At 68.9% G+C, this 57,671-nt stretch carries 46 protein-coding genes (2 of these 46 cut by a window edge); 21 read left to right on the top strand and 25 right to left on the bottom strand.

Annotated features, from left to right (window positions below; all coding sequences use genetic code 11):
• Window positions 1-100: the start of a helix-turn-helix domain-containing protein gene (locus LOZ83_RS30115; protein ID WP_236795118.1), read on the bottom strand. The gene continues 854 nt to the left of window position 1, outside the view; the window shows 100 of its 954 coding nt (coding positions 1-100); its start codon is at window positions 98-100; the stop codon falls past the left edge of the window.
• Window positions 101-171: 71 nt separating this feature from the next.
• On the opposite strand from LOZ83_RS30115, the gene LOZ83_RS30110 reads away from it, so the two are divergent.
• From LOZ83_RS30110 to LOZ83_RS30070, 9 genes are all read left to right on the top strand, one after another.
• A complete protein-coding gene (locus LOZ83_RS30110) occupies window positions 172-417 on the top strand; it encodes a hypothetical protein (protein ID WP_236795117.1) in 246 nt (81 codons plus the stop codon).
• 459 nt (window positions 418-876) lie between these two features.
• A complete protein-coding gene (locus LOZ83_RS30105) occupies window positions 877-2,208 on the top strand; it encodes an MSMEG_0569 family flavin-dependent oxidoreductase (protein ID WP_236795116.1) in 1,332 nt (443 codons plus the stop codon).
• A 28-nt stretch (window positions 2,209-2,236) separates the two neighbouring features.
• Window positions 2,237-3,052, top strand: a complete 816-nt coding sequence (locus tag LOZ83_RS30100; protein WP_236795115.1) for an amidohydrolase family protein — start codon at window positions 2,237-2,239, stop codon at window positions 3,050-3,052.
• A 17-nt stretch (window positions 3,053-3,069) separates the two neighbouring features.
• Window positions 3,070-3,582, top strand: coding sequence for an MSMEG_0572/Sll0783 family nitrogen starvation response protein (locus LOZ83_RS30095; protein WP_236795114.1), 513 nt, complete (start codon window positions 3,070-3,072; stop codon window positions 3,580-3,582).
• Between the two features lie 48 nt (window positions 3,583-3,630).
• Window positions 3,631-4,665 carry an MSMEG_0568 family radical SAM protein gene (locus LOZ83_RS30090; RefSeq protein ID WP_236795113.1) on the top strand — a complete coding sequence of 345 codons (1,035 nt, stop codon included), beginning with the start codon at window positions 3,631-3,633 and terminating at the stop codon, window positions 4,663-4,665.
• Window position 4,666: 1 nt separating this feature from the next.
• Window positions 4,667-6,049 carry an MSMEG_0567/sll0787 family protein gene (locus LOZ83_RS30085; protein WP_236795112.1) on the top strand — a complete coding sequence of 461 codons (1,383 nt, stop codon included), beginning with the start codon at window positions 4,667-4,669 and terminating at the stop codon, window positions 6,047-6,049.
• Window positions 6,046-6,906: a carbon-nitrogen hydrolase family protein gene (locus tag LOZ83_RS30080; protein WP_236795111.1), complete on the top strand. Its 861-nt coding sequence runs from the start codon at window positions 6,046-6,048 to the stop codon at window positions 6,904-6,906. Before LOZ83_RS30085 ends, LOZ83_RS30080 begins: the two co-directional genes overlap by 4 nt.
• A 5-nt stretch (window positions 6,907-6,911) precedes the next feature.
• Window positions 6,912-7,739: a carbon-nitrogen hydrolase family protein gene (locus tag LOZ83_RS30075; protein ID WP_236795110.1), complete on the top strand. Its 828-nt coding sequence runs from the start codon at window positions 6,912-6,914 to the stop codon at window positions 7,737-7,739.
• The gene (locus LOZ83_RS30070; protein ID WP_236795109.1) at window positions 7,736-8,818 is read left to right on the top strand and encodes an MSMEG_0565 family glycosyltransferase; all 1,083 of its coding nucleotides are present in this window, start codon (window positions 7,736-7,738) and stop codon (window positions 8,816-8,818) included. Before LOZ83_RS30075 ends, LOZ83_RS30070 begins: the two co-directional genes overlap by 4 nt.
• Window positions 8,819-8,970: 152 nt before the next feature.
• Here LOZ83_RS30070 and LOZ83_RS30065 read toward each other — a convergent pair whose 3' ends face one another.
• Window positions 8,971-10,809, bottom strand: a complete 1,839-nt coding sequence (locus LOZ83_RS30065) for a DUF6461 domain-containing protein (protein ID WP_236795108.1) — start codon at window positions 10,807-10,809, stop codon at window positions 8,971-8,973.
• 74 nt (window positions 10,810-10,883) lie between these two features.
• Between LOZ83_RS30065 and LOZ83_RS30060 the strand changes: the two genes are divergently transcribed.
• On the top strand, window positions 10,884-12,287 hold the full coding sequence (locus tag LOZ83_RS30060; RefSeq protein ID WP_255825773.1) for a protein kinase: 1,404 nt from the start codon (window positions 10,884-10,886) through the stop codon (window positions 12,285-12,287).
• Between the two features lie 655 nt (window positions 12,288-12,942).
• Here LOZ83_RS30060 and glgB read toward each other — a convergent pair.
• The 5 genes from glgB to glgX (LOZ83_RS30035) form a co-directional block, all read right to left on the bottom strand.
• A complete protein-coding gene (gene glgB, locus LOZ83_RS30055) occupies window positions 12,943-15,114 on the bottom strand; it encodes a 1,4-alpha-glucan branching protein GlgB (protein WP_236795107.1) in 2,172 nt (723 codons plus the stop codon).
• Between the two features lie 3 nt (window positions 15,115-15,117).
• Window positions 15,118-16,518: an aminoglycoside phosphotransferase gene (locus LOZ83_RS30050; protein ID WP_236795106.1), complete on the bottom strand. Its 1,401-nt coding sequence runs from the start codon at window positions 16,516-16,518 to the stop codon at window positions 15,118-15,120.
• Between the two features lie 2 nt (window positions 16,519-16,520).
• Window positions 16,521-18,344 (bottom strand): maltose alpha-D-glucosyltransferase, encoded by a 1,824-nt coding sequence (gene treS, locus LOZ83_RS30045; RefSeq protein ID WP_236795104.1) that lies wholly within the window; start codon window positions 18,342-18,344, stop codon window positions 16,521-16,523.
• Between the two features lie 94 nt (window positions 18,345-18,438).
• The gene (locus LOZ83_RS30040; protein ID WP_236795102.1) at window positions 18,439-20,418 is read right to left on the bottom strand and encodes an alpha-1,4-glucan--maltose-1-phosphate maltosyltransferase; all 1,980 of its coding nucleotides are present in this window, start codon (window positions 20,416-20,418) and stop codon (window positions 18,439-18,441) included.
• A gap of 172 nt (window positions 20,419-20,590) precedes the next feature.
• Window positions 20,591-22,711, bottom strand: coding sequence for a glycogen debranching protein GlgX (gene glgX / locus LOZ83_RS30035; RefSeq protein ID WP_236795101.1), 2,121 nt, complete (start codon window positions 22,709-22,711; stop codon window positions 20,591-20,593).
• A gap of 79 nt (window positions 22,712-22,790) precedes the next feature.
• Between glgX (LOZ83_RS30035) and LOZ83_RS30030 the strand changes: the two genes are divergently transcribed.
• Both LOZ83_RS30030 and LOZ83_RS30025 read left to right on the top strand, forming a co-directional pair.
• Window positions 22,791-23,432, top strand: coding sequence for a TetR/AcrR family transcriptional regulator (locus LOZ83_RS30030; RefSeq protein ID WP_236795099.1), 642 nt, complete (start codon window positions 22,791-22,793; stop codon window positions 23,430-23,432).
• Window positions 23,433-23,558: 126 nt separating this feature from the next.
• Complete coding sequence (locus LOZ83_RS30025; protein ID WP_236795098.1) at window positions 23,559-24,767, top strand: acyl-CoA dehydrogenase family protein; 1,209 nt, start codon at window positions 23,559-23,561, stop codon at window positions 24,765-24,767.
• A gap of 12 nt (window positions 24,768-24,779) precedes the next feature.
• On the opposite strand, the gene treZ is transcribed toward LOZ83_RS30025, so the two are convergent.
• Genes treZ through malQ form a run of 4 tightly spaced genes read right to left on the bottom strand, consistent with a single transcriptional unit; the run spans window position 24,780 to window position 32,765 of the window.
• The gene (gene treZ / locus LOZ83_RS30020; RefSeq protein WP_236795096.1) at window positions 24,780-26,477 is read right to left on the bottom strand and encodes a malto-oligosyltrehalose trehalohydrolase; all 1,698 of its coding nucleotides are present in this window, start codon (window positions 26,475-26,477) and stop codon (window positions 24,780-24,782) included.
• Window positions 26,474-28,690: a malto-oligosyltrehalose synthase gene (gene treY / locus LOZ83_RS30015; protein ID WP_236795095.1), complete on the bottom strand. Its 2,217-nt coding sequence runs from the start codon at window positions 28,688-28,690 to the stop codon at window positions 26,474-26,476. Before treY ends, treZ begins: the two co-directional genes overlap by 4 nt.
• Window positions 28,687-30,819: a glycogen debranching protein GlgX gene (glgX, locus tag LOZ83_RS30010; RefSeq protein ID WP_236795094.1), complete on the bottom strand. Its 2,133-nt coding sequence runs from the start codon at window positions 30,817-30,819 to the stop codon at window positions 28,687-28,689. Before glgX (LOZ83_RS30010) ends, treY begins: the two co-directional genes overlap by 4 nt.
• 11 nt (window positions 30,820-30,830) lie before the next feature.
• Window positions 30,831-32,765: a 4-alpha-glucanotransferase gene (gene malQ, locus LOZ83_RS30005; protein ID WP_236795092.1), complete on the bottom strand. Its 1,935-nt coding sequence runs from the start codon at window positions 32,763-32,765 to the stop codon at window positions 30,831-30,833.
• 62 nt (window positions 32,766-32,827) lie between these two features.
• On the opposite strand from malQ, the gene LOZ83_RS30000 reads away from it, so the two are divergent.
• Entirely contained in the window at window positions 32,828-34,087 is a 1,260-nt protein-coding gene (locus LOZ83_RS30000) for an alpha-amylase family protein (RefSeq protein WP_236795091.1), read from the top strand.
• A 6-nt stretch (window positions 34,088-34,093) separates the two neighbouring features.
• On the opposite strand, the gene LOZ83_RS29995 is transcribed toward LOZ83_RS30000, so the two are convergent.
• From LOZ83_RS29995 to LOZ83_RS29960, 8 genes are all read right to left on the bottom strand, one after another.
• A complete protein-coding gene (locus LOZ83_RS29995; RefSeq protein ID WP_236795090.1) occupies window positions 34,094-34,693 on the bottom strand; it encodes an HdeD family acid-resistance protein in 600 nt (199 codons plus the stop codon).
• Between the two features lie 43 nt (window positions 34,694-34,736).
• Entirely contained in the window at window positions 34,737-35,636 is a 900-nt protein-coding gene (locus LOZ83_RS29990; RefSeq protein WP_236795089.1) for an NAD(+)/NADH kinase, read from the bottom strand.
• Window positions 35,637-35,645: 9 nt separating this feature from the next.
• Window positions 35,646-36,773, bottom strand: coding sequence for an acyltransferase (locus LOZ83_RS29985; RefSeq protein WP_236795088.1), 1,128 nt, complete (start codon window positions 36,771-36,773; stop codon window positions 35,646-35,648).
• Entirely contained in the window at window positions 36,770-37,693 is a 924-nt protein-coding gene (locus LOZ83_RS29980) for a hypothetical protein (protein ID WP_236795087.1), read from the bottom strand. Before LOZ83_RS29980 ends, LOZ83_RS29985 begins: the two co-directional genes overlap by 4 nt.
• Entirely contained in the window at window positions 37,686-38,288 is a 603-nt protein-coding gene (locus LOZ83_RS29975; protein WP_236795086.1) for a hypothetical protein, read from the bottom strand. Before LOZ83_RS29975 ends, LOZ83_RS29980 begins: the two co-directional genes overlap by 8 nt.
• An 89-nt stretch (window positions 38,289-38,377) precedes the next feature.
• Window positions 38,378-39,232, bottom strand: a complete 855-nt coding sequence (locus tag LOZ83_RS29970) for an LLM class flavin-dependent oxidoreductase (protein ID WP_236795085.1) — start codon at window positions 39,230-39,232, stop codon at window positions 38,378-38,380.
• A 627-nt stretch (window positions 39,233-39,859) separates the two neighbouring features.
• Window positions 39,860-41,671, bottom strand: a complete 1,812-nt coding sequence (locus tag LOZ83_RS29965) for a PstS family phosphate ABC transporter substrate-binding protein (protein WP_236795084.1) — start codon at window positions 41,669-41,671, stop codon at window positions 39,860-39,862.
• A complete protein-coding gene (locus LOZ83_RS29960; RefSeq protein ID WP_236795083.1) occupies window positions 41,658-42,359 on the bottom strand; it encodes a DUF6313 family protein in 702 nt (233 codons plus the stop codon). Before LOZ83_RS29960 ends, LOZ83_RS29965 begins: the two co-directional genes overlap by 14 nt.
• A gap of 184 nt (window positions 42,360-42,543) precedes the next feature.
• On the opposite strand from LOZ83_RS29960, the gene LOZ83_RS29955 reads away from it, so the two are divergent.
• A complete protein-coding gene (locus LOZ83_RS29955; protein WP_236795082.1) occupies window positions 42,544-43,434 on the top strand; it encodes a hypothetical protein in 891 nt (296 codons plus the stop codon).
• On the opposite strand, the gene LOZ83_RS29950 is transcribed toward LOZ83_RS29955, so the two are convergent.
• Window positions 43,431-44,273 carry a class I SAM-dependent methyltransferase gene (locus LOZ83_RS29950; RefSeq protein ID WP_236795080.1) on the bottom strand — a complete coding sequence of 281 codons (843 nt, stop codon included), beginning with the start codon at window positions 44,271-44,273 and terminating at the stop codon, window positions 43,431-43,433. The two genes, LOZ83_RS29955 and LOZ83_RS29950, sit on opposite strands and share 4 nt — an antisense overlap.
• A gap of 163 nt (window positions 44,274-44,436) precedes the next feature.
• On the opposite strand from LOZ83_RS29950, the gene LOZ83_RS29945 reads away from it, so the two are divergent.
• Both LOZ83_RS29945 and LOZ83_RS29940 read left to right on the top strand, forming a co-directional pair.
• Complete coding sequence (locus LOZ83_RS29945; protein WP_236795079.1) at window positions 44,437-45,291, top strand: SAM-dependent methyltransferase; 855 nt, start codon at window positions 44,437-44,439, stop codon at window positions 45,289-45,291.
• A gap of 38 nt (window positions 45,292-45,329) precedes the next feature.
• Window positions 45,330-46,370 carry an alpha/beta fold hydrolase gene (locus LOZ83_RS29940; RefSeq protein WP_236795077.1) on the top strand — a complete coding sequence of 347 codons (1,041 nt, stop codon included), beginning with the start codon at window positions 45,330-45,332 and terminating at the stop codon, window positions 46,368-46,370.
• A 1-nt stretch (window position 46,371) separates the two neighbouring features.
• Here the strand turns inward: LOZ83_RS29940 and LOZ83_RS29935 are convergent, their stop codons facing one another.
• From LOZ83_RS29935 to LOZ83_RS40580, 3 genes are all read right to left on the bottom strand, one after another.
• Window positions 46,372-47,241, bottom strand: coding sequence for an alpha/beta fold hydrolase (locus tag LOZ83_RS29935; protein WP_236795076.1), 870 nt, complete (start codon window positions 47,239-47,241; stop codon window positions 46,372-46,374).
• Between the two features lie 94 nt (window positions 47,242-47,335).
• On the bottom strand, window positions 47,336-48,631 hold the full coding sequence (locus LOZ83_RS29930; protein WP_236795075.1) for an MFS transporter: 1,296 nt from the start codon (window positions 48,629-48,631) through the stop codon (window positions 47,336-47,338).
• Window positions 48,632-48,716: 85 nt separating this feature from the next.
• Entirely contained in the window at window positions 48,717-49,355 is a 639-nt protein-coding gene (locus tag LOZ83_RS40580) for a TetR/AcrR family transcriptional regulator (RefSeq protein WP_236795074.1), read from the bottom strand.
• Between the two features lie 79 nt (window positions 49,356-49,434).
• On the opposite strand from LOZ83_RS40580, the gene LOZ83_RS29920 reads away from it, so the two are divergent.
• Complete coding sequence (locus LOZ83_RS29920; RefSeq protein ID WP_236795073.1) at window positions 49,435-52,515, top strand: glycoside hydrolase family 38 C-terminal domain-containing protein; 3,081 nt, start codon at window positions 49,435-49,437, stop codon at window positions 52,513-52,515.
• 57 nt (window positions 52,516-52,572) lie between these two features.
• Here the strand turns inward: LOZ83_RS29920 and LOZ83_RS29915 are convergent, their stop codons facing one another.
• A complete protein-coding gene (locus LOZ83_RS29915) occupies window positions 52,573-53,322 on the bottom strand; it encodes an SDR family NAD(P)-dependent oxidoreductase (protein ID WP_236795072.1) in 750 nt (249 codons plus the stop codon).
• Window positions 53,323-53,413: 91 nt separating this feature from the next.
• Here LOZ83_RS29915 and LOZ83_RS29910 point away from each other — a divergent pair, with 91 nt between their 5' ends.
• The gene (locus LOZ83_RS29910; protein ID WP_236795071.1) at window positions 53,414-54,013 is read left to right on the top strand and encodes a TetR/AcrR family transcriptional regulator; all 600 of its coding nucleotides are present in this window, start codon (window positions 53,414-53,416) and stop codon (window positions 54,011-54,013) included.
• Between the two features lie 95 nt (window positions 54,014-54,108).
• On the top strand, window positions 54,109-54,750 hold the full coding sequence (locus LOZ83_RS29905; RefSeq protein WP_236795070.1) for a TetR/AcrR family transcriptional regulator: 642 nt from the start codon (window positions 54,109-54,111) through the stop codon (window positions 54,748-54,750).
• Window positions 54,751-54,761: 11 nt separating this feature from the next.
• Here the strand turns inward: LOZ83_RS29905 and LOZ83_RS29900 are convergent, their stop codons facing one another.
• Window positions 54,762-55,970, bottom strand: coding sequence for an ROK family protein (locus LOZ83_RS29900; protein WP_236795069.1), 1,209 nt, complete (start codon window positions 55,968-55,970; stop codon window positions 54,762-54,764).
• Between the two features lie 237 nt (window positions 55,971-56,207).
• Between LOZ83_RS29900 and LOZ83_RS29895 the strand changes: the two genes are divergently transcribed.
• Together LOZ83_RS29895 and LOZ83_RS29890 are read left to right on the top strand one after the other, a co-directional pair.
• Window positions 56,208-57,512: an MFS transporter gene (locus tag LOZ83_RS29895; protein WP_236795068.1), complete on the top strand. Its 1,305-nt coding sequence runs from the start codon at window positions 56,208-56,210 to the stop codon at window positions 57,510-57,512.
• Window positions 57,509-57,671: the 5' portion of an alpha-N-acetylglucosaminidase gene (locus LOZ83_RS29890; RefSeq protein ID WP_236795067.1), read on the top strand. The gene runs 2,066 nt beyond the window's last position; only the first 163 of its 2,229 coding nucleotides appear in the window; the start codon lies at window positions 57,509-57,511; the stop codon falls past the right edge of the window. Before LOZ83_RS29895 ends, LOZ83_RS29890 begins: the two co-directional genes overlap by 4 nt.

The raw sequence follows: 57,671 nt of genomic DNA, 5'->3' as shown, positions 1-57,671 counted from the left end.
CCCCATCGTCGGTGCGGTCGATCCCGAATACCTCGCACACGACCCCGAACTCGAACGGCGCGAGCTCGTCGATCAACACCACGGCGACGCTCTTCAGCATGGCAGGATTTTAGCGCACTTCGTCAGACCTGCCACTGGTGGCAGGAAGTCGCCGGGCGAACAATTGGTGCCATGACGAACCTGATTATCTTCCTCGCGATCCTGGCCCTCGTCGGTTACGCCATCGAGCGGAACCACCGCAAGCAGCGCCCGGCCCGGATGAACGGCAGCGTGAACTTCGAAGACCGGGACGAGCCAAGGCGACAAGTGGACCTGCGCGGGCTGCCGCCGTCCGCCGAGCGGACCCCGGAGGTGCGAGTACCGAAGCAGCGGACGAAAGCGCACGCCGCGAACCTGGCGGGCTTCCACCGGTCTTGACGCGACCTGCACTCGAAGGACCTCGGGCGGCACGTCGGCGGCTGTTCATGCGGCCGGCGGGCCGCTCGACGCCGTTTACTTTTTCCAGCAAGCGCCAGTTCGCCCGCCGGTTTGAGACCGCGACCGGCGAGACCCCGCACCGCTACCTGATACGACTGCTGAACCCGCGTTACGTTTCCGCGGCGGTGCTCGACGACGGGAGCCCGGCGGAGGAGTGGCCCCGCGATCGGGAGTTGTTCCACCAGCCCGGGAGCGAAGCTGCCTCACGCGTGGCTGGAAAGTGAGCACGATGCGCGATTGTCCACATTGGATCTCGTTGGCATGGGTGGTTCGCCGGATTCTCGGCTGTAACAAAGGGCGTTTCACGTAACACGCGGTTGTTCCGGATGAAACCGATCGGAAATACCTCGTGGCTGTACTTGTCGTCAACAGCGACGGTACACGGCGAGGAGGCGTTCGGTGTCTCATCCACTCGATGGCCGGCATCACTCCGTGCTCGTGATCGGCGCCGGCCAGGCCGGGCTGTCGATGAGCCACTGCCTGCGCGGTCGCGGGATCGATCACCTGGTGCTGGAGCGGGACTCGATCGGCCACGAATGGCGCGACCGGCGCTGGGACACGTTCTGCCTGGTGACGCCGAACTGGCAGTGTCAGCTGCCCGGATTTCCCTACCGTGGCGGGGATCCCGAAGGGTTCATGGGCCGCCCGGAGATCGTGTCCTATATCGAGCAGTATGCGAAGTCGTTCGACCTGCCGGTCGTCGAGGGAGTCGAGGCGACGCGGCTGCGCCTGACGCCGCACGGGTTTCTCGTGCGGACCTCGCAAGGTGACCTGACGGCAGACCAGGTCGTGCTCGCGACCGGGCCGTACCAGGTGCCGCTGATCCCCCGGCTGGCCGAGCGGCTGCCGGAATCGTTGGTACAGCTGCATTCCTCCCAGTATCGCAACCCGTCGCAGTTGCCGCCGGGTGAGGTGCTCGTGGTCGGCACGGGACAGTCCGGCTGCCAGATCGCGGAAGACCTGCATCTCGCGGGGCGCCGGGTGCACCTGGCGGTCGGCAGCGCGCCACGGGTCGCACGCCGCTACCGCGGCCGTGATGTCGTGGCGTGGCTGGACGAGATGGGCTACTACCGGCGCGGGATCGACGAGTTCGCGGACGCCGACGCGGTGCGGTTCCGGGCGAACCACTACGTCACCGGCCGCGACGGCGGGCACGATATCGACCTGCGCGCGTTCGCCCGCGAGGGAATGCGCTTGTACGGCAGGCTTTCCGGGATCGCTGGGGGCACGTTGCGGTTCCAGCAGGACCTGCGCGAGAACCTCGACAGCGCGGACGCGGTGTCCGAAAGCATCAAGAACTCAATCGATTCCTACATCGCGCAGCACCGGATCGCCGCTCCCGTCGAGGACCGATACGTTCCAGTCTGGGAGCCGGATGAGGAACTGGCCGAACTGTCGCTTTCGGACATTGGAATCTCATCCGTCTTGTGGAGCACCGGATTCGGCCGGGATCACCGCTGGATCGACATCCCGATCTTCGACGGCCGTGGCTATCCGACGCACGATCGCGGCGTGACCAGCTGTGAGGGCTTGTACTTCCTGGGCCTGCCTTGGCAATACACCTGGGGGTCGGGCAGATTCTGCGGCGTCGCGGCGGATGCGGAATTCCTCGCCAACCGCATCGACATCCTGCACCGCGGCGGCAAGAGCCATGAGGTCCGCTGGCTGGCCGGCGCGCCGCGCGGCAGCTACGAAAGCGACGACTGGGTCGCGCCCCGCACCGTCGCTTGACGGTTCCCTTGGGAGACAAGGACTTTCCATGGTATTCGACGCGCACCGTCATATCGGCGTGCTGCCGGCGTACCCGTTCTACGGCGGGCCGGCGGTCAACCCCGACACCAGGGCCCGCGCGACGGTCGCCGGGCTGATCGCCGATCTCGACGCCGAAGGCACCGAACGCGCACTGGTCATCCCGAACTACGGGGTGCCGGGTCCCGGGGTCGCCTTCGCCTTCAACGAACTCTGTGTCGAGGCCGCCCAGGTCGACGACCGGATCCGCGCCGCGCTGTGGGTTTCGCCGCTGCCGACCGACGTGCAGCGTACCGAGCAGGCGCTCGCGCTGGCGGCCGAACCGGGTGTCAAAGCGCTGAAGCTGAGTTTCCTCCTCGGCGGTCGCGCGAGCGATCCCGCCTGCCGCCCCATGCTGGACCGCATTTTCGGGGTGGCCCGCGAGCGCGACCTCGTCGTGCACGTGCACACCTCGCCCGGGGCGGCCTCGGACATCGACGAGGTCGGCAATCTCGTCGAGTGGTATGGCGATCACGTCGCCGTGCATCTGGTGCATTTCGGTGGCGGCATGAGCGGCCACATCAAGCTCGCCGGCTCCCGGTTCTTCGACTGGATCGAGGCGGGAAAGCGGGTCTACACGGACTTGTCGTGGGCCATCGGGTTCGCCCCCCGATGGCTGGCGGACGAGGTATCGCGGCGCGGCATCGGCCATGACCGGATCCTGTTCGCGAGCGACGAGCCCTGGGGCGACTGGGAAGGGGAGTACGCCCGGATGCGGGCGGCCACCGCCGACGGTGAGCTCTCCGGACTGGTGTTCCGGGAGAACTTCGAAAAACTCTACGGCTGATAAACGAAGGAGCTGGCATGCCCGAGATGACCGACCTTGAGCAGAAGAGCCTCGAGGAGATTCCGCACCCGGCCCTGCCGGAGGGGTCCACTTTGTACGGTGGGACCAAGGTCTTCCCGGACTACAAGGCGGAGAACGGCGAGACGTATTTCACCCTGGTACACGGCATCGCGCACGAATCCTCGGTGAGCTTCGTGGCGATCCTGCAGGCGACCCGGGCGCTGCGCAAGGGTTTCGAGGCCGCGATCTACTTCTATGGCCCTGGCTCGCTGAACTGCCTGGCCACCCGGGGTTTCCCGACGACGGGCAACGCGGCGTTCCCCGGCGAGCTGAACATCAACGACCAGCTCAAGACGTTCATCGCCGAGGGCGGCAAGGTGTTCTGCTGCCGGTTCGGCCTGTCGCTGCACGGCGCGCGGGAGGAGGACCTGATCGAGGGCGTCATCCCGACGCACCCGCTCGACGTGCAGGACGCCTTGATCCACTACGCCCGCAAGGGCGCCATCATCAACTCGACCTACATGTTCTAGGGGGCCGCAGTGCGCGTTGGCACCGAGCAGGACTCTTTCGAAGCCAGGGTGGACATCGCCGTCCGTGGCGTGCGCTGGGATGCGCCCGTGCGGCGCACCAAGGGCGCCGGGCCGAGCGATGACGGTCATCTGGTCGTCGACGGTGCCAACGCGGCGCTGCCCCTCAACCCGGAAAGCCCGTACACCGTCCGCGACGGACGGGTGTTCGACGGCAGGATCGACCTGGGGCTGTCGGTCGAACCGGTTGCGCGGCCTCGGTTTTACGACCTGAAGACCGCGGACGGCGTGCCTTATCAGCAGATCGCGCTGCTGCATGGCCGCGATGTCCTGGCCACGACGGTGGTGCAGACGTGCATCCGCTATGTCGAGGACCAGCGCTGCCGTTTCTGCACGATCGAGGAGTCGCTGCGCGCCGGGGCGACTGTCGCCGCGAAGACCCCAGCGCAGCTCGCCGAGGTCGCCGAGGCGGCGGTCCGGCTCGATGGGATCCGCCAGATGGTGATGACCACGGGCACAACGGCGGGTCCCGACCGCGGCGCGCGCCATCTGGTGCGCTGCGTACGCGCCGTGCTGGACGCCGTGCCGGGGCTGCCGATCCAGGTACAGATCGAGCCACCGGGCGACCTCGCTGTGCTGAGCGAGTTGGCGTCGGCAGGCGCCACGTCGATCGGCATCCACGTCGAGTCACTGGACGACGACGTGCGCCGGCGCTGGATGCCGGGCAAGTCCACGGTCCCGATGCGCGAGTACGAGGCCGCGTGGGACGAAGCCGTGCGCGTCTTCGGCCGCAACCGCGTGTCGACATATCTGCTGATCGGCCTGGGTGAAGACCCCGACGAGCTGGTCGCCGGCGCCGCCCGCCTCATTGACCGTGGCGTATACCCGTTCGTCGTCCCGATGCGCCCGATGCTGGGCACCCTCGCCCGGCGCGACGGCGCGAAGGCCCCGTCCGCGGCGCTGGTCAAGGACGTCACCCAGCGCGTCGCCGCCCTGCTCCGCGATGCCGCGATGGTTGGCGCCGACCAGGGTGCGGGCTGCGCCGCATGCGGTGCGTGCGGTGCGCTGAGCGCGGCGGGAGCCTGACGTGCGCGACGTACTGGCGATCCTCGGCGACCGGGTCAGCGTCGCGCGCCAACCGGCGTTTCAGGTCGAGCAAGCCGACGACCCGTCGACGATCGCCGCGTACCGAGCCTTGCGCGCCAACGTGTTCGTCGATGAGCAGGGCCTGTTCACCGGCCACGACCTCGACGAGCACGACGATGACCCGCGCACCGTGATCCTCGTGGCCCGCGACCGCGCGGGCGTGGTCATCGGCGGCGTCCGCCTGTACCCGGCGACAGATGGTCCAGACCTCGGCTGGTGGATCGGCGGCCGCTTGGTCGTCGCCCCGACGAGCCGTGGCCGTGTCGGCGCCGCCCTGGTGCGTGCGGCCTGCGCGTACGCGGAGAACGCTGGCGTGCTCCGGTTCGAGGCCACCGTCCAGACGCGCAACGAGACCATGTTCACCAGGCTGGGCTGGCAGCCGGTCCGCGCCGTGACCGTCGCGGACACGCCGCACGTCCTGATGCGCTGGCCCATCGGCCGCATCCAGGCCCTGGCCGACGCGACCAAGCGCGACCTCGGCTCGCTCCTCACCGGCCTGGCCGGCCCCGCCGGCTTCGTCGGCGACGACGGCGTACCCGTGCCCGGCAGTGATCTGGTCGCGGCCTGCGACGCGATCGTCCCGTCGATGGTCGAACGCGACCCGGACTGGGCCGGCTGGTGCTCGGTCCTGGTCAACGTCAACGACCTCGCCGCGATGGGCGCGCAACCGGTCGGCCTGCTCGATGCCCTCGGCGCCCGCGACCGGTCGTTCGCGAGCCGCGTGCTCGCCGGCTTACGGCGGGCCAGCGAGGCCTACGGCGTGCCCGTCCTTGGCGGCCACACCCAGTTCGGCGTGCCCGCCGCCCTGTCGGTCACCGCGCTCGGCAAGGCAGCGCACCCGATCCCCGGCGGTGGCGGCAAAACTGGTCACGCCATCCGCCTGACCGCGGACCTCGGTGGCCGCTGGCGCCCGGGATACGCCGGCCGCCAATGGGATTCGACGACGTCTCGCCGTACCCCCGAGCTGCGCGCGATGCTGGCGTCGGTCGCCCACGCCCGCCCGGCCGCCGCCAAGGACGTGTCCATGGCCGGCATCGCCGGCACCCTCGGCATGCTCGCGGAGGCCAGCGGTTGCGGCGCCGAACTCGACCTGGCGCGGATCCCCCGGCCTGCGGGGACAAGTCTGGGCGATTGGCTCACCTGCTTTCCGGGTTTCGCGATGCTGACGACGGACGGGCCGGGCACCAGCCCGCTCGAAGCCGGGCCCGCCATGTCTGTCGACTGTGGACGGTTGGTGTCCGGTCAGGGCGTGGCGTTGTGCTGGCCGGACGGGGAAAGGACCGAAGTACTCGCCGGGGGCGTGACGGGATTGGGACGGGCATGACCATCTTGCGGATGGCCGCGGTCGCGGCTCCTTTCGATCGGGATCTGGACGAGGACTTCGCCCGGATCGAACGGCTCATCGAGCAGGCCCGGGCCGACGGGGTCGGTCTGCTCGCATTACCCGAGGCGTGCCTCGGCGGCTACCTTGCCGACCTCAGCGGTGGCGCGGAAGGCCCACCGCCGCTGACACTCGACGGCCCGGAAATCCGGCGCCTCATCAAGCTGGCCGGCGAAATGGTCGTGGTCGCCGGTTATTGCGAGGACGCCGGTGATCGCCTGTACAACAGCGCGGTCTGTGTCAATGGCGACGGCGTGCTCGGCAACCACCGCAAGGTGCACCAGCCGTTGTCAGAGGACGCCAGTTACGGTGCCGGCCAGTCATTCGCCGCGTTCGACACACCGGTCGGCCGGCTCGGCACCATGATCTGCTACGACAAGGCCTTCCCCGAGTCGGCCCGTTCGCTCGCCCTGGACGGCGCCGAAATCGGCGTGTGCATCTCGGCGTGGCCCGGCAGTCGCACCAACCCGGCCGCCGACCTCGCGCAGGACCGCTGGAAGCGCCGGTTCGACCTGTTCGACCGGGCCCGCGCGCTCGAGAACCAGATCGTGTGGCTCTCGGCGAACCAGTCCGGCACCTTCGGCGCACTGCGGTTCGTCGCCAGCGCGAAGGTGGTCGACCCGGGCGGCGAGATCGTGTCCGACACCGGCGTCACGGCGGGGTTGGCGGTGGCCGAACTCGACGTGAAGCAGGCGCTCGAAACGGCGCGCCGTTCGATGGGACATCTGCGGGACCGGCGCCCGGAGGCGTATCCGGGTCTGGGCGCCGGCGAGGAAGAGCTCGCCGAAACGAGATACTAGGTTCCATGGGCCTCATCCGGATTGGTGCGGTGGCCGCGCATTTCGGCCGCGACCTCGACTTCGACCTGCAGCGCATCGGGACTTTGATCGAGCATGCGCGCAGTTCGGGGGCGTCTCTGCTGGTGCTGCCGGACGCCGCGCTGGGCGGCTACCTCGCGGACCTCCGCCATCCCGACCCGGAGGCCCTCCCACCGGCGCTGGACGTCGACGGGCCGGAGATCGCCAAGGTCGCCGCGATGGCCGCGGAAATGGTGGTGTGCCTGGGTTTCTGCGAGGTCGACGGCGATCTGCGATACAACTCCGCGGTCTGCGTGACCGGGGACGGCGTGCTGGGCCGGCATCGCAAGGTCCACCAGCCGGCGGGGGAGTCGGCGGCCTACGCGCCGGGAGAGCGGTTCGCCGCTTTCGAGACGCCTGTCGGCCGGGTCGGCATGCTCATCGACTACGACAAGACGTTCCCCGAGTCCGCCCGCACCCTCGCGGTCGACGGTGCTGAGGTGCTCGCCTGCCTGTCGGCATGGCCGACGAGCATCACGAACCGCGCGCCGCGCATGGCGCAGGACCGGCAGTCCCGGCTGTTCGACCTCTACGACCAGGCCAGGGCCGCGGAGAACCAGGTGGTGCTGGCATCGTCGAACCAGACCGGTGCCCTGGGCGGTATGCGGTTCCTGGGTCAGGCCAAGGTCGTCGGTCCCGGTGGTGACATCCTCGCGCGTACGTGGGCCAAGGCGGGGATCGCCGTCGCGGAATTGGACGTGCAGGCGGAGATCGCGACGGCGCGTCGCGTGCTGAAGCACCTCGACGAGCGCAAGCCGGAGGTCTACGGCGCATGAGGATCGCGCTCCTGAGTTACTCGACGAAGCCTCGCGGTGGGGTGGTGCACACGCTCGCGCTCGCGGAGGCGCTCGCCGCTGAGGGGCAGGACGTGACGGTCTGGACGCTCGGCCGTGGTGGCGACAGCGGTTTCTTTCGTCCCGTCGACCCGCGCGTGCGGCTGCGGATCGTGCCGTTCCCCGATCTCGACGGCGAAGCCGTCGGCCCGCGGATCCTGCGATCCATCGACACGCTGCGCGCCGGCTTCGAACCGGGTGCCTATGACATCGTGCACGCCCAGGACTGCATCAGCGCGAACGCGGTCGACCGCTGCGTGCGGACCGTCCACCACATCGACCATTTCACGACGCCGGAGCTCGCCGCCTGCCACGAGCGGGCGATCGTACGGCCGTACGCACACGTGTGTGTCTCGGCCGCGGTGGCCGGCGAGCTCCTCGACGGCTGGGGAATCACGGCCACCGTGATCCCCAACGGGGTCGAAGCCGCGCGGTTCGCCGCGGCGGCTTCCCCCGCGGCACAAGAAGAACGGCAGCGGTGGCGCGATCGCCTGGGCAGGTATGTCCTGTCCGTGGGCGGGATCGAACCGCGAAAGGGCTCGCTCGAACTGCTGGAAGCCTTTGCCCTGCTGGAAGAACGGGACGTGCGTCTGGTCATCGCCGGCGGCGAGACCCTGTTCGACTACCGCGACTACCGGACGCGATGGGAGAAGCGCGCGATCGGGCTGGACGTGTCGCCGGTCGTGCTGGGTGCGGTGGCTCATGACGAGCTTCCTTTCCTGATGGCGGCGGCCGGGGTCTTCGCCTTCCCGTCGGCGAAGGAAGGTTTCGGACTGGCCGCGATGGAGGCCGTGGCGGCTGGAGTTCCTTTGGTGGCAAGCGATCTGCCGGTACTGCGTGAGGTGTTCGGTGGGGTAGCCGGCTTCGGCTCGGACGCGCCGACCCTGGCGCGGGAGCTTTCACGGGCTTTGGCGGGACCGGATCCTGCGCGCCGTGCGGCGGGTGAGGCTCTGGCCGCTCGCTACACGTGGCGTGCGGCTGCGCGGTCCCATATCCAGCTGTACCACTCCCTGGCCTCCTGAGCGCCGGGGTTCCCCCTTTCTAGTGAACGTTTCCGGGACCGCCCCGGTTTTTGTCGGTGCCTCCCGGCATAGTGGTCGCAAGCTCACCAGTCGAGGAGGAACGAATGTCTATTGTGGATTTTATGTGGAAATTCCTTGTGGTCAAAGGAATCTCATGGTTTCGAGATCGGATAGCCCGCATCCGTGCCCGCGATCCGGTCCAGATCCATCGGGCGGATTCCGTAGCCGGTGAACCGTTCCACGGCGACCAGACCCTTGCCGATTTTGTCGCGGTAGTCGGCCAAATCGAGTCCTTCGAACACGGCCAGGTCCGGATGCGGTTCGATTCCGGGTTCGAACGCGGCCAGCAGCTCGCCGTGCTCAGCGAGAGTCAGGCGCGTCAGAGCGTTGACGTTCCAGTACATGCTGCCCGCGCGCCCACTGCGGGAAAGCGCGCGCATGATCTCGCGGTTGCCGCCCTGCCAGCCGTTGAACTCCACGGCGAGCACAGCGTCTTCGACAGCGAGCACCGTTACCCACGGCTCGATTCCGTAGCGCTGCCCCAGTTCCCGGGCGGATTCGCAGTGTGCGGGATCGCCACCGAACGCGCGGATCACGTCGTCGACCGTCGAGCCGGTCACCACCGTGACGGTCGCGGCGTCACCGAGCAGGCTTTGCCGAACCCAGCGGTAGGCCGCCTCCGGCTTCGGCCGGACGGCTGGTTCCGGTTCGCCACGCAAGCGGTGGCCCAGGCGGTCCGTGTGTTTGTGCACGATCTCGGGCGCGGCCGGGGCCGCCCACACGATCAGTTGGTAGGACTCGGTTTCGTCGCCCTCATCCCGGCCGCGTGCGTGCACGCGCAGCCGATACTCGCCCGGCCAGGGTGGCGTCTGCCGACGGAGTTGATCGGGCGCCGTCCCGTCGGGACCGACGACCGAAGCGAACCCGGTGGCAGCCCGCCAGCTCACTTCCACCACTTCGTCCCAGCCGTTCAGGTCCACCTGGTCCGGGGGCTCTTCCAAGACGCGCGACATCACATTGACCGCGCCATCCGCGATTCCGGTGTGGATCGCCGCGCCACCATCGACCACCGCGACCAGTCCGTTCGACGAGAAGTCGGCGGTCTCTGGAACGGCACCTTCGGTGAGCGCAAACCGATGCCCTGTAACGGGAATCGTGCCCGCAGCTCCCCGGGGGAGGCGGTATTCGGTGCGCTGCCTCGCGAACAGGGCTCCGGCGTAGGAGGGAGGCATCGGAAGATCGCGTAGCAATCGAGCTGTCGCGGCGAGCGCCAGACCGATCACGGCAGGCGGTTCGGCTCCGGCGATCGGTGCCCGCACCTGACCGAGCACCGCGGCGGCGGTGATCACTGCGAGTGCCAGGTGTGCGGCTCCGTGAGCGGCGGCGATGTCGGCTTCGCCGGTCGCGTCGGGGCCGGGGCGCAGCAGAGGGACGAGCGATTCGTGTCCCGCCAGTGCCGCGACGAGTTTCGCCACCAGAGTCGCGGCGCCGGGCGCGAGCTGGTCCAGCTGTCGCACCGCTTGGGAGACTTCGCTTTCGCTTCCGGTGGCCACGAAGGCGAACGGTCCGGAGCGCACGACCTCCGGCATGGTGCTGGTCAGATGTTCCGGCGCAGCCGGTGCCAGGGCGGCGACGGTGAGTTCGAGAGCGCCGAGCAGGCGTTCTGGCAGAAGGGAGCCCAGCGAGTCCAGAGCGGCCATCGTCGGTGATCGGCCCAGACGTCCGGCGCCGGAAACGGTGACCATCCGCATCCCGTGTCGGCGTTCACTGCGCGGAGAGTCGCCGGCGCCGAGGCGGCCGAGTTCGGCAGCCGGCGCTGGTGGGATGGCGGCAACGATCTGCGGCAATGCCTCGACCACAACAGCGGCCAGCGGGTCGAGCACGCCCTCGGGCACGGTGACCGGTAGCTCCGGAGCAGCAGCGGCCACCCGCGGCGCGACCGATGGCACTGAATGGATACCACGTCTATGAGGAGGAACGGCTTCGTTCATGAACGATCAACCCCCGTTTGTCGGTGACGAAAGCGAAGAGGAGGTTAGCGAAGAGGTCTGACACAAGCTCACGTTTGCTGAACCCCCGGTACCTACAATGGGCGCTTCAGGACCTCGGCACCGGAGGAGACGTGACCGGCGAAGGCGAGCTGATCGCAGGACGGTACCGGCTGGTGTCCCGCATTGGCCGCGGGTCGATGGGCGTGGTGTGGCAGGCGCGGGACGAACGCCTGGACCGGACCATCGCGATCAAGGCGCTGGTGCTCGACGACGCCGCGGACGACGAGGCCGCGCAGCAGGCAGTCCGCCGTGCGGTGCGCGAAGGGCGGCTGGCCGCCCGGTTGCGGCATCCGCACGCCATCACCGTGCACGACGTGGTCGAGCACGACGGGAAACCGTGCCTGGTCATGGAATTCCTGCCGTCGAAGAGCCTTGCCGCGCTCATCGCCGAACGCGGGCCGCTGCCGCCGCAGTACGTGGCGGATATCGGTCGGCAGGTGGCGTCGGCGCTCGTGGCCGCACATGTCGAGGGGATCGTGCATCGCGATGTGACGCCGGGCAATGTGCTCATCACGGCCGATGGCACGGCGAAACTGGCCGATTTCGGCATTTCCCGCGCGCTGGGCGAAGGCACCGTGACCGACCGCGGGTTCATCGCCGGAACTCCGGCGTTCCTCGCACCGGAGGTTGCAGGCGGGGCGGACGCCGTGTTCGCGTCGGATGTCTTCTCGTTGGGGGCGACCATGTACGCCGCCGTCGAGGGCGCGCCGCCGTTCGAGCGCGACGAGAATCCGTTCGCGCTGCTGCAAAAAGTTGCGCGAGGCGTGGTCAGGCCGCCGCAGCAGGCTGGTGCGCTCACGAGTGTGCTGGTCCGGACGTTGCGGCCGGACCCGGCCGCGCGGCCGATGATGGACGAGGTCCACGATGCGCTGACGGCAGTGGCGGCGGGAAAACCCGCGCCGCCGCCACGGGAGCCGACACTGTTGTTGCCCGGCCGCCGCAAGCCTTCGCGGCGCGTGGTTGTCGCCGGGGTCAGCGGGGCGGCTTTGGTCGCGGTCGGCGTGCTGATCGGAAGCCTGATCAACAACACCGACACCACGACCGCCGCGGGGCCCGGACCATCGGTCGCTTTGTCGACCTCGGCTCCGCCCAGTAGCAGTCCGACACCGGTGCCGGACTGCACCGCGGACTACCGGGTCACGAACTCCTGGCCGAACGGGTACCAGGTCGAGGTGACGGTCCGCGATGGTGCCGGTCGTGGTCTCACAGGGTGGACCGTCAGCTGGCAGCTGCCCGATGGCCATGCCATCAACAACCTGTGGAACGGCACGCTCGCCCGCGACGGTTCGACCGTGACCGTCACGAACGCCGGTTACAACGCCGTGCTCGCCGCCAACAGCACAACGAGCTTCGGTTTCGTCGCGACCACCTCAGGCGACGGCCCTGCGAAGCCGGATGTCAGCTGCACCAGCTCCTGAGCCGCGGCCAAGGCTCGGCGAACCCGGATCAGGCCAACGAGCACACTCCGCGTAGGTGCACCTGCCCGCGCAAGCAACCGCGGGCGCTCCACGTACGGGTGGCGGCGGCCACTCGGCGCGCAAGGAGCAGGCCGGCACGCGCCCGCAGCGGGCGCAGGCGGAGCCTAGTCCCGCCGCGGGTAAGCACCCAGCGATCAACACTTGACGGACGAGCAATACGTGGCCAAATGCCGGGCGGGCGAGCGCCAAGTGGCAATTGCCTGGCGGACGAGCACCGGACTGGCAAGCATCACGCGGCGAGCCCGGGGGAGCAACCGGCTGACTAGTACGGGACTGGCAAACGTCACGAGGGCAGGGACCAGGTGGTAACCGCCACGTGGGCAAGTGCCCTCGCGCAAGCACCAGGCGGAGTCAATGGCCAGACTGGCAAGCCCCGGACTGGCAAAGGCCAGACTGGCAAACACGGGCGGAGTCAAAGGGCACACAGATAAGCGTCCCGATCAGGCAGCCAGGCGCCCCGGCGGGCGAGGCGCCATGCGGTCATCGGCCTGGTGAGCACCACACGGCCGCCGGCCGGGCGAGCACCACAGGGCTACGGGCCTGGGGAACGCCACACGGCACCGGCCCGGCGAGGGCCGGGCCAGTGACCGCGGCGTCACTCCGGGGTGAGCCACAGCACGCCGGCTGGGGGGAGTTGTAGGACCGCCGACGCGGGCATTCCGTGCCAGGGGCCGGAATCCGCGTCGACCAGGCCGTAGTTGCCGACGCCCGAACCGCCATAGGCCTCGGCGTCTGTGTTCACGACCTCGCGCCAGCGGCCGCCGAAGGGGAGGCCTACCTGGTAGTCCCGGTGCGGGGTACCGGCAAAATTGGCCACACAGGCCAGTTTCGAGCCGTCCGAACCGTGGCGCAGGAAGCTGATCACGTTCCCGTTGGCGTCGTTCGCGTCGATCCACTGGAAACCTTCTGGGCGGCTGTCGGCGCTGAACAGGGCCGGCGACACCCGGTAGATGCCGTTCAGATCCGACAACAGACGCTGTATCCCAGCGTGCAGCGGCTGGTCCAGCAGGTACCAATCCAGCGACCGCTCCTCCGACCACTCCCGCCGCTGGCCGAACTCCCCACCCATGAACAATAATTGCTTACCCGGATGCGCCCACATGAACGCCAGCAGCGACCGCACGCCGGCGGCCTTGTTCCAGTCGTCACCCGGCATCCGGCCCCACAGCGAACCCTTGCCGTGCACCACCTCGTCATGCGACAGCGGCAGCACGAAGTTCTCGGTCCAGGCGTACACCAGCGAAAACGTCAACTCATTATGGTGATACGACCGGTGCACCGGCTCATGCGCGAGATACTGCAACGTGTCGTGCATCCAGCCCATGTTCCACTTGAACCCGAACCCGAGCCCACCCAGATGCGTCGGCCGCGAGACACCCGGCCACGCCGTCGACTCCTCGGCCACCATCACCACACCCGGGTGTCGCTTGTAGACAGTCGCGTTCAGCTCCTGCAGGAACCGCACCGCGTCGAGATTCTCCCGCCCGCCGTACTCGTTCGGCACCCACTGGCCCGCCGGCCGCGAATAATCCAGGTACAGCATCGACGCCACGGCATCCACCCGCAGCCCGTCGAGGTGGAACTCCTCCAGCCAGTACAGCGCGTTCGCCACCAGGAAGTTCCGCACCTCGTTGCGCCCGAAGTCGAACACGTACGTACCCCAGTCCGGCTGCTCACCGCGCCGCGGGTCCGCGTGCTCGTACAACGGCGTGCCATCGAACCGCGCCAGCGCCCAGCTGTCCTTGGGAAAATGCGCCGGCACCCAGTCGACCAGCACTCCGATCCCGCGCTGGTGCAACCGATCGACGAAATACCGGAAATCGTCCGGCGAACCGAACCGGGACGTCGGCGCGTAGTACGACGTGACCTGGTACCCCCACGAACCGCCGAACGGGTGCTCTGCGATCGGCAGCAACTCCACATGCGTGAAACCGGTTTCCCGCACGTAATCCGCCAGCTCGTCGGCCAGCTCGCGATAGCCCAGCCCCGGCCGCCACGAACCGAGATGCACCTCGTAGACGCTCATCGGCGCGTTCGTCCAGTTCGTCGCCCCGCGCTCGGCGAGCCACTCGTCGTCGGCCCACTCATACGACGACTCGGTGACCACCGACGCCGTCTTCGGCGGCTTCTCCGTCGCGAACGCCAGCGGGTCCGCCTTCTCGTGCCAGTGCCCGTCCGCGCCGAGAACCCGGAACTTGTAACAGGTTCCGGCCTCGATACCCGGGATGAACAGTTCCCACACACCCGACGAACCCAGCGACCGCATCATGTGTGACCGGCCGTCCCAGCCGTTGAAGTCGCCGATCACCCGCACCCCGCGCGCCGTCGGCGCCCACACCGCGAACGAAACCCCGTGCACCACACCATGCGCAGTGTCGTACCGGCGCACATGCGCGCCGAGCACATCCCACAACCGCTCGTGCCGGCCCTCGCTGATCAGGTGCCGGTCCAGCTCGCCCACCGTCGGCAGCCACCGGTACGGGTCGTCGAGCTCCGCGACCTGCCCGCCGTAGTCGACCTCGAGCCGGTAGTCACCGGGATTCTCGGGCACCGTGCCGGAGAACAGCCCGTCCACCACCCGGCTCAGCTCGAACTTGTGGTCCGCGGCCACCACCGTCACCGCGCGGGCATGCGGCAACAGTGCGCGCACCACGACGGCATCGCCGAGCGTGTGCACGCCCAGCACCGAATGTGGGTCGTGGTGCGACCCGGACAGCAACCGGTCGATGTCCGCGGGCGCCGGGGCGCCGTCGGGCAGTTCGGTCACGGGTTATTCGCCTCCTGAGCTGCTGGCCACCTCATGCGTGAGGTAGGCGATCGACGCGAGCGGCACGCCGAGCCATTCCGGCCGGTTCGCGTGTTCGTAGGCGACCTCGTAGACCGCCTTGTCCAGTTCCAATGCCCGCAACAACGAAGCGTGCGAGCGGGGATCGCCGATCGAGTCGTCGGCGTTCTTCGCGTAGCCGTCGCAGAACGCGGCACGGTTGCGCCGCGCCCATTCCAGGGCCCGCTCGGTCAGCTGCGGATCCTCCGGCTGCCCGACCAGCATCTGGTGCGCCGCATAGTCGAACGAACGCAGCATGCCCGCCACATCCCGCAGCGGCGAGCGCAGCGCCGACCGTTCGCTCACCGGCGCGGCCGGCTCACCTTCGAAGTCCAGCAGCAGCCAGCCGGTCACGGTGCGGAGCACTTGACCCAGATGCAGGTCACCGTGAATGAACTGCATCGGCACCGGACCGTCGGTCTCCCGTACGCGTTCGAACGCGGCCCGGAGCCCCGGCGCGTATTCGCGCAGCTCCGGAACCGATTCCAGCACCGAGTCGAGCCGGTCGTTCATCGCCTTGACCGTGCGGCCCAGCTCCTCGTCGTCCGCGAGCTGCTCGCCGAGCGCGCGCCGCAGGTCGTTGTGCACGGTCGCGACGGCTTGGCCCAGCCGCTGCGACTCGCCGGCGAAGTCCCCGCCGACCTGGTCGGGCGGCAGCTCCGGATCCGCCATCAGATCGCGGACGCTGGTGGTGGCCATGGCCCAGCCGTCCACGGCGTCCGTGATGAACCGCTGCAGCATGCCGACCGTGGCCGGCTCGCCGCCCAGCTCGCCGGTGATGCTGCCCAGCAGCGGCGCGACGTGGTCGGATCCCTGCTCCTGCAACGCCCTGTGCAGCCGGACATCCGGGTTCTCGCCGGGGGAGAGCTTGCGGAACAACTTCAGGATGTACTGGTTGCCGTAGACGATCGAGGTGTTGCTCTGCTCCGACGTGATCGGCCGCCCACGAAGCCCGCCGTGGACCTCCACACCGGGCTCCCGCGAGAACCGCAGCGATCCGACCTGCGCGCCTTCGGCGATCAGGTCGAGCAGCCGGCCGGTCACGTCGGCGTCCCCGCTCGCCTCGTAGCACGGCCGGCCTTTTTCGGTGCCGAGCCAGCTCGAGCCGAGGTACTCGGGCAACTGGGCTCTGCTCGCGATCAGCAACTGATACGGCGCGCTCCGCTCGTCCTGACGCACCTCGACGATCAGGTGCATCAGCAGCGGATCACCCTCCAGTAGCACCGTCGTGCCGAGCGGCCGCACACCGGTGATCGGGCGGTCCTTGCCGCCGAACCACCGTTGCGCCGGCAGCCAGCCCGGCAGTTCGCGTACCAGGGGCTCGATCAGTTCAGCCGGATCGCTCACCATCAGTCACCTCGCTGTTCACCTTTCCCAGCCTTCGCGTCCTCGTCCAGCAGCTGGAACCAGTAGAACCCGTGCCCGGGCAGCGTGAGCAGGTACGGCAGCTCGCCGATGTCCGGGAACTGCACGCCACCGGTCAGCTCCATCGGCGTGCAGCCCTCGTGCTCGGCCAGGTTCAGTTCGACCGGCTGCGGGAACCGGGACAGGTTGTTGACGCAGAGGACCACGTCCAGCACCCCGTCGGGGCGTACCCACGTGCGCTTGTACGCAAGCACACTCGGGTTCGACCCGCCGAGCTCGACGAACTCGCCCTCGGCGAACGCGTGGTGCTGCTTGCGCACCTCGATCATCCGCCGCGTCCAGTTCAGCAGCGACGACGCGCTGTCCCGCTGCGCCTCCACGTTCAGCGCCTGGTAGCCGTAGACGGGGTCCATGATCACCGGCAGGTAGATCCGGCCGGGATCGCACTGCGAGAAACCCGCGTTGCGGTCCGGCGTCCACTGCATCGGTGTCCGCACCGCGTCGCGATCTCCCAGCCAGATGTTGTCGCCCATACCGATCTCGTCACCGTAGTACAGGACGGGCGAGCCCGGGAGCGAAAGCAGCATCGCGGTGAACAGCTCCAGCTGGTTCCGGTCGTTCTCCAGCAGCGGGGCCAGCCGCCGGCGGATGCCGATGTTGGCCTTCATCCGCGGATCCTTGGCGTATTCGGCGTACATGTAGTCGCGCTCTTCGTCGCTGACCATCTCGAGCGTCAGCTCGTCGTGGTTGCGCAGGAATATGCCCCATTGGCTGTTGTCGGGGATCTTCGGGGTCTGCGCCAGGATCTCGGAGATGGGGAACCGCGACTCCCGCCGGACCGCCATGAAGATGCGCGGCATCAACGGGAAGTGGAACGCCATGTGGCACTCGTCGCCGCCGGTCGCCGGGTCGCCGAAGTACTCGACCACGTCGGAGGGCCACTGGTTCGCCTCGGCCAGCAGTACCCGCCCCGGGTACTCGTCGTCGACGACCTTGCGGCAGTTCTTCAGGAACTCGTGCGTGCGCGGCAGGTTCTCGCAGTTGGTGCCCTCCTGCTCGAACAGGTACGGCACGGCGTCCAGGCGGAACCCGTCGATGCCGAGGTCCAGCCAGAAGCGCAGGACGTCGATCATCGCCTCCTGCACGGCCGGGTTCTCGTAGTTCAGGTCGGGCTGGTGGGTGAAGAACCGGTGCCAGTAGAACTGGCCGCGCACCGGGTCGTAGGTCCAGTTCGAGGTCTCGGTGTCGACGAAGATGATGCGCGCGTCGGCGTAGCGGGAGTCGTCGTCGCTCCACACGTAGAAGTCGCTGTAGGGCCCGTCGGGATCCGATCGCGACTGCTGGAACCACGGGTGCAGGTCCGAGGTGTGGTTGAGCACCAGGTCCGTGATCACCCGGATGCCGCGCCGGTGCGCTTCGTCGAGCAGGTAGACGAAGTCCTCGACGGTGCCGAACTCGGGGAGCACCGCACGGAAGTCGGAAATGTCGTACCCGCCGTCGCGCAGCGGCGAGGCGTAGAACGGCGGCAGCCACAGGCAGTCCACGCCGAGCCACTCGAGATAGTCGAGCTTGCTCGCCAGGCCGCGCAGATCACCGGTGCCGTCGCCGTTCGAGTCGGTGAACGCGCGCACCAGCACTTCGTAGAACACCGCGCCCTTGAACCACATCGGGTTGCTCGGCGCCTGTTCGGCCGACTTGAAATCGTCGGCCTGCGGTTCGACCAGGATGCCTTCGGGGGTCATCGCTTCCCCCGTGTGCGGCACACCTTCCAGCCCGAGGGCCGTGTCGGGCCGGGGTTCTTGATCCATCAGCTCCACCTCGTCCCACCCAGATGCGGGTACGTTCCGATCACCCCCGCGTGCCTCGCCGACGCGGGGGTGCCTTGCTTCGCTCTTGTAGTCTTCAGTCGGCCAGTCGGCGTTGCAGGCTCACCACATGCGCTACCGCCCGCCACGGTTCGAGCCGAACGAAGTTCGCCTGTCCCCAGTCCCAGGTCTCGCCCGTCACCTCGTCGTGCGCGATCAGCCGGTCGTGCCAGCCGAAACCGAGCGAGGGCAGGTCGAGCCAGAGCGTGCCTTCCTCAGCACCGTAGGGGTTCAGGGTCGCGACGACGACGACGGTGTCACCGGTCGCGGGGTCCTGTTTGGAGTAAGCGATGAGCCCGCCGTTGTCGACGTGGTGGAAGCGCATGGTCCGCATCTGCTGCAGGGCCGGGTGCGCCCGCCGGATTGCGTTGAGCTTGGTGATCCACGGTTCGAGCGAGCGGCCCTGGGCGAGCGCATCCGCGAAGTCGCGCGGGCGCAGCTCGTACTTCTCCGAGTTGAGGTACTCCTCGCTGCCGTCGCGCACGGGCTGGCACTCGTACAGCTCGTAGCCGGAGTACACGCCCCAGGTCGGGGACATCGTGGCGGCGAGCGCGGCCCGCAGTGCGAACATGCCCGGCCCGCCGCGCTGCAGCGACTCGTGCAGGATGTCCGGCGTGTTCACGAACAGGTTGGGGCGCCCGACATCCCAGTGCTCGACGAGATCGACGCCGAACTCGACAAGCTCGTCCTTGCTGGTCCGCCAGGTGAAGTACGTGTAACTCTGGGTGAAACCAAGTTTCGCCAGGCCCCACAGCCGGGCGGGGCGGGTGAACGCCTCGGACAGGAACAGCACGTCGGGATGCGCGTCCTTGACCGAGGAGATCAGCCAGGCCCAGAAGTCCGGCGGCTTGGTGTGCGGGTTGTCCACCCGGAAGATCCGCACCCCAGCTTCGACCCAGTGCAGCACGACGCGGAGCACTTCGTTGTAGATGCCCTGCGGGTCGTTGTCGAAGTTGATCGGGTAGATGTCCTGGTACTTCTTCGGCGGGTTCTCGGCGTACGCGATCGTGCCGTCGGGCCGCGTCGTGAAGAACTCGGGATTCTTCATCACCCACGGGTGGTCGGGCGCGGCTTGCAGCGCGAGATCGAGCGCGACCTCCATGCCCAGCTCCTCGGCGCGGGCCACGAACGCCTCGAAATCCTCGAGCGTGCCCAGCTCCGGGTGCACCGCGTCGTGCCCGCCCTCGTCGGAGCCGATGGCCCACGGCGAGCCGACGTCGCTCTCGTCGGCGATGACGGAGTTGTTGCGCCCCTTGCGGTTCACCCGGCCGACGGGGTGGATCGGCGGCAGGTAGACCACGTCGAAGCCCATCCGCGCGATCCGGTCCAGCTCACGGGTCGCGGTGGCGAACGTGCCGTGCACCGGCTTGCCGTCGGCGTCCCAGCCGCCGGTCGAGCGCGGGAAGAACTCGTACCACGAGCCGTACGCGGCACGCTCCCGGTCCACCCAGATCCGGACCGGCTTGCCCTTGGTGACCAGCTCGCGCACCGGGTACTCGTGCATCACGTGCTCGACGTCGTGGGACAGCGCGGGCCCGATCCGTTCCGGCAGCAGCCGCACCGAGTCGCGCAGCCCGGCGGCCGCGCTGGCCAGCAGCGCGCGCTCGCGGCGCCGGTCCGGCCGGCGCGACACCCGGTCCAGCAGCTGCGCGCCGAACTCCAGGTCGTTGGCCAGTTCGGCGGCGGTCTGCCCGGCGGCGACCTTGACCTTCACGTGGTGCCGCCAGGTCGCCCACGGGTCGCTCCAGGCGTCCACCCGGAAGGTCCACATACCTTCGCTGTCCGGGACGATCACGGCGCGATAGTGGTCGAGACCTTCGCCGATCTCGGTCATCCTGGTGCGGCGGGCGACCCGGTCGTGGGGACCGCGCCAGGTGACGGTGGCGGCGAGGGCGTCGTGCCCCTCGCGCCAGACCGTCGCGGAAACCGGAACGTGCTCACCGACGACGGCTTTGGCCGGGTACTGGCCACAGCTCACCATCGGGGTCACGTCGTCGATGCCGAGCCGGCCTGTCATCGGCAGCGCCCCTCTCCTAGGAGTATGTATGGAAGCCGCGGCCATGCGCAGAAAGCGTGGCGGGTAGTCGCTACCCGATCGCGGACAAGCGCAAACCTATCGGTTGTCACTTTCTGCCGCCGGGCGACTCCTGTCCAGGGGCGCCGCACACTGGTAACGCAGGTGTCACCCGTCAGCGGGGTGCGCGCAACAGAAGCAACGCATGTGACGACAGGGTGAGCCGGGTGCCCGGTTCGAGTGGCTCGGACTTTTCCGGGCTGCCGTCGGGCGCGGTGGTGTCGAGCATCGGCTCGAACGACTCGCCGAACTCCTCGCCGGGCAACGTGACCTCCACCGGATCATCGCCGGCGTGCAGCCACAGCAACCACGAGTGGTCGGGGATCAATTCACCCTCCCGGGTGCGGGATTGGCTGTTCGATCCGTCGATCCACATACCGAGCGTGCGGCGGTCGTTGTCGAACCAATCCTTTTCGGTCATCTCGCCGGCGTCGGGCCGCAGCCAGACGAGATCCGCTTTGCCGGTGGGCGTGGTGCGTCCTTCGAAGAACTCGGGCTGGCGCAGCGCGGGGCTCTCGGCGCGCAGATGCACGAGCCGCCGGGTGAAGTCGACCATCGACTCGGCCTCGGGGCCGCCCGCCCAGTCCACCCAGGACGTCTCGTGGTCGAGGCAGTAGGCGTTGTTGTTGCCGTGCTGGGTGCGCCACAGGTCGTCGCCCGCCGTCATCATCGGCGTGCCGGTGGACAGCAGGAGGGTCGCGAGCAGGTTGCGGGCCTGGCGGCCGCGCAGCGCGTTGATCTCCGGATCGTCGGTCGGGCCCTCGGCGCCGTGGTTCCAGGAGCGGTTGTCGTTGCCGCCGTCGCGGTTGTCCTCGCCGTTGGCCTCGTTGTGTTTCTCGTTGTAGGACACCAGATCCCGCAGCGTGAACCCGTCGTGCGCGGTGATGAAGTTGACCGACTGCCACGGGCGGCGCAGGTTGTGGTCGTAGAGGTCCGACGAGCCCGACAGCCGGAAGGCGAGGTCGTCGACCCGGACCGAGCCGCGCCAGAAGTCGCGCACGGTGTCGCGGTAGCGGCCGTTCCACTCGGCCCACTGCGCGCCGAAGTCGCCGACGCGGTAGCCCTCGCCGGTGACGTCCCACGGCTCGGCGATCAGCTTGCAGCGGGACAGCACCGGGTCGGTGGTGATCGCGGTGAGCATCGCGGAGTCGCGGTCGAAGGCGCCGCCGTGCGGGCGGCCGAGGGTGCTGGCGAGGTCGAAGCGGAAGCCGTCGACGCCCATCTCGGTCGCCCAGTAGCGCAGCGAGTCGGTGACGAGCCGGATCACGGTGGGGGAGCCGGCCTCGAGGGTGTTGCCGCAGCCGGTGAGGTCGAACCCGGTGCCGCGCGGGCCGTGCAGGTAGTAGGAGGGCGCGTCGAGGCCGCGGAAGCTCAGCGTCGGGCCCTCGAAGCCGCCCTCGCAGGTGTGGTTGAAGACCACGTCCATGATCACCTCGATGTTCACCGCGTGCAACGCGGCGACCATCGTGCGGAACTCCTCGACCTCGCGGCCCGGCTCACTCGCGTACCCCGAGTGCGGGGCGAAGTAGCCGAGCGGCGAGTAGCCCCAGTAGTTGCGGCGGCCGGTGCGGACGAGGTACGGCTCGTCGGTGAACCAGTGCACCGGCAGCAACTCGACCGCCGTGACCCCGAGCCGCAGCAGATGCTCGACGACCACCGGGTGCGCCAGTCCGAGGTACGTGCCGCGCAGGTGCTCGGGGAGGAACGGATGCTGCTGCGTGAACCCCTTGACGTGCAGCTCGTAGATCACCGTCTCCTCGAACGGCACCTCGGGCTTGGCTCCGGTGTCGGGCCCGCCGTGTGAGCCGACGACCGACAGCGGGACGCTGCCCAGCGAGTCCACTTTGGACGGTTTGCCGTGCATCGGGTCGCCGACGTAGCCGAGCGCCGCGTCGAGGTCGGTCAGCGTGCCGCTGATGTGCGTGGCGTACGGGTCGACGAGCAGCTTGGCCGGGTTGCACCGCAGGCCCCGCTGCGGGGCGTACGGGCCGTGCACGCGGTAGCCGTAGCGCTGGCCGGAGGTGACGCCGGGGACCAGGCCGTGCCAGACGCCGAACGTGCGCTCGGTCAGCTCGACGCGCCGCTCGCTGCCGTCCTCGGCGATGAGGCACACCTCGACGCCTTCGGCGACGCCGGAGGTGACGGCGAAGCGGACGCCGCCCCCCTCGGGGTGCGCGCCCAGCGGGAAGGGGCGCCCGGCGAGGACGGGCGTGGCGGCTGACGGTCGGGTGGCCATCTTCCGATCTTCCCAGTCCGGTACGACATTCCGCACACGCCCAGGTCAGCTACGTCGTCCGGCTCCCGGCGGGGCCTGAGTGGCTACCCTGGAGCAAGAACCGGAAGAACTGGAGACGAGTCACGTGCGGACCGACGCGACGCAGAACCGCACCCGCATCCTGGACGCGGCGCGGGAGTTGTATGCGGCCGATGGGGTCGAGACCACGATGCGCGCGGTCGCCCATCGCGCCGGGGTCGGCATGGCCACGTTGTACCGGCATTTCCCCACCCGGGAGGCGCTTTTCACGGCGGCCTTCGAAGCGGAGCTGGCGCGCTGCGTCCGGCTGACCGAGGACGCGCTCGCCGATCTCGACGCGTGGCGGGGCCTGCGGACCGCGCTGGATCATGCCGTGGGGTCGCAGACCGAGGCCGGCAGCTGGGGTTTCACGAAGGTGTTCGCGGCGGAGTTCCCGGACGCCGGCGGGATGACCGACGGGCGGGCGCGGATCCTGCGCAACATCAGTGAGCTGGCACGCCGCGCTCAGGAGTCCGGGGACCTGCGGGCCGACTTCTCGCCCAGCGACCTGATCTTGCTGATCCAGGTGACGGACAGCCTGGGCGCGACCTCGCCCGCCGCCGCGCGCCGGCTGGTGGCGTACCTCATGCAGTCGTTCTCCGCCCGCACCGCGCCGTTGCCCGCACCGGAACCGATGGCGATGCTCGGCGTCAGCCTGGGCTGACGGCCGGATGCGAGAAATCCTTGCACCGGCGCTTCTCGGTTCTTCCCGATCGACCGGAATGGTCCGCTCCCGCTGCTAGCGTTTTCGGTGAAAGCGCCACCATTTGCGGAATGACTGGGAAAACGGATGACTACGCTTGAGAACACCGATCTGGCATCGAGTCCCGCGGAGATTTTGGCACGGTTGCGGGCGCTGCGTCCCGAAATGAGTGAGAACGGCGTCCGCAGCGACACCGACGGGACCGACGTGGCGCAGAACATGCGGCTGCTCGGTGAAGTGGGCGTGAACCGGCTCAACGTGCCGGTCGAGTTCGGTGGCCTGTGGCAGGGAGGCATGTGGGGCGGTCTGCGCGACGTGTCGGAGGCCCTGGTGGAGATCTCCGCCGCCGACGGCTCCACCGGGCAGTGCAGCGGCGCGAACTTCCTCGTCGCGCGCCAGCTGTTCGTCACCGATCTGCCGGACGCGACCAAGCAGCAGCTGGCCGGCGAAATGATCCAGGAGGGGCGGCGGCTGGTCTCCTCGGTCTCCGAGTCCGGTGGCACCGGCCGGGTGACCGGACGGGTGGCGCCCGGCGGGATCGTCGTCAGCGGCACCAAGACGTTCAACACCAACAGCGGTGGTGGCGGGCGCGACCTGCTGGTCGTCCGGCTCGCCCTGCTCGGCCCCGACGAGGACCTGGCCACCGCGACCCCGCACTTCGCGCTGGTCCGCCTGGACGATCCGAAGCTGCGACTCGCCCACGACTGGGACAACATGGGCCAGCGCGGAACCGACAGCCAGACCATCACCTACGACGACGTGTTCGTGCCCGACGGCTGGCACTGCGCCCCGCCCGCGGTGGATCCGTATTTCGTGGGTGCCGTCATGCTGGCCAACGGGACGTTGCTGCAGGGTATTGGAGAGGGCGCGTTCGACGCGGCGATCGAGTACCTGCGGACGGTCAACCGGGCCACCATGCCGCGCTATGCCTCCGCGCAGGAGGACCCGCTGATGCACCGTCAGCTGGGTGAGATGTCCGGCGAACTGGCCGCGGCGCGGGCGCTGCTGCTGAGCGTGGCCGCGGAAATCGAGGCGACGGCGGGCACCCCGGAGGAGGCGAGTGCGCGCGGCGTCCAGGCGAACGTCATGAGCACCCGGGCCAGCCTGGACGTGTCGACGCGGATCTTCGATCTGACCGGCGCCCGCAGCACCGCCAACCGGTACCGGCTCGACCGGTTCTGGCGCAACGCCAGGACGTTCGCCACCCACGAGGCGATCGACATGAAGAACGCGTTCGTCGGCGACTACGAGATCACCGGCAAGTTCCCGAATATCCCGGAATACATCCGGCTCTGAACCGGGCGCCGGTCAGGAATCCAGTAAGACGAACGTCTCCGGTGGCAGGGTCGCCATGCCGCCTGCCACCGAGGCGTCGCCCCAGGAGAGGAGGACGTCGCCGCCGAGGGGAACGGTGGCGGCGTCGGGGCCGAGGTTGACCGCCAGTCGGAGGGCACCTCGGTGCAGGACGAGCAATGAACCCTCGGCGTGCACGTCGAAGTGGTCCAGGCGCGGGTCCGTCAACTCGGGCCGGTCTCGCCGCAGTGCGATCAGGGACCGGTGCAGCGCCAGCATTTCCCGGTGCCCTGGCTCGGAAATCTCCGGCCAGCGCAGGCGCGAGCGTTCGACCGTCGCCGGGTCGATGGGGTCCGGGACGTCCGCCTCGCCCCAGCCGTGCCGGGCGAACTCCCGGCGGCGGCCCGTGCGGACGGCCTCGGCGAGCTCCGGATCCGGGAAGGACGCGAAGAACTGCCACGGCGTGCTCGCCGCCCACTCCTCGCCCATGAAGATCATCGGCGTGTACGGCGAGCAGAACACGATCGCGGCGCCGCAGGCGAGCCGGCCAGCCGAAACCGAAGCGGACAACCGGTCGCCGGTCGCGCGGTTGCCGATCTGGTCGTGGTTCTGCAAGTACGCGAGAAACCGGTGTCCCGGCACGGTTCGCGTGTCCACCGGACGCCCGTGTGTGCGACCCCGGAACGACGACCACGTGCCGGCGTGGAAGAAGACTTCGCGCAGCGTCCGGGCGAGCGCGCCGGGCGCGGCGAAGTCCGTGTAGTAGCCGCTCGTTTCGCCCGACAGCGCCACGTGCAGCGCGTGGTGCAGGTCGTCGGACCACTGCGCATTCAGGCCGTAGCCGTGCGCTTCCCGCGCTGTGACGAGCTTGGGGTCGTTCAGGTCCGACTCGGCGATCAGCGTCAACGGCCGTCGCACCGCGGCGGAAAGCGCTTCCACGTCGAGCGCGAGCTCCTCCAGCAGATGCGTGGCCCGACGGTCGGACAGGGCGTGCACCGCGTCCAACCGCAACGCGTCGACGTGGAAGTCCCGCAGCCAGCCCAGCGCGTTGTCGATCACGTAGCGCCGGACCTCGTCGGATCCCTCGCCGTCGAGATTGAGGCCCGGACCCCAGTCGTTCTGCCCGGCGAAGTACGGGCCGAACCGGTCGAGGTACGCGCCCGACGGGCCGAGGTGGTTGTAGACGACGTCCAGCACCACGGCCAAACCCCGCCGGTGACAGGCGTCGACGAAACGCTTGAACCCGTCCGGACCGCCATAGGGCTCGTGCACCGCGCCCCACAGAACCCCGTCGTAGCCCCAGCCCGTGGTGCCGTCGAACGAGTTGACCGGCATCACCTCGACGAACGTGACACCGAGATCGGCCAGATAGTCCAGTTTTTCGATCGCCGAGTCGAAGGTGCCCCCCTCGGTGAACGTGCCGATGTGCAGCTCGTACACCACACCACCGGGCAGGGCGCGGCCCGTCCACGATTGGTCCGACCACTCGAACGCGCTGTGGTCGTACACGCGCGAGGGCTCGTGCACGCCCTTGGGCTGCCACTGCGAACGCGGATCGGGCAGCGGCTTTTCGTCGTCGCCCAACAGGAACGCGTAGTCCGTGCCGGTGGCGTCCGAGTGCCACCACTCGCCGCGCCGGGTCATCTCGTGGTCCACACCATCGGCCCGGACGCGGACGCGGGCCTGATGCGGGGCCCACACGCGGAAGCTCATGCGCGCACCAGCAAGGCCACGGGGTATCGAGCCAGCAGCGCCGACAGGTGCGGCACCGCGGTCACGCCGGTCAGCACGTCGGTCCAGGAACCCGGCGGCAGCGGTAGCGCGGTGTCGCGCCAGCCACCGGCTGCGGCGAGGCCCACCGGGAGCCGGGTCGCGACCGCCACCAGCCCCGTCCGCTCGAAGGCGACCGCGTGCTCCGCCGCCGGTCCTTCGGCCTGAAGTCGTTGGTAGCCATGGAAAAGCTCCGGCCGCTCGCGTCGCAGCATGAGCGCCTTGTGCACGACGAGAAGCTTCGCCGCGCCGGTGTCGTCGATCTCGGGCAGCTCGCCGGCGATGATCCGCCTCAGCAGTTCGCGCCGCGCGTCGTAGTCGACGGGACGGCGGTTGTCCGGGTCCACAAGGGACAGATCCCACAGCTCGGTGCCCTGGTACACATCGGGCACGCCGGGCGCGGTCAGCTGGATCAGCTTCTGCCCCAACGAGTTCGACCAGCCGGGGCCCTTGATCCGCTCGGCGAACGCCGCGACATCCGGATCGCCGAGTACCTTTTCGGGCCACGCCGCGATTTCCGCCTCGAACGCCTCGTCGTGATCCGTCCACGTCGTGCGGATCTTGGCTTCCTTGGCAGCTTTCCCGAGATACTCGCGCAGCCGCTCGGCCGTGATCGGCCAGGCGCCGACGAGCGTCTGCCACGCCAGCAGGTTGAGCGCCGGCTCGTCGATGCCGTACTTCTGTGTCCAGCGCTCGACCGCGTCCGCGAACTCGTCCGGCAGCTCCGACAGTACGGCCAGCCGGGCCCGTGCGTCCTCGGAACGCTTGGTGTCGTGGGTGGTCAGTGTCGTCATCGTCGCCGGATGCCCGGCCTCGCGGGCGGCGGCCAGTTCGTGGAACTCGGCGACGGAAGAGCCGAAGCGGTCGGGCGAACCGCCGACCTCGTTGAGCGCCGCGAACCGGGTGTACCGGTAGAACGCCGTGTCCTCGGTGCCCTTCGCGACCACCATGCCCGAGGTCTGCTGGATCCGGGTGGCCAGCTCGCCGTGCGGCTCGGCTCGCACCAGCCGGTCGATCAAGTCCACAGTGGACGCCAGATCCGGCCGCCGCTCGCGGGCCTTTTCGACCGCGAGCGCCCAGTGTGCCGTGCCCTCGGGCAGGTACGAGCGGTACACCGGGAACGCGATCATCAGTTCGGCGACCGCGGCGGCCCCGTCGCCGGTGGGCACGAGCGCCCCGATCCGCCGCATCTCCGCGACCAGGATCGTGTCCGTCACCAGCCGCCGCGCCTCCTGTTCGAGCGCGTGGTAGTCCGGCGAACCGGCCAGCAGCGAGAACCGGGGCGCCGCCGAGGGATCGACGAAGATCCCGGTGATCTCGCGCAACGCGTCGTACCCGGTCGTGCCGTCCACTGGCCAGCTCTGCGGCAGATCCTCGCCCGGATGCAGGATCTTCTCCACCACCAGCCACGCGTTCGGCGCGGCCGCACGCACGGCGCGCATGTACCCGCCCGGATCGGCGAGACCGTCGGGATGGTCGACCCGCAGACCGGTCACCTCGCCCGCGGCGACCCAGCGCAGCACTTCGCCGTGCGTCGCCTGGAAAACCTCGGGCAGCTCGACCCGCACCGCGGCGAGCGTGGTGATGTCGAAGAACCGCCGGTAGTTCAGCTCGGCGTTGCCGCGGCGCCAGCCCACCAGCTCGTAGTGCTGGCGCGCGTGCACCTCTCGCGGCGTGCCGCCTTCGGTGCCGGGCGCGATCGGGAACCGGTGGTCGTAGTAGACCAGCTCGTCGCCCTCGATCGTCAGCTCGTCGCTGTCATCACCGAGGAACGGCAACAGGATGCGGCCGCGGCTCCAGTCGATGTCGAAGTACGACGCGTACTCCGACGCCGGCCCGTACCGCAGAACGTCCTGCCACCACGGGTTCGGCACCGCCATGTGGTTGGGCACGATGTCCACGACGAACCCGAGCCCCGCCTCCCGCAGCTTCCGGGAAAGCGCTTTCCGCCCGTCCTCGCCGCCCAGTTCCGGCCGCGCACGCGTGGGATCGACCACGTCGTACCCGTGCGTCGAACCGGGCGTCGCGTCCAGCACCGGCGACGCGTACAGCGCTCCCACGCCCAGCTCGTGCAGGTACTCGACCTGGCCCAGCGCGTCGGCGAATGTGAACTCGGGGCGCAGCTGCACCCGGTAGGTCGAGCTGGGCGCGCTCATCCCTTGCCCGCACCGCCCACGCGCTGCAACACCATCAGCGAGCGGGCCGCCAGCGTGACCTTGCCGCCCGCCGCGACATCCGGCTCCCCGGGCTCCTCGATGATCTCGCCCGTCGCCGTGTCGATCATGATCGCCCATTCGGCGCCGTACTCGCCGTCCGGAATGGTCAGCTCGATGTCCTCGTAATGCGCGTTGAACGCCATCAGGAACGAGTCGTCCTTCACCGGCATGCCGCGCAGGTCCAGGTCGGGAATGCCGTCCCCGTTGAGGAACACGACGACGGACTTGCCGAACCCGTCGTCCCAGTTCTGCTCCTTCATCTCACTGCCGGACGGCGTGAACCAGGCGATGTCGGCGACCTCGTCGCTCTTGCGGATCGGCTTGCCCTGGAAGAACCGGCGCCGCCGGAACACCGAGTGCCGCCGGCGGAACTCCGCGAGCCTGCCGACGAAATCGACCCGGTGCGGGTTCTCGTCGACCAGCTGCCAGTCGACCCACGAGATCTCGTTGTCCTGGCAGTAGGCGTTGTTGTTGCCCTGCTGCGTCCGGCCCATCTCGTCACCGTGCAGGAGCATCGGCACGCCCTGGGCCAGCAGCAGCGTCGCGAGCAGGTTGCGCCGCTGCCGCTCGCGCAGCGCCAGCACCTCGGGATCGTCGGCCGGGCCCTCGACCCCGCAGTTCCACGAGCGGTTGTCGTCGGCGCCGTCGCGGCCGTCCTCGCCGTTGGCCTCGTTGTGCTTTCCGTTGTAGGACACCAGGTCCTGCAGCGTGAACCCGTCGTGCGCGGTGACGAAGTTGATCGACGCGAACGGGCGCCGGCCGTCGTCCTGGTACAGGTCAGACGAACCGGCGATCCGGGACGCGAACTCGCCCAGCGTCGCGGACTCGCCGCGCCAGAAGTCCCTTACCGTGTCACGGAACTTCCCGTTCCACTCTGTCCACAGTGGAGGGAAGTTGCCGACCTGGTAGCCGCCGGGGCCGACGTCCCACGGCTCGGCGATCAGCTTGACCCGGCTCACCGTCGGGTCCTGCTGCACCAGATCGAAGAACGTGGACAGCTTGTCCACGTCGTAGAACTCGCGGGCCAGAGTCGCGGCGAGGTCGAAGCGGAAACCGTCGACGTGCATCTCGGTGACCCAGTACCGCAGCGAGTCCATGATCAGCTGCAGCGTGTGCGGGTTGCGCACGTTGAGCGAGTTCCCGGTGCCCGTGTAGTCCATGTAGTACCGCGCATCGTCGTCGACCAGCCGGTAGTAGGCGTCGTTGTCGATACCGCGCATGGACAGCGTCGGGCCGAGGTGGTTGCCCTCGGCGGTGTGGTTGTAGACGACGTCGAGGATGACCTCGATATCGGCCTCGTGCAGGGCGCGGACCATGCCCTTGAACTCCTGCACCTGCCCGGCCTGTTCGGACATCGCCGCGTAGCCGACGTGCGGCGCGAAGAACCCGATCGTGTTGTAGCCCCAGTAGTTGCGCAGGCCCTTCTCGGCCAGTCCGTGGTCGGTGATCGACTGGTGCACCGGCATCAGCTCGATCGCGGTCACCCCGAGCTGCTTGAGATGCTCCAGCACGGCCGGATGCGCCAGCCCCGCGTATGTGCCGCGAAGCCGCGGCGGCACCGCGGGATGGTTCATCGTCAGGCCGCGCACGTGGGCCTCGTAGATGACCGATTCGTTGTACGGCGTGCGCGGCGGCCGGTCGTCGGCCCAGTCGAAGAACGGGCTGACCACCAGCGAATGCGGGACGTGCCCGGCCGAATCCAGGTCGTTGCGCTCATCGGGAGCGGTGAAGTGGTAGCTGAACAGCGACTCGTCCCAGTCGACGTTGCCCGCGATCGCCTTGGCGTACGGGTCGATCAGCAGCTTGTTCGGGTTGCAGCGGTGCCCTTTTTCGGGTTCGTACGGCCCGTACACGCGGTAGCCGTAGCGTTGCCCGGCGCCGACGCCGGGGAGGTACCCGTGGTGCACGAACCCGTCGACCTCGGGCAGGACGACGCGCTCCTCCTTGCCTTCCTCGTCGATCAGGCAGAGCTCCACGCGGTCCGCGCACTCGGAGAACAGCGAGAAGTTGGTCCCGACACCGTCGTAGGTGGCGCCGAGCGGATAGGGCGTTCCGGGCCAGGGAGGCAACGTGCTTCTCCTCAGTCGTGCAGTGGGCGAGCCGCCCGCAGGGTCGTGATCAGGCGGCGGACGCGCTCATCGGTGAAGAACTCGTCGACGGTGACGGGCAAGGGTATCCGCCAGTTCGGGTACTCGCCGACCGTCCCCGGCAGGTTCGGCTGGCGGCGCTCGCCGACGACGTCCGCGGGCGCGGTGAGCAGCAGACGGGACGCGGCGGAGGCGAGCAGCGTGTGCAGTGCGGACACCATGTCGTCGTGGGGAATTCCTTGCTGGTCAAGGAAATCGGTGAGTGCCTCGCGTTCGGCCCTTGCCGAGGCGTATTCGCGTTCCGGCGGTCCGTCGAGCAGGCCCAGCTCGGCGCGGACCCGGACGTGCTCACCGTCGAGCCAGCCCGCCACCGTCGGCAGGTCGTGCGTGGTGATGCTCGCCATGGACTCAGGATCCCAGGCGGCCGGCGGCACGAACGGGTGCCCCGGGGTGTCGTAGTCGCGCTGGAACCACAGCACCGCCGAGCTGAGCACGCCGCGCTCGTGCAAGGTCTCGGTGACCTCGGGTTCGACCGTGCCCAGGTCCTCGCCGACCACGACCGCGCCGGCCCGGTGCGCTTCCAGCGCCAGCACGCCCATCATGGCTTCGGCGTCGTAGTGCACGTAGGTGCCGCGCGACGGCGGTTCACCCGGTGGGATCCACCAGAGCCGCCACAAGCCCGCGACGTGGTCGATCCGGACGCCGTCGGCGTACTGCAGCACGCCGCGCAGCACGTCCCGGAACGGCGCGTAGCCCAGTTCGGCGAGCCGGTCGGGCCGCCACGGCGGCAGGTTCCAATCCTGACCCTGCTGGCTGAACGCGTCCGGCGGAGCGCCGACCCGGACCCGGGGCGCGAACGTGTCGCCGAGCGCCCAGGTGTCGGCGCCGCCGGGGTGCACGCCGACCGGCAGGTCGTGCACGATGCCGACCGGCATGTCGCCGGCCGCTTTCCGGGCGGCGTCGAGCTGTTCGCGGCACAGGTGCTGCAACCAGCCGTGGAACGCGATGCGGTCCGCCAGCTCCTTGCCCGCCTTCGCGACCTCGGGGCTTTCCGGGTCGCGCAGGGGTTCGGGCCAGTCACGCCAGTCCGACCCGTGCTGCTCGGCGAGCGCGCTGAACGTGGCGAAACCTTCGAGTGCCGGGTCGAGATCCGGGATTTCCCGCGGCCACAACAGTTCCAGCGCGGCCAGTTTCGCGGTCCACACCGCGTCGTAGTCGATCAGGCCGGGGGAGTCGGGTTTGAGCGCGCGGATGCGGTCACGCGTCGCCTCGTCGGCTTCGGCAAACGCTTTCGTCGCCGTGACCCGCAGGTAGAGCGGGTTCGCGAACCGGCGGCTCGACGGGGAGTACGGCGAGCGCTCGACCGGATGCGTCGGGCTGATCGCCTGCACCGGGTTCACCAGCAGCACCCCGGCACCCAACTCGTGGGCGGACCGCCGCGCCATCACCGCGAGGTCCCCGTAATCCCCGGCACCCCACGACTCGGCCGAACGCAGCGCGTACAGCTGCACCATCCAGCCCCACGCCGGCGGCACCTCGGGCAACCGCGCCGGCACGACGGCAAGCGTGACGTCTTGATCCGCGGTCACCACCCGGTGCCAGCCCAGCGGCAGATCATTCGGAATGAACCGTTCGATCTCGCGCTGCGTACCGTCTTCCAGGTGCACCACCGCCTCGCCGGTTTCGTACCCGGTGCCCTCCCGGAGCACCAGGGTCGGGGGCAGGAGAGTACGTTCGCGGGTCTCACGGACGGCGTCGAGTTCGCGCCGGATCGCCTCGGGCGTCGAGGCGTCCACCCCGAACTGAGCGAGCACGGCGACCACGACATCGGCGTCGACGACGACCTCGCGCTGTTCGGCGTTTTCGTACCGGGTGGCGACTCCGTAGGCGTCGGCGAGGGCGGTGAGGTCGACGAGGTCCTGATGCACCCGTAAAGCATCGCGGTCCCGCCCGGGCCGCGCTACCGCTGGGCATGAGACAAGGAGCACGGATGGTCCGCTGGGCCGAGCACGCGATCTTCTGGCAGGTCTACCCATTGGGCTTCACCGGTGCGCCACGGGCGCTTTCGGACGCGCCCGGTGACCACCGGTTACGCCGGCTGGTCGATTGGCTGGACTATGCGGTGGAACTCGGCTGTTCCGCGCTGCTGCTCGGTCCGGTGTTCCTCGCCGAGACCCACGGTTACGACACGATCGACCACTACCGCATCGACCCGCGGCTGGGCGAGGACGAGGATTTCGACCGGCTGCTCTCGGCGGCGCACGAGCGGGGGCTGCGGATCGTGCTCGACGGGGTTTTCAACCACGTCAGCCGGAAGTTCGTGCACCGCGAGTGGTTGCGGCGCGGACCGGACGGCGGTTTCGAGGTGTTCGAAGGGCACCAGCATCTGGTCGCGCTCGACCACGGCCATCCCGCGGTCGCCGAATACGTGACCGGCGTGCTGAACCACTGGCTCGACCGGGGCGTCGCCGGCTGGCGGCTGGACGCGGCGTACGCCGTGCCGCCCGAGTTCTGGCGGAAGGTGCTGCCCGCGGTGCGGCAGCGGCATCCGGAGTCCTGGTTCCTCGGCGAGATCCTGCACGGCGACTACGCCGCCTACGCGGAACGCGGCGGGCTGGATTCGGTCACCCAGTACGAGCTGTGGAAGGCGATCTGGAGCTCGCTCAACGACGGCAACTTCTTCGAGCTGGCGTGGGCGCTGAAACGGCACGCCGGGTTGCTGGAAACCTTTGTGCCGCAGACGTTCATCGGCAACCACGACGTGACGCGGCTGGCGACGCGGCTGACCGACGAGCGGCACTTCGGGCACGCGCTGGCGCTGCTCGCGACCCTCCGCGGCATCCCGAGCATCTACTACGGCGACGAGCAGGCGTTCCGCGGCCTGAAGGAGGAACGCGAAGGCGGGGACGACGCCATCCGCCCGGCGTTCCCGCGCGATCCCGCGGAGCTGGCGCCGCACGGCTGGCCGACCTACCGGCTGCACCAGCGGCTGATGGGGATGCGGCGGCGGCATCCGTGGCTCGTGCGGGCGCAGACCTCGGTCGAGCACCTGACGAACCGGGCGATCGCGCTGCGCGCGCGGGCGCCGGAGGGCGAGGTGCTGACGCTGCTGAACACCGGCGACGAGCCGTACCGCTTTTCGTTGGACTTCAACGGTTTCTCGGTGATCGGCACGCCGTCGTCGCAGGAGCTGCCGGGCAGCCCGGTGCCCGGGCACAGCTGGGTGGTGCTGGCCAGGACACCACGGTGAAAACCGTCAGGTGGTGGTGGCGGCCTTCCCGACCTGCCGGAGCATCAGGCTGAACCAGATCGCGCCGAACCCGCGGAACACCAGGTTGATGCCGAGCCAGATGGCCAGCGTCAGGATCGTGATGCCGGGCCAGGCGAGCGCGAGCACGCCGATGATCACGGTGATGATGCCGAGCGCGAGGTACAGCCCCCACATCGGCAGGTCGCCGCGCATCGACACGGACATCGCGACCTGCATGAACCCGCCGACGATCAGGCCGATGCCGACGAGCGCGGCCAGCGCCAGCAGCGTGATTCCCGGCCAGACCAGTGCGATCACACCGACCGCGATCCACACGACGCCGAGCACGTACGCGGCCCAGCGGGTGCGCTGCCGGTCGGCGGTGACCAGCTCGTTGACGCCGTCCACGATCAGCGCGATCGCGACCAGCACGGCCAGCACGCCGACCGCTGTCGCGAGGTTGACGAGCAGCAGGATGCCGAGCACCGCGGTCGCGACCCCGAACAGGGTGACCAGCCACCACCGGCCGGTGACCCTGCGCACGGTTTCACCGATGCCGTCGGTGGTCCTGAGTCCGAACGGTTGATAAGGCTGATGTGCCACCATGCCCGCTGACAGTAAAGAGAACTCCTGTCCGGCGCCATGGCAGTCACTCAAATGGTGCGCGCTGGCGCAACTGCTCCGGAATCAGCTCGAGTAGCTGGTCAGGGCGCAGCGGCAGATCGAGCAGGCTCAACTTGACCCTGCTCCGGCTGGCATGCTTGCCGGCGGAAAGGCGGACGACCTTGCCCGCGTCCGGCCGCAGATACGCCGTGAGCACCCCGTCGGGAGCGAGCCGGCCCGCCTCGGTGCCGTCCAGCTCGAGCCCGACGGCCGCGCTGTCCTCGGCGACGTGCAGCCGGACCTCGTCGTTCGGCCCCAGCACGACGGGCCGGGAGACACCGGCCATCGGCGCGACCGGGGTGACCACCATCGCGGGCGCGGACGGGGAGATGACGGGGCCGCCGGCCGCGTAGTTGTAGGCCGTCGAACCGGTCGGCGTCGCGACCACCAGCGCGTCGCACTTGTAATACCCGAACTGCTGGCCGTTGACGGTCAGGTCCACCGACACCGCGCCGCGGCCGAGGCGGGACAGCACGATGTCGTTGAACGCCGCGTTGCCCGGCTCCGCGGTGACGAGGCAGCTGTGCGGCTCGATGGTGAAATCCTCGCGCAGCAGCTGGTCGAGCGCGTCCTCGAGGTGGGACGGCTGGACCTCGACGAGGAAACCGAGATTGCCGTGGTTGATGCCGAGCACCGGCACCGGCCGCGCGACGACGAGCCGCATCGCGCCGAGCATCGTGCCGTCGCCGCCGAGGCTGATCACGCCGTCGACCTGCGCGGTGAACTCCTCGTCGGACACCGCTTCGACGTCGGGCACGCGCGCGGCCTGCGACTCGCGCACGACCATCCGCAGCCCGTGTCCCTTGGCGTAGTCGGCGATCGTCCGCACCGACGCCTGCACCGGCTTGCTCGGATGCACCACGAGCCCGACGTTTCCGATCCCCACGAGAAGCGACTATATGCGGGTGACCGTGCGCTCGCCGTCGTGATCGGTGGGCACCCGGGGCGCCGGGCGGCGGCGCGACCGCAGGAACCGCTCGGCGGGCATCTCGACGAACCGGTGCAGCAGATCGGCCACGACCGCCGTCGTGACCAGCCCGGCGAGCACGGCGATCTCCGGGCCCACGCGCGGCACGAGCACGTTCATCAGCGGGTACAGGCAGGCGAGGTGCACCAGGTAGATCGCGTACGTCCGGCGCGACCAGCCGGCGATCACCTTCGACCGGCTGATCCGGCCGTTCGCGCGCATCATCAGCAGCAGCACCGCGGTCACCACGAGCAGCGTCCGCGACATCGCGTTGCCCTGGAAGGTGAAGCCGCCGATCCGGTCGGCCCAGATGAACAGCAGCACGTACACCGCGCCGATCGCGAGCGCCGTGTACCGGTGCACCGCGCGCGTGTGCACCAGGGAGATGAGCTGGCCGATGGCCAGGACGGGCAGGTAGACGGCCCACTGGCCGGCTTCCTGGGCCCACCTGTGCAGCGAGCCGGTGGTCGACTCGCGCGACAAGGTGGACAGCAGGATCGTGAGGAAGCAGACCGCGGCCAGCAGCGTCGGAGGCAGCCACGGTCTTCGGCGCAGCAAGGGGATCGACACCGCGACATAGCAGTAGAAGAGGACCTGGATCCACAGCGTCCAGGTGACTTCGACCAGCGCGACCGGCGGAGTCTGGAAGAAGTTCCACAGCACCATCCCCGAGAGCAGGTCACCGAAGTCCAGGCTCGGATCGTGCGTCGTGGAGACCTGCAGGCCCAGGTTGATCATCAGCCAGACCACCGGCGTGACCACCCACAGCAGCGGCAGCAGCCGGCTGATCCGCCGGTACAGGAACGTGCCCGGTCCTTCCCTGGTGGTGACGTAGGTGACGACCAGCCCGCTGATCATCAGGAACGTGCACACGTTGAGGAAATTGAGGTGCGGGTTGAGGTGCAGGCCGTCGACGGTCTGGTCCTCCACCCAGTCGGTCAGCCACCAGTGCCGGTTGGCCAGGGCGAAGTACGCGGAGATGTGCCCGAACACCACGAAGCTGGAAGCCAGTACCCGCAACAGGTCCAGGCCATGCAGGCGTTCCGTCCGGCTCACCGCACACCGCCCAGCGGGCGCTCGACGAACCGGTACCCGGCCTCGGCGGCCGCGCCGGTCACGAGCACGGCCACAGCCAGAGACACCGGCAGCGGAAGGTCGTGGTAGGCGAGGCCCAGCACGGGCCAGCCGAGTACGCACGCCGCCGCGATCAGCCACAGCGCACGCGACGACAGCCACCGGACGAGCGCCGTCTCACCGGCGACCTGCCCGCTGGGCAGCGCCAGCATGAAGATCAGCAGTGCGTACAGCGCGGTCACTGGATACCAGAATCCGTGCCATTCCGGGTACCGGTGCTCGGTCAGGAACAGGATCACGAACGCCGCGCCACCGAGCGCGCCACCGGCGTAGGCGGAGATGCGTCCGGAGCGTACGGACCACAGGATTTCGCCGAGCAGGAACAGCGGCGTGAACCCGGCCAGCAGGCCCAGCTGATGCAGCGGCGCGGAACCCTGTGCGCCCAGCAGCATGAGGTCGCCGAACACCACCAGTTGCACGGCGAGACCGCCGGCCGGTGGCAGGCGGTGGGTCGCGAGCACGAGCGCGGCGGCCAGTGCGGCGACGCCGATCGGCCAGGCGAGCCCGGCATACGGCTCACCACCGGCGAACCACACGACCGCGCCGACAACGGCCGCGACCACCAGCACCGGCAGTGTCGCTGCCAGGGTGCGGCGCACGGGGATCCCTTGTGCCACCCGGAAACCGGCGACCATCAGCAGCAGCGACACGCCCAGCACGCCGAAGTCGTCACTGATCCCGGACGGTTTGTTGAGCCAGTCCCGGATCGCGACGAGGATGGCGGGGGAGTAGCCGTGCCGGTTGAGCCACAGCGCGACGAGGTAGCTGTAGAGCACGAGCACGACGGAGATCGCGACGACGACCCGCACCCCGGGCGCGGCTCGCGTTTTCAGCTCAACCATCGGCGGGCAGCTCTTTCAGCTGGCGGTCGATCAGCTCGGTGAACGCGGGCCCGAGGTCGACGCCGGGCGCCGCGGCCAGGTCGAGCCGCACCACCAGCTGGCCGTGCGCGTAGTGCACCCGGCCGTCGGGGTCCGGCTCGCGTACCTCCGCCCGGTGCACGAACGGCGGCGCCGGTACCTGCTGCATTCCGGCGTCGAGCTGCAGCTGGTCGAGCGCGGCCGCGGTGTCCCGCGCGATCTGCGGGTCGGGCATCTTCACCACGGCCGCGACGACCCGTCCCTGCGGCGTGTCGGCCACGGTGGCCCGGGAGGCAGTGGCCTGCCCCTGCCGGAACACCGCGATCTCCTTGTCGCTCAGGAACTTCATGGCGACCACTTGTTCGAAGGTGCGCACATAGGCGTAGCCGTCGGAGTCGCCGAAGTCGGCGAGCGCGAGCCCGTCCCGCGCCAGCCGTCCTTCCTCACCTGACGCGGCGAGCGTCTGATCGTTCAAATCGGGCATTCGATAGGCCAATTGGCTGTATGTGATCGCGCATCCGATGGCAATGGCCACGACGACCGCGATCGCGACGCGCGGCCCGCGTACCTGCGCCATCACACCTCGTATCCCCCATTCGAAACCGTCACGACAGTTTCGCAAAAGGCTTGCGGGGATTCGACACGAGGGTCGGGTAACCGGCCTGGTCAGAAGACCAGTGCGGCGAGCCTTTCGATCTCGGCCAGGTCCCCGGTGCCCGGGTTGAAGACGATCTCGTCGGCGCCGAGCGCTTCGTAGTCGGCGATGGTGGCCTTCACCTTTTCCGGCGAAATGGACATACCCTCGACCACCATTCGGGCCAACTCGTCGCCCCCAGCGAGGTAATAGGCGCCGACATTCGCACGCGCCGCCTCGACGTCGCCCAGTGCGAAGTACGACAGTGCGACGAACCGCGGGGAACCTTCGCGCCCAGCCTCGGTCCAGGCGGTCTTGGCCGCTTCGTACGACGGCGCGACCATCGCGGCGGGCATCGCACCGCCGATGTAGCCGCTGCCCCAGCGGACCATCCGGGCCAGCGCGGCGGGCGCCCAGCCGCCGAAGAGCATCGGGATCTGGCGCGTCCCGGCTGGCACTGCGGGGTTCGGACCACCCCCGACGGCCTTGCCGTCCCACACGTCGCGGAACGTCTCCAGGTCACGGTCCAACCGCGCGCCGCGTCCGCGCAGGCCGTACTCCGGCAACACGAAGTCGTCCGGCCGGTTGCCAACCCCGATGCCGAGCGTGAGCCGGCCGCCGGAGATACCGTCGATGCCCGCCAGTTCCTTGGCCAGCACCGCTCCCGGCCAGGTCGGTGCGAGCAGGACACCGGGCATCAGGCCGATCCTGCTGGTCGCGGCGGCCGCTGCCGTGAGTGCGACCGTGTCGGACACGCCAGGGAAGGCATGCCGTCCAACGGTGCCGAGCGTGGAGAAGCCGGCCTCCTCGGCCTTCGCGGCCCACCGCGGGATCACGGTCGGGTCGACGTTCCGGACCTGGTTCGGGAGGCCTATACCAATTCGCACTGTCTGCGCTCCTCAAATGATTGACGTAACATAAGTCAATCTAGCGCGCCTCGCGCAGCCGTGCGACCGGGCGCACGGCTTGCTTGAAAAGCCAAGGGCTTTGGGTTGTCATCCCGTCGCCTGATGGCGTCTCGATCACTTTGGTCCAGGTCCGCAACCTGCGCCGGAACCGGCAGCCGAGAACACAAAGCTTGCGGGCCTGGACCAAAGTGATAGCCATCTGTCAGGCGACGGGATGACAACCCAACCCCGACCACCCACTCAAGGTGAGATCCCCTGGGGTCAGTCATCCTGGAGCCTGCCCGCCGGCGAGGCATTCTTTTGATCTTTTGTCTTTTGGTCTTTGAACCGGCGGCAGGTGCCCTGCCGGGCTGTGTGGGAACCGGGCGCGGAGCGCCCTCGCCCCAGCGCAGGCCCTCCCCCGCCCCGATCGTTGAGTGTTCGCGGGAAGCGGGTTTTGTCAAGGCTGGAAAGAGTACCTTGACAAAACCCGCTTCCCGCAAGGGCGGCTTGGGATCGGGGTGGGGGAGGGGGTGGGCGGTGGCGGGGTTGGTTTTCGGTGCTGGGCGGCGGTTTTGTGTTGACGGGGTGGGGGCTGTTTTGTTGCTGGGCGGCGGTTTGTTGTTGCTAGCGGCGGGCGCAGACATCCTGTAGATCGTCGATGCAGGCGTAGTACTGGAAGCCTTCCATTGTGCTTCTGCCTTCTGGGGTGAGCAAGTACGTCTTGAAGGCGGCGGCAAGCGAACCGGCGTCGGGGAGGCCTCGACTATAGACGTACTCGACTGTCCAGAATGGATAGCCCGCGCGGATATCCTCCAGGGTCGCGGTTCGCCCGTCCAGGCTGATCTGTTTCACCCCCGTGGATTGCTCCACATCGGACACGTCCGCATAGCCGATCGCGTCGTCCTGGGAGCCGACCTGGTCGGTCAGGTCCGCCGTCGAGCCTTGCTCACAGACGATCGGCTTCGTAGTGGGTGTGCCGGGGCGCCGGTCGCGGCAGGAGTCCGAGGTGGCGGTCGCCTGTGCGAGCGGTGCGCCGGGGGTGCCGAGTACGTAGTTTTCCAGCGTCCGCCGGGTACCGGACGACGCGGAGCGGCCTACCACGCGGATTTCCTTGGTGTCACGCGGATTTCCGGTGATATCGCTCCACACCCGTGCGGTGCCGGTGAAGATCCGGCGGGCGTCGGCCACGGACAGGGTGCTGATCGGGACATTCGCACTGACCACGAACGTGAACGGGACGATCGCGAGACGGCTCGGCACCAACTGCGAGAACTGCGGATCGTCGACCCTGCCGTCGGACAGCGCGAGTTGCCCGCGTGGGTTGGTGGTGTCGGCCAGCCGCCGCAAGCCTTCGAGGCTCCCCGGCGTCCGGATCTTGATGGACGACTCAGGACAGTACGCGTGATACGAGCCGGCGAGTTCCGTTGCGGCGCGGCCGAAAGCGCTGGATCCCTCCGCGGCAAGGGAACCCGGTACGCATATTACGCCCTGCGGAAGCTTGGTGAACGGGACGACGTTGTTCAGCAACAGAACCACGGCGAGCGCCCCGGCGCAGAGTGCGGTCAGGCTGCCCCAGAAAAGGGTGTCCGGCCTGATCCGCTCCCGGCCTTCGCGGGTGGTGATCAGGCCGTCGCGGAGCCCGCCTTCGACGGCGATCTGGTGCTTCTTGCCCACCTTCGTGCCGGAGAGCACGATCACCAGCTTGAACGAGTCCCCCCGCTCCAGGCCGATCAACGGCAGTTCCACCCGATCGCCTTGAATCGGCTCGAAATCGTCCTGTTCCAGCAAGTCGTGGAACACGTTCGGCAGTTTGTCGCCCTCGAATTCGGTGGCGTCGAAGGAGATTACTTTCCGGCCCGGGAAATGGAGCGCCAGCGGCGACACGTAGTCGGTCGCCGTGATCTGCGCGCCACCCGTGTTCTTGATCCGGGCCACCACCACACCGGGATCGGCGACGGCGGCCCGTTCCCCTTCCAGGCGAACGGTTTCGCCGACATCCACCTCGAACGGCGCGTCGATCCGCACCCGGCAGGACAGGATCCGCCGCCGACGGGAACGCACGTAGCTGATCAGGGCCGCCACACCGGCCACCACCGTCGCGATCAGCAGACCGTTGATACCGACCGGGCTGATGGCGGCCTCGGCGACCCAACGCCGCTCCGTGATACCCAGCACGAGCGCCACGACCGCGACCACGGCGAGCCCAGCCGAGGCGGCGATTCGCGGTCCGCGGCGCCGGACCGGGGCCGCGCGGTTGATCACCGCTGCGGACAACTGCCGGGCCCCGGCCGACGTCGAGGGCTCGGCTTCCTTGGCCCGGGTGATCCGCCGCTCGGCGAGCGCCACCTGCCCATCGATCCAGGACGGATCCTGTTCCGGGTAAGCCGCCGCGTACAGATCCCGGGTGAGGTCCGTTTTCTGGTCACTGTCCGGCATCGGCACCGACCCCCACGGGCGACTCGCTCGCGTGCCCGCATTCCGGGCACCTGCCCGACATTTCGTCCAGCACATAGGAAGCTTCGAGCACGGCCTCCCACATGGCCTGCCGCGGCCCCTTGCCCCGCTCGGATTCCCCGGCGAGCAGGAACTTTTCGACGATCATCTCCCAGTGGTCCTGGGCGAGCTTCCAGTCACCGTTGTGGCGCAACACGAACCTGATCGCGAAGTAGTGCGGGATCTCGAAGCCGTGCCTGCTGTACTGCAGCCGGTCGAGCAGGGGAATGTGCACGATCCGCCGCGTGCCCGCAACACCGCGCATTCGCCTGATGTTCCGGTTGTCGCTCACTTCGCTGACCACGTAACCGGCCACGGCGCCCGCGAACCCCGTCACCACGAGCCAGCCGGCGAGCGAGAGCGGCAGCGCGAGCGCGGGAGTCGTGGTCTGCCACGGCGAATCGATCTGCACGCTCACGTCGTAGGCCTGCCGGCCGCCGATGACGACCGCGTTGATGACGAAGAGGGCGATGAACCCGCCGAGAATGTAGTACCCGCGGATCCGCAGCCAGTACTGGATGCCGCGGAACCTGCCCAGGCCGCGCCGCCGACGCCGGATCAGGGCCCGCAGCGACTCCCGCGGGGGCGGATCGACATCGTCCGGTTCGTTCACCTCACCGGGTCCGGTCATGTGGCGCGCCGATCCCTTGGCCCCATACCTGAAAACCTACCCGACCTAGATCGTCAACTGAAGGCCGAACCGGTGGCCCAGCCGCGATTCGAGGCTAGGCCGGTTCCGCCGGGAGCGGTCCCGGAAGCCGCGGTCTATTCGTTCGCGACTGGTGCCCAGCCGCCGGCCGGCGTACAACCGGGGTATGGCCGAGCGGGCAGAGCCGCACGCGGTGGTCACGCGCGAGGTGCTGGTGCGCTACCTCGACGCGTGGACCCCGGTCGTGCTCCGGTCGCATCGCCACGCCACCTACGTCGACGCGGGGCGCGGCGATTTCGCCATGCATGCGTTGCGGGTGTTCGGCGAGTTCGCGGACCGGCTCGAAGGGCATCAGCTGGACGTCGTGGTCCTGCGCGAGTCCGCCGATCCGCTCGCCGCCGTGCTGCGTGAACTGGGCGAGCCGCCGGGGTTGTCGCTGCGGTCGGTCGAGGACCCCGGAGACCTGAAGGTGACCGGACCGGCGCTGGCACATATCGACGCGACCGCCGGCAGCACGCTCGACGAAGCGGCCGCGTGGCGGTTGGTCACGTCGCTGACCCCGGGCAAGGCACGCGAGGTGCTGCTGACGTTGCCACCGGCCGGATCCGACCAGGTGAGCGACTACCGGACCCGGTTGCGCAAGGCGGGCCTGACGGCCGCGCTCGCCGTCGAACTGGCCGACGACGACGGGCAGACGCAACTGCTGCTGTTCGCCACCGCGGACAACAAGCATCTCGCGACGTTCAAGAACGAACTGTGGGCCGCCGACGAACTCGCGGGGATCCGCTACCGGGATCCCCGCGACGCCAGGCACACGCCGGTCGACATCTCGCTCAACCCGCAGCTGGTGCCGTTGCGCGCGGCGCTGCTGGACGAACTCGCCCGGCGGGGCCGGTGCACGGTCGCCGACCTGCAGCAACACACATTGCGGGAGACGATCTACCGCCCCGCCGACACCGTCCGGGTGCTGACCTCCGCGGCCACGGCGGGCACCATCACGCGCGAGCCGCCGAAAGGCCGCATGTCGCCTCGCACGGTCGTGAGCTACCGGCCTTAGGCCGACACGGCGTTCAGCACGTCGGCCAGTTCCGTGCCCGCCCCGGCCGGCCTGGAGATGTACAGCTGGGCGTACAGCCAGCCATCGGACTCGAGCCCGTCCGGGTCCACGCCGGCACTCGCGAGCTTGTCCAGGATCTGGGTCCGCTCCTCGTCCGAAGCGAACCTCCGCTGCCGGAAGACGCCGTCGACACCGGCGGTTTCGTAACCCTGCTCGGCCAGCGTCTCCGCGACCGGTTCGTAGGAGAACATCCGCAACACGAAATGCGCCATCCACGGCCGCGATTCGGTCGCGACCCTGGCAATGGTCCGGTCCGTCACGTACCCGATGCAGCCGGTCGAGATGACGAGATCGACATCGGACAGCAGATCCTGTTGCTCCGGCGTCGGATCGTCCTGCTCCAGGTCCGCGTGGATGATTTCGTCGACGAAGCCCGCGGATTTCGCGTAGGCCAGCGCGGGGCCTGAATTGTCGAGACCGATGAAGCGGATCTCTTCGGTGCCCGCGTGCGAGCGAACCCACTTACGGTCGGCCGCGACGAGCGAGTCGTGGTCGAGGGCGAGCGCGTCCTCGCCGGTGTAGTAGTCGTAGAGCTCGTCCATCGTCGCGTCACACCGCTGCAGGACCGCGTTGACGCCGTAAGAACAGCCGACGTCGAGTACGGTCGGCTCCGCGACACCGCGTTCGGCGCGGTATTCCTCGATCAGTTTGGTGAAGTAGGGCTTGGCCAGCTGCGGGATGTGATAACCGACCCCGCCCAGCGTGTCGAAGAAGGCACGAGGATCGGGCTCGGCGTAGATGTGGTCGAAGGAGATCTTGCCTGTCGAATCGAGGGGCACCCTGGTCTCCAGACTGTGGAGCAGCGAATCGCCCGTACGGACGATCTTGTCTTCCACCGTAGTGGGCCCGGCAAGATTTCATTTCCACTCCGGGAAACCTGGCCGCTTTCCCGGACGCTACTGTGGGTGTCGTTGTTGACACTCTGTTGTCTGGAGGACGGCGATGGTCTCGGACACGTCGCAGGTTGACGCCAACGCGCCTGTCGGGGTGGATCCGACGCGGGCGAGCGTGGCGCGGGTCTACGACCACATGCTCGGCGGCAAGGACAACTACGAAGTCGATCGTAAGACTTACGAGCAGATGAAGGCCGCGTTGCCGGAGGTCATCGACGTCGCGCTGGCGAACCGGGCGTTCCTGATCCGGGTGGTCCGCTTCCTGGCCACCCAGACCGACATCACCCAGTTCCTCGACTGCGGGTCCGGGCTGCCCACCGCGGAGAACGTGCACCAGGTCGCGCAGCGCCTCAATCCCGAGAGCAAGGTCGTCTACATCGACAACGACCCGGTGGTGATCGCGCACGGCCGCGCGCTGCTGGCCGAGAACGAGCTGACCGAGTTCGTCGACGGGGACATCTTCCAGCCGCGCGGCATCCTGGAGAACCACGTCGTGCGCACCCACCTGGACTGGACCCAGCCGATCGCGCTGTTCCAGATGGCGACCCTGCACCACCACAAGGGCGACCGGCACGCGCCGGCCGAGGTCATGCGCGAGTACATCGACGCGCTCCCGTCGGGCTCCTACGTCGCGATCTCACACCTGCTGGACCCCGAGACCGAGGACACCAAGGTGGCGCGCCAGCTCGAGGACGCGGTCGCCCGCGGGTCGCTCGGCGGCGCGACCTGGCGCACCCGCGCCGAGATCGCCGAACTCTTCCACGAGCTGGACATCATCAAGCCCAGCACCGTCGCCGAGCCGGGCGTGGTGGAGCTCGTGGATTGGTGGTCGGACGGCCCGATGCTCAAGCCCCGCAATGTGGCGCACCGGATCATCGCGGGCGGGGTCGCCCGCAAGCGGTGACAATGGGGGCGGCCGCCAGCTGATCGCGAAGGAGCACCATGGCCACTTTGCTGCCCGGCGTGACCGCCCGGCGCGTGCCCACCGAGCGCCTGACCGTGAACGTGCTGGAGGTGGCGGGCCGGACCGGCACACCCGTGCTGTTCGTGCACGGCAATGTGTCGTCGAGCCTGTTCTGGCAGGAGACGATGCTCGCGCTCCCCGAGTCGTTCCGGCCACTCGCCCTGGATCTGCGCGGCTTCGGTGACACCGACCCCGAGCCGGTGGACGCCACTCGCGGATTGGACGACTACGCCGACGATCTCGCCGCGCTGGTGGCCACGCTCGATCTCGCGCCGGTACACCTGATCGGCTGGAGCATGGGCGGCGGTGTGCTGCTGCGTTACCTGCTCCACCGGCCGTCGGCGGCCGCGTCGCTGACGCTGGTCAATCCGGTCTCGCCCTACGGGTTCGGCGGCACCTCCGGCCTCGACGGCAAGCTGTACGACCCGGCGGGCGCGGGGACCGGGGGCGGTACGGCGAACCCCGAGTTCGTGCAGCGCCTGGCCGAAGGCGACACCGGCGCCGACTCACCGCTGTCGCCGCGCCAGGTGCTGCTCGCGCACTACGTCAAGCCGCCGTGTGTGCCCGAGCATCTCGACATGCTCGTCGAATCCATGCTCTCGACGCGGATTGGGGACGACCACTACCCCGGTACGAGTGCCACCGGCGACGCCTGGCCTGGTTTCGTACCGGGGGAGCGCGGCGTGCTGAATACCATGGCACCGACGCATTTCCGGATCCCGGATCTGTCCACTGTGGATCCCAAACCGCCGGTGCTGTGGCTCCACGGCACCGATGATGTGATCGTCTCCGACACGTCGTTGTACGACCTGGCGCACCTCGGCTCGATCGGCGTGGTGCCCGGCTGGCCGGGCCCGGGGGTCAGCCCGCCACAGCCGATGGTCGCGCAGACCCGGGCCGTGCTCGACACGTACGGCGCCTACCGCGAGGCCGCCATCCCCGACTCCGGGCACGCCCCACATCTGGACCAGCCCGAGGCCTTTCGCGCCCTCCTGATCGGCCACCTCGAAGCCGCGTGAGTCAGGCCCTGGCCGCGTTCGTCACGATGGCGTCGACGATCCGGGTCCACTCGCCTTCGGGCAGGTTGTGCCCCATGCCCGGGATCACCAGCAACTCGGCGCCGGGAATCGCTTCCGCCGTGGCGCGTCCGCCGCTCACATTGGTCAGCGGATCGTTCTCGCCGTGGATGACGACCGCCGGGACTTTCAGCGTGCGCAGGCCCTCGGTGCGGTCGGCCGCGGTCGCGTTGGCCGCGATCTGGCGCAGCGTGCCGGCCGGGTGGAAGGCGCGGTCGTACTTGGCGGCGGCGCGGCGGGCCAGCTCCTCGTCACTGGTCTGCCCGGGCGTCCCGAGGAGCAGGCGATACAGCTTGACCTCGGCGGCGATCGCCTCCTCACGGTCCAAGCCGGCCACGGGCACCATGGCGGTGGGGTCGTCGAGGGTGGTTCCCCCGACGGCACGGTTGCTCGTGGTCGACATGATCGAGGCGAGGCTGGCCACCAGCTCGGGGCTGTCGATGGCGAGTTGCTGAGCGATACCGCCGCCCATCGAGACGCCGACCAGGTGAACGCGGGGCACGCCGAGCGCGGTGAGCAGCCCGGCGGTGTCGGCGACCAGGTCGGACAGCCCGTAGCGCACGGTGGAAAGATCGCCCGTGAACAGCCCGGCCAGGTCGACATCGCCGAGCTCGTCGAGCCAGGTGGACAGGCCGACATCACGGTTGTCGAACCGGATCACGTGGAACCCGCGAGCCGCGAGGAGTTCACAGAACGCGTCCGGGAACCCGAGAAGCTGTTCACCCACACCCATGATCAGCAGCATCGCCGGATCGGCGGGATCGCCGAACGTCTCGTAACAGAGTTCGATGCCGTTGGACTGTGCAATTGGCACGCCAATTCCCTTCGAGTGAGATGTCGAGCAGGCCGTCTTCCGCCAGCATGGCACTGCCCGCCCACCTCGGCAACGAACGTTCTGTCTGTGGGCGTTACCGGACCTTCTTGACGCGGGTCACACTGATCGCGCCGAAGACGCCGAAGAGTGCTCCGCCGAGGAACAGGCCCAGGTAGCCGAACGAGGCGATGAGACCGGGCGCGGCCACCGGGATGAGCGATTGGGGCAGCGACTGCGCGAGGTTGGCGACACCCAGGTCCTTGGCGGCGGTGTCCGCGCTGGGCAGCACGTCGGTGATCAGGGCCAGTTCGACGGCGAAGAACGCGCCCGAGCCCGCGCCGAGAATCAGCTCCCCGAGGAGGACGACCTCGATCGACGGTGCCAGCGCGATCACGGTCAACCCGACGACCGCGATGACCGACGCGATGATCACGAACAGCTTGCGGCGTTGCAGGCGGTCGGACAGCCAGCCGAGCAGGGGCGCGACGAGGATGATGCCGACCGCGTTGGCGAGGATCGCCTGGAAGACCAGGGTGGGCGCTTCCGCGTCGGAGACCCCGAACTGGGCGATGAGGAAATAAGTCAGGTAGCTGGTCGCGGTGAACTGCGTCGTCGTCAGGAAGAACCGGGTCAGCCAGGCCCAGCCGAGGTCCGGGTACTTCCGGGGGTTGAACACGAAGGAGCTGAACAGGGCCCGGAGATTGAAGGGTTCTCTCGGGCGTTCGACCCGCACGCGGTCCTTGATCGGGACGACCATGGCGACCATCAGCACGACCCCGATCAGGCTGGGCACCAGGTACTGCACGGCGCCGGCGGGGAAGAGTTGCACGAGGAAGGTCGCGGCGACACCGCCGACGTTCTGGGCCAGGCTGATGAAGGACGCCGTCCGGCCGCGTCGTTTGGGATCGATCTGGTCCGGGAGCATCGCGACCAGGGCCGCGAGCGCGAAGTTCAGGCCGACCTGCGCGACGGCCCAGCCCACGAGCACGACCGGCACATTGGGCGCGACTGCGATCAGCAGGATCCCGGCGTAGCCGATGACGGCGCCCGAGAAGATCCACGGCTTGCGCATGCCGAGGCGGCTGGTGGTGCGGTCCGAGAACCGGCCGGCGAGCGGGTTGGCGATGATCGAGAAGAGCGCGCCGATACCGAGAATCAGGCCGAGGTCCGCTGCCGCGCCGTTGAGGTCGAGCTCACGCAACCGGAGGGCGATCGTGATGACGAGCGGGGGGACCAGCGCGATGGTGAAACCCAGGATGGCGAGCGGAATCGCGATCTGGGGGTAGCGCGACTGCCGCGCGCCGGCGCTGCCCGGCACCGAAGTCGGGGCCGTGGTGACGGCCGCCGGATCGGCGTCGGCGGGCGCAGTAAGGGGCTTTGACTCGTCCACGTTGACTTCCCTCTGCAAGCGAGCCGGGGCGTGGTGCCCCGGGCAGAGTCCCACGGTACACCGGAAAAGTTCCAGGTGGAGCTTTTTAGTCCTTGACCGGCCTGAGCAGGTGATCCAGCAGGGCCATGCCCTCGTGCATGTCCACCCGCGGGTCGAGCAGCCACTGCGTCGAGAGGCCGTCCATGGCGGCGATCACCAAGGACGCCGCCACCTCCGGTGAGATGTCGTCCCGCACGGTGCCCGCGGCCCGGGCAAGTCGCAGGATCAGCAGCGCTTCTCGCCGGATGGACTCGTAGCGCTCGACGAAGAACGTGTGCGAGTGCTCGTTGCCCGGCTCCAGGGCCCGCGCGACCATGCTGTGGCGCAGCGCCACGAGGCCGGGCGCGCGCGCCACGTAGTCGTCCAGATGCGCGGCGAAGTCGATCGTTTCCACCACGTCCGGACGGGCATTGGCCAGCGCTTGGCGATCCTTTTCGTGGAGGACCTCGATGAAGAGCTCTTCGCGGGTGTCGAAGTAGCGCCGGAGGGCCGCGTGGCTCACCCCGATCGCTTCGCCGATGGCGCGCAGGCTGGTGCCCTCGAAGCCGAACTCGGCGAACACCTCGATGGTGCGGTCGAGGATCTGCTGGCGGCGAAGAATGCCCTTGGGATACCGGCCGCGTCGTCGCGACGCCGTCTCCGAATCGGTGTCCTGGGGCTCCTCGGCACGCTCGCCCTGCGGCACGTCCGCCTCCTTGTTCGTCGTTCAGTACAACCTACCAGTGAAAAAGTTCCATGTGGAGCTTTTCTGGTACGGTGCGGCTATGCATGACAACGTCGTCCAGGTCGAGCAGCGCGTCGGCAACACCGTCCGCGATCATGTGACGCCCGCCCTGTTCATTCGGACCGCTCCGGTCAGCATCACCGCGTGGGAAGTGCCCGACGAGCCCGTGCCGTTCGCGGAGGCGGTGCAGCAGGAGTTCAAGCCGTTCGAGGTCGGTCAGCCGTGGAGCAAGCCGTGGGGCACCACGTGGTTCCACATCACCGGCTCGGTACCGGACGGCTGGGGGCGAGCGGGTACCACTGTGCAGCTGTTCGTCGATCTCGGGTTTTCCAGTCTCATGCCCGCTTTCCAGGCGGAGGGCCTGATCTACCGGCCGGACGGCTCCATCGTCAAAGGTGTCGAGCCGTTCAACCATGTCGCCGACATCGACGGCACTTCCGTCGACCTCTATGTGGAGGCGGCGTCCAACCCGAACATGCTCGAACACTTCTTCGTCTCGGCACCCGCCGCGGCGGCCGACGGACCGGCGGCTGCCCTCCCGGGGACCTTCATGCCCGCCCCCAGCGGTCACCACGCACGCCTGGGCGACAAGTCCACGGCCGGCTCGGAGCCGATCTACCGGCTGCGCAGCGTCATGCTGATCGAACGTGATCTCGAGGTCGACGCGCTCCTCGCCGACGTGTCCGCATTGACGGGACTCATGCGTGAGCTCGACTCCACCCTCCCGCGCCGGGCGGAGATCCTCCGCGCATTGGAGCGGATGTGCGACACGATCGACCCGGACGATGTCCGGGGGAGTGCGGCCGCGGCCCGGCAGCAGCTCGCCCCCGTCCTGGACGCTCCCGCGTACGCCACCGCGCATTCGATCGTGGCCGTCGGCCACGCACACCTGGACTCCGCGTGGCTGTGGCCGACGAGGGAGACCGTCCGCAAGTGTGCCCGGACGTTCTCCAATGTCCTCGACCTGATGGACATCGACCCCGACTTCACCTTCGCCTGCTCCAGCGCACAACAGTTCGCGTGGGTGAAGGAGTACTACCCGCAGCTCTTCGAACGCATCCGGCAGCGGGTGGCCGAGGGCCGGTTCATCCCGGTGGGCGGCATGTGGGTGGAGAGCGACACGAACATGCCGGGCGGCGAAGCGCTGGTGCGCCAGTTCGTGCACGGGCAGGGATTCTTCCTCCGCGAATTCGGATCGATCTCGCGCGAAGGCTGGCTGCCCGACTCGTTCGGCTTCAGCGCCGCCTTCCCGCAGATCGCCCGCTCCGCCGGCACGGACAGCTTCCTCACCCAGAAGATGTCCTGGAACGACACGAACAAGATGCCGCACCACACCTTCTGGTGGGAGGGCATCGACGGCAGCCGGCTGTTCACCCACTTCCCGCCGAACGACACCTACGGGTCGGACCTCGGTGCCGCCGATCTCGCCAAGGCGCAGCGGCAGTACGCCGAGAAGGGGGCGTCGAACGTCTCCATGACGCTGTTCGGCTGGTACGACGGGGGCGGCGGGCCGACCCGCGAAATGATCGCTGCCGCGCGCCGTACCCAGGACCTCGAAGGTTCCCCGCGGGTGACTCTCGGTTCGCCGCACGACTTCTTCACCGAGGCGAAGGCGAGCCTGCCCGATCCCGATGTCTGGACGGGGGAGATGTACCTCGAAACCCACCGGGGCACCTACACCTCACAGGCCAGGACCAAGCGCGGCAACCGGCGGAGCGAGCACCTGCTCCGCGAGGCCGAACTGTGGAGCGCGACGGCCGCCACCCGCGGGCTGATCGAGTACCCCTATGAGCAGCTGGACGCGATCTGGCGCACGGTGCTCCTCCAGCAGTTCCACGACATCCTGCCCGGCTCCGCGATCGCCTGGGTCCACGACGAGGCCGAGGAAAACTACCGGCGCATTGGGGACGAACTCGAAGGCCTCATCGCGGCCGCCCAGAGCGCGCTCGCCGGGAATGGGGACGCGACGGTCGTGTTCAATGCGGCACCGGTTGCCGACGAGGGGGTCCTGCCGTTGGGCGCGTCCATCCTCGCGTCCGACAGCCCGGACCTCGGCGCGCTGGTGCGGCCGGCCGCCGTCGCCGGTGGCTACGTCATCGAGAACGGCCGGATTTCCGCGCGTTTCGACGAGGCGGGATTGCTGGTCTCGCTGGTCGAAGCCCAGTCGGGTCGTGAGCTGATCCCGGCCGGTGAGGCGGGGTCATTGCTGCAGGTCTTCCGGGACAAGCCCGTCATGTTCGAAGCGTGGGACATCGACCGCTCCTACGCCAATACCGTCACCGAGCTGCGGACTCCGGACGCGGTCAAGATCGTCGACGACGCGCTGACCGTGACCCGCACGTACGGCAACTCAGAGATCGTCCAGCGCTTCCGGCTCGCCGCCGGCGCCGCCGAGCTCCAGATCGAGACGGCGGTCGACTGGCACGAGCAGGAAAAGCTGCTCAAGCTCGCGTTCCCGGTGGATGTGCGCGCCGACTATTTCGCCTCGGAGACCCAGTTCGGGCACGTGCTGCGGCCGACCTTCGCGAACACGTCGTGGGACGCGGCGCGATTCGAGACGGTCGCGCACCGCTGGGTGCACGTCGGCGAGCCGGGATTCGGCGTGGTGGTCGCCAATGCGTCCACCTACGGACACGATGTGACCCGGTCGACACGCGAGGATGGTGGCACGACCACCCTGGTCCGCCAATCCCTGCTGCGCGCACCGAAGTTCCCGGATCCCGACGCCGACCAGGGGTCCCACGTCTTCCACACCACGATCGGCTTCGCCGCGACGGTGCTCGAAGCGGCGGCCGCCGGCTACCGGCTCAATCTGCCGCCGCGCAGCGTGCGAGGAAACCCGGCGAACGTCGTCGATCCGATCGTGACGGTCTCAGCACCGTCGGTGCTCGTCGAATCAGTCAAGCTCGCCGAGGATCGCTCCGGCGATCTCATCGTCCGGCTGTACGAGGCGCAAGGCGCCCGGGCCGCGATCACCGTCGGGTTGGGGACGCCGTTCTCCTCGGCGTGGCGGACCGATCTGCTCGAACGGGACCTGGGCGAACCGGCCTGGCGAGGCGACGAGACGGTCAGTCTGGAGCTGCGTCCGTTCCAGATCGCGACCATCCGCGTGCGACCGTAACGCCGAGGTGGTTCGCTCACGCCGTCGGAAGCGCGAGCGAACCACCTCGCTTCCAAGTCAGATCTGGTTCTCGCCGCCGTCGACGTAGAGGTTGGCGCCGAGCATGAAGCTGCTGTCCGCGGAGGCCAGGAAGGCCACCGCGGCCGCGACCTCGTCCACCCGCCCGATCCGCCCGATCGCGATCCGGGCACCCTCACTCGCCTTGAAAGCCGCCGCGTTCTCCTCGCCCATCAGTTCGGTGACCCCCGAGGTGTCGATCGGCCCTGGCGAGATGGCGTTCACCCGGATGCCACGACCCGTGAGCTCGTTCGCCCACGCACGTGTGAACGCCCGCAGGGCCGCTTTGGACGCGGCGAAGGCGCCGAACCCCGCGGTGCCGTTCTCGGCGGCGGTGGAGGCGTTGATGATCACCGAGGCGCCCTCGTTCAGCACCGGAAGTGCTTTCTGCACGGTGAAAACCGTGCCCTTGACGTTGACGCCGAAGAGGTAGTCCAGATCCTTCGCCGTGATCGTCTCGATGGTCCCGAACGACGCCGTGCCCGCGTTGGCGAACAGCACGTCCAGTCCCTGGCCGCGAGCCGCGACCTGCTCGTAGAGGCGGTCCAGGTCGTCCGGGTCCGTGATGTCGCCCGGCACCGCCGTCACGTTCTGGCCGATGACCTCCACCGCCTCGTCCAGCTCGGCCTTGCGCCGGCCGGTGATGAACACGTGCGCACCCTCGGCCGCCAGCCGGGCGGCGCTGGCCCTGCCGATCCCCCGGGTGCCCCCGCCGGTGACGACCGCGGTCTTGCCTTCCAGCCTGCGCATCTCTGACCTCCCTATTTTTCGGCACCGATCGGTGCCGAATGCGACGCTAGCACTTATGCACCGATCGGTGCACAAGGGGTACGATGCGGTGGTGGAGAAGGCGCAGCTGGGTCGGCCACGGGCGTTCGACGCCGAGGCGGCCCTGGAGAAGGCCATGGTGGTCTTCTGGGAGCAGGGTTACGAGGGGGCCAGTCTCGTCGACCTGACCGAGAGCATGGGCATCTCCCGCAAGAGCATGTACGCGGCGTTCGGCAACAAGCAGGAGCTCTTCCGCAAGGCGTTGCAGCGCTATTCGGAAGGCCCGGGCGCCTACGTCCTCGAAGCGCTGCGCGCCCCCACCGCCCGCGAGGTGGCCGCGGTGTTCCTCGCCGGCTCGACCCAGGCCAATACCCGGCCCGGGTTCCCGGCCGGCTGCCTGGGGGTGCAGGGCGCGCTGGCCGTCGGTGAAGGAGGACGGTTCGCGCGCGACACCCTCGCCGAATGGCGCGCCCACGGCCAGATGCACCTGCGCGACCGGTTCCGGCGGGCCGTCGAGGAGGGCGACCTGCCCGCCGACGCCGATCCCGACCTGATCGCCCGCTACCTCATGACGATCGCGAACGGGATGTCCGTGCAGGCAGCGGGTGGCGCGGCCCGCGACGACCTCCGGCAAGTGGCCGACGCCGCGTTGCGGAACTGGCCGCCGGCCTGAAAGTGAGGACGGTCTCCGGCCGCCGCGGCAGCCTTGACCGGAAAATACGCTACGCGTAGCCTATTTGGATTCCGCTGCTGGCGATGGAGTCAACCGTGAATTCCGAACAGGACCGGGCACCGCGACGTCGCGGACCTGCGCGCGGCCTCAGTCGTGAGCAGGTGGTGGGCGCCGCCCTCGACGAGTTCCAGGAGAACGGCATCGACGCGGTGTCCTTCCGCGGCGTGTCACGCCGGCTGGGCGTCAACCCGATGGCGCTCTACACCTACGTCGCCGACAAGGACGAGTTGCTCGCGGCCGTTTTCGACCACGTCGTGGCCGGGCTGGGGGAGCTGTTCCCGCCCGAGGCCGGCGATCCGAAGCAGGAACTGACCGCGTTCTACACCGCCGTGTTCCGGCTGATGGTCGAGTACACCGATCTGGCCCGCCTCGTGCGGCCGGCGATCGTGGGGACGGACCTGGACCTCGCCGAGCGCGTCTACCGCATGCTCGCCGACCTCGGCGTCGCCAAGGCGCGGATCGCGGACGTCCACCTGGCCCTGCTCGACCTGACCATCGGCAGCGCGATCACCGCGGGCGTCCGGGTGCCGTCGGCGAACGAGGCCGACGCCGGGCCCGACCACCCGCTGCTGTCGGCGGTGCTCCGGCGATTCGACGAACTGGATGCCGAGGACCACTTCGCGGGTGCGTTCGCATTGGTCCTGGACGCACTCGTGACCCCTGAGCCTCCGAGGTAGCCCCGATGTCCCTACGATGGATGCGGCTCGTCCGACTTCGCCACCAGCTCGTTGATCGCGTCGACGTCGAGGATGCGGTCGAGGATCAACTTCGCGCCGCCGGTGGTCTCGGCGTGCTCGCCGGCCTCGCCGACCCGCAGGTCGAGTGCGTCGGCCACGACGGGCAAGCAGGAGCGGAAGACTTCCGCGCGGATCGCGCCCGCGTAGACCGGGATGACCGCGAGCCCGCCACCGAGCACGACGCTGTCCGGGTTCAGGAAGTTCACGAACTCCGCGAGCCGCTCGCCCACGAGGCCACCCGCCTCGCGGAGCGCCCCGACCACACGCGGATCACCGGTACCCGACAGCGGAGCGAGGTCCGCGGTCCCCGCCACGTCGTAACCCTCCCGCTGCAGGCGGCTCACCAGCGCGTGGCCACTGGCCACGGACTCGAGACATCCCTTGTGCGCGCAGGTGCAGTCCACCACCGAGGGCGCCGATGTCGGTGAGTGGCCGATCTCCCCGGCGGCGCCGCGGGTACCCGTGAACAACGCCCCGGCAGCGATGATCCCGGCGCCGATGCGGTCACCGACCTTGACGGCGAGCAGGTTGCGGACCGAGCTCGGCGCGCGCTCGTACTCCGCCACGGCCAACAGGTTCGCGTCATTTTCGAGCAGGATCGGAATGCCGCTGTGCCGGCGCAGTTCGGCGGCGAGGTCGACCCGCTCCCACCCGGGCAGCTGCGCCGAGGCCGCGACGGTGCCGCGGTTCGGATCCACCGGCGCGGGCAGCCCGAGCGCGAGACCGGCCACCGTTCGCCACGACGACCCCGCCTCTCGGACGAGGTCTTCGATGCGAGTCCAGATGGCAGCGAGAACGACGTGGGGCCCGTCGCGGGTCTCGATCTCCAGTGAACTCTGTAAGCGGACTTGGCCTCGGAAGTCCGCGAGGGCGATGTCGACCCGGGAAGCGTTGATCACGGCGGACGCGACGAGCCCACCGTCGGCTCGCACGCTCAATGTGCGTGGCGTACGGCCGGTACGACGTCCCGGTGCGCCCGTCTCCTCCAGCAGTCCGGCCCGGATCAGCCCTTCGACTCTCAGCGAGACGGTCGACGGTGCCAGCCCCGACCAGCGGGCGATCTCCCCTCGGCTGCACGCGATGCCACGCCGGACGACGTCGAAGATCACTCCCGCCGAGGTGTTCCCGGCACCCCGCGCCACCGGTGCGATCGCGCTCATGACCCGAGCGTATCCATCCCGGCATCGGACAGACCGGTCGCTCCGGCCGGCAGTAGCGCTCCGAGACGACCGGCGACCGGTCCGAGCTCGGCAATCTCCACCCGCGGTCTCCTTCTGTACAGTCCTTGTATTCGAAAATCGACTATTGACAACCTATGATCGAATGTTAAAGTTCGATTGTCAAATAGATCTTGAACACCCGCGGCCGCCCCGCCCGACACCTCCGAGGTAACCCACATGTCCCTACGACGGATGCGGCAGGGCGAGCCGAAACGCTCTACGCGCAACGGATCCGGTGCGCGAATCTGGCCCGTGCTGGCGTCGATGTTCTTGATCAATGTGGCCGGCTACGCGGCTGTCGGCGGGGTGCTCTCCGTCCTGTTGCCGACCCAGGTCAGGCTCATTGCCGGGGACGGGGCTCCATCAGCGCTGGCGCTCGTCACCGGGGTCAGCGCGATCGCCTCACTGGCCGTGCCGCCCATCGTCGGGCTGCTCTCCGATCGCACGCGGAGCCGGTGGGGACGGCGAACCCCGTGGATCCTGTTCGGCGGCCTCGCGACGGCCGCCTCCCTCCTCGTGCTCGGCGTCGCCGGATCGATCGCCTGGCTGCTTGTCGGCTGGTTCCTGGTCCAGGGCACCGTGAACATCGGGCTCAATGTCGTGCTGGCGACCATCCCGGACCGGATCCCGCCGCGGCGCCACGGTCTCGCCAGCACCGTGCAAGGGCTGGGGCTGCCCGTCGGGAGTGTGATCGGGGTGCAGCTCGGTGCGCTCTTCGTCAACTCCGCCCTGGTCGGCTACGTGGTGCTGGCCGCGGCCTTCGCGCTCGCCGCGGTGGTCTCGGCGTGGCTGGCCCGGGAGGCGCGGCACGGTGCGCCGGACGAGCGCCCGCAACGGAATATGGGTGCGGAACTGCGGCAGATGTTCGCCAGCCTCCGCTTTCGCGACTACCGCTGGGTTTTCGTGTCGCGGGCCGTGCTCTATCTCGGCTACAACATGATCAACGGGTTCACCCTCTACATCCTGCAGGACTTCATCGACCCGCCTGCCGGCGTGACGGCGGCCGACGGCGTCGCCACGTCACTGACGATCAGCCTGGTCTTCGTCACGGTGGGCACCATCGTCGCCGGCCCCCTCGTGGACCGCTTCGGGCGCCACCGTGGCTTCGTGCTCGTGTCGTCGCTGCTGCTTTCCGCCGCGCTGTTCATCCCGCTGGTGTGGCAGACGTGGTCGGCGTTCCTGGTCTGCACCGGGCTGAGCGGTTTCGCATTGGGTCTCTACCTCGGGGTCGACCTGGCGCTGGCGACCCTGGTGCTGCCGAAGGCCGGCGACGCGGGCCGTGACCTCGGCGTGTTCCACATCGCCCTGAACGCACCCCAGGTGATCGCCCCGTTCCTCGCGTCGCTCGCGGTGACGACCCTCGGCGGCTATCCGGCGTTGTTCCTGTTCGGCGGCGCCATCGCACTGATCGGTTCGTTCGCGGTCCTGCGAGTCCGTCCGGCGGCCGTGTCCGAGCAAGACCCTCGTTGGGAGAACGCATGACCGAGAACGAGCACCGCGCGGCAGCCGAGGCGGCGATTCGCCGGCTCAGTGGGTTGCCCGAGCACGCCGTCCGGGTGCGCCTCGGCGCGGAGATCGGCGACGGGTTTCGTGCCCGGTCGGCCGGTGGCGTGCTGACCGTCGCCGCCTCCGGCGCCGGTG

The sequence above is a fragment of the Amycolatopsis sp. GM8 genome (assembly GCF_021653975.1).
In the GTDB taxonomy this organism is placed as follows: Bacteria; Actinomycetota; Actinomycetes; order Mycobacteriales; family Pseudonocardiaceae; genus Amycolatopsis_E.
The sequence above is the reverse complement of the archived record's forward strand: the minus strand, read 5'-3'. Positions and strand labels throughout refer to the sequence as shown.

Coding starts and splice junctions, on each gene's coding strand:
- treY (WP_236795095.1), bottom strand. CDS start 28,690: ATGAGCGCGCCCAGCTCGACCTACCGGGTGCAGCTGCGCCCCGAGTTC.
- glgX (WP_236795101.1), bottom strand. CDS start 22,711: ATGGCCACCCGACCGTCAGCCGCCACGCCCGTCCTCGCCGGGCGCCCC.
- LOZ83_RS30110 (WP_236795117.1), top strand. CDS start 172: ATGACGAACCTGATTATCTTCCTCGCGATCCTGGCCCTCGTCGGTTAC.
- LOZ83_RS30025 (WP_236795098.1), top strand. CDS start 23,559: ATGACTACGCTTGAGAACACCGATCTGGCATCGAGTCCCGCGGAGATT.
- LOZ83_RS30095 (WP_236795114.1), top strand. CDS start 3,070: ATGCCCGAGATGACCGACCTTGAGCAGAAGAGCCTCGAGGAGATTCCG.
- LOZ83_RS29920 (WP_236795073.1), top strand. CDS start 49,435: ATGCATGACAACGTCGTCCAGGTCGAGCAGCGCGTCGGCAACACCGTC.
- LOZ83_RS29895 (WP_236795068.1), top strand. CDS start 56,208: ATGTCCCTACGACGGATGCGGCAGGGCGAGCCGAAACGCTCTACGCGC.
- LOZ83_RS29955 (WP_236795082.1), top strand. CDS start 42,544: ATGGCCGAGCGGGCAGAGCCGCACGCGGTGGTCACGCGCGAGGTGCTG.
- LOZ83_RS29945 (WP_236795079.1), top strand. CDS start 44,437: ATGGTCTCGGACACGTCGCAGGTTGACGCCAACGCGCCTGTCGGGGTG.
- LOZ83_RS30075 (WP_236795110.1), top strand. CDS start 6,912: ATGGGCCTCATCCGGATTGGTGCGGTGGCCGCGCATTTCGGCCGCGAC.
- LOZ83_RS29940 (WP_236795077.1), top strand. CDS start 45,330: ATGGCCACTTTGCTGCCCGGCGTGACCGCCCGGCGCGTGCCCACCGAG.
- LOZ83_RS29965 (WP_236795084.1), bottom strand. CDS start 41,671: ATGCCGGACAGTGACCAGAAAACGGACCTCACCCGGGATCTGTACGCG.
- LOZ83_RS29975 (WP_236795086.1), bottom strand. CDS start 38,288: ATGGCGCAGGTACGCGGGCCGCGCGTCGCGATCGCGGTCGTCGTGGCC.
- LOZ83_RS30100 (WP_236795115.1), top strand. CDS start 2,237: ATGGTATTCGACGCGCACCGTCATATCGGCGTGCTGCCGGCGTACCCG.
- treS (WP_236795104.1), bottom strand. CDS start 18,344: ATGGATCAAGAACCCCGGCCCGACACGGCCCTCGGGCTGGAAGGTGTG.
- LOZ83_RS29960 (WP_236795083.1), bottom strand. CDS start 42,359: ATGACCGGACCCGGTGAGGTGAACGAACCGGACGATGTCGATCCGCCC.
- LOZ83_RS30065 (WP_236795108.1), bottom strand. CDS start 10,809: ATGAACGAAGCCGTTCCTCCTCATAGACGTGGTATCCATTCAGTGCCA.
- LOZ83_RS30040 (WP_236795102.1), bottom strand. CDS start 20,418: ATGACAGGCCGGCTCGGCATCGACGACGTGACCCCGATGGTGAGCTGT.
- LOZ83_RS29995 (WP_236795090.1), bottom strand. CDS start 34,693: ATGGTGGCACATCAGCCTTATCAACCGTTCGGACTCAGGACCACCGAC.
- LOZ83_RS29900 (WP_236795069.1), bottom strand. CDS start 55,970: ATGAGCGCGATCGCACCGGTGGCGCGGGGTGCCGGGAACACCTCGGCG.
- LOZ83_RS30070 (WP_236795109.1), top strand. CDS start 7,736: ATGAGGATCGCGCTCCTGAGTTACTCGACGAAGCCTCGCGGTGGGGTG.
- treZ (WP_236795096.1), bottom strand. CDS start 26,477: ATGAGCTTCCGCGTGTGGGCCCCGCATCAGGCCCGCGTCCGCGTCCGG.
- LOZ83_RS29915 (WP_236795072.1), bottom strand. CDS start 53,322: ATGCGCAGGCTGGAAGGCAAGACCGCGGTCGTCACCGGCGGGGGCACC.
- LOZ83_RS29980 (WP_236795087.1), bottom strand. CDS start 37,693: ATGGTTGAGCTGAAAACGCGAGCCGCGCCCGGGGTGCGGGTCGTCGTC.
- LOZ83_RS30080 (WP_236795111.1), top strand. CDS start 6,046: ATGACCATCTTGCGGATGGCCGCGGTCGCGGCTCCTTTCGATCGGGAT.
- LOZ83_RS30000 (WP_236795091.1), top strand. CDS start 32,828: ATGGTCCGCTGGGCCGAGCACGCGATCTTCTGGCAGGTCTACCCATTG.